52 protein-coding genes, 1 pseudogene and 1 riboswitch (2 of these 54 cut by a window edge) are annotated in these 57,671 nt (G+C 66.6%); of the genes and pseudogenes, 35 read left to right on the top strand and 18 right to left on the bottom strand.

The window, feature by feature from the left end:
- The 7 genes from M9952_08625 to gcvT form a co-directional block, all read left to right on the top strand.
- A protein-coding gene (locus M9952_08625) for a S8 family serine peptidase (GenBank protein MCO5312983.1) crosses the window boundary here: on the top strand, positions 1 to 174 show its final stretch. 1,677 nt of this gene lie to the left of the window's left edge; only the last 174 of its 1,851 coding nucleotides appear in the window; its start codon lies beyond the left edge, outside the window; its stop codon occupies positions 172 to 174.
- A gap of 41 nt (positions 175 to 215) precedes the next feature.
- Entirely contained in the window at positions 216 to 596 is a 381-nt protein-coding gene (gene gcvH, locus M9952_08620) for a glycine cleavage system protein GcvH (protein MCO5312982.1), read from the top strand.
- Positions 597 to 600: 4 nt separating this feature from the next.
- A complete protein-coding gene (locus tag M9952_08615; GenBank protein MCO5312981.1) occupies positions 601 to 1,050 on the top strand; it encodes a zinc-ribbon and FHA domain-containing protein in 450 nt (149 codons plus the stop codon).
- Positions 1,037 to 2,260 carry a MerR family transcriptional regulator gene (locus M9952_08610; protein MCO5312980.1) on the top strand — a complete coding sequence of 408 codons (1,224 nt, stop codon included), beginning with the start codon at positions 1,037 to 1,039 and terminating at the stop codon, positions 2,258 to 2,260. The genes M9952_08615 and M9952_08610 overlap by 14 nt, the downstream gene beginning before the upstream one ends.
- 80 nt (positions 2,261 to 2,340) lie before the next feature.
- Complete coding sequence (locus tag M9952_08605) at positions 2,341 to 2,889, top strand: bifunctional nuclease family protein (protein MCO5312979.1); 549 nt, start codon at positions 2,341 to 2,343, stop codon at positions 2,887 to 2,889.
- A gap of 221 nt (positions 2,890 to 3,110) precedes the next feature.
- The gene (locus M9952_08600; protein MCO5312978.1) at positions 3,111 to 3,647 is read left to right on the top strand and encodes a MerR family transcriptional regulator; all 537 of its coding nucleotides are present in this window, start codon (positions 3,111 to 3,113) and stop codon (positions 3,645 to 3,647) included.
- 22 nt (positions 3,648 to 3,669) lie between these two features.
- Positions 3,670 to 4,743, top strand: a complete 1,074-nt coding sequence (gene gcvT, locus M9952_08595) for a glycine cleavage system aminomethyltransferase GcvT (GenBank protein ID MCO5312977.1) — start codon at positions 3,670 to 3,672, stop codon at positions 4,741 to 4,743.
- A gap of 77 nt (positions 4,744 to 4,820) precedes the next feature.
- On the opposite strand, the gene M9952_08590 is transcribed toward gcvT, so the two are convergent.
- The 3 genes from M9952_08590 to M9952_08580 are packed head-to-tail and all read right to left on the bottom strand — an operon-like array spanning position 4,821 to position 7,801.
- Positions 4,821 to 5,627: a gamma-glutamyl-gamma-aminobutyrate hydrolase family protein gene (locus M9952_08590; GenBank protein MCO5312976.1), complete on the bottom strand. Its 807-nt coding sequence runs from the start codon at positions 5,625 to 5,627 to the stop codon at positions 4,821 to 4,823.
- A gap of 21 nt (positions 5,628 to 5,648) precedes the next feature.
- The gene (locus M9952_08585; GenBank protein ID MCO5312975.1) at positions 5,649 to 7,007 is read right to left on the bottom strand and encodes a glutamine synthetase family protein; all 1,359 of its coding nucleotides are present in this window, start codon (positions 7,005 to 7,007) and stop codon (positions 5,649 to 5,651) included.
- A gap of 17 nt (positions 7,008 to 7,024) precedes the next feature.
- Entirely contained in the window at positions 7,025 to 7,801 is a 777-nt protein-coding gene (locus M9952_08580; protein ID MCO5312974.1) for a glucose 1-dehydrogenase, read from the bottom strand.
- 90 nt (positions 7,802 to 7,891) lie between these two features.
- Here M9952_08580 and M9952_08575 point away from each other — a divergent pair, with 90 nt between their 5' ends.
- The 5 genes from M9952_08575 (at position 7,892) to M9952_08555 (ending at position 11,894) form a co-directional block, all read left to right on the top strand.
- Entirely contained in the window at positions 7,892 to 9,346 is a 1,455-nt protein-coding gene (locus tag M9952_08575; protein ID MCO5312973.1) for an aldehyde dehydrogenase family protein, read from the top strand.
- 56 nt (positions 9,347 to 9,402) lie between these two features.
- Positions 9,403 to 9,912 carry a formaldehyde-activating enzyme gene (locus M9952_08570; GenBank protein MCO5312972.1) on the top strand — a complete coding sequence of 170 codons (510 nt, stop codon included), beginning with the start codon at positions 9,403 to 9,405 and terminating at the stop codon, positions 9,910 to 9,912.
- Between the two features lie 111 nt (positions 9,913 to 10,023).
- Positions 10,024 to 10,365 carry a hypothetical protein gene (locus M9952_08565; GenBank protein ID MCO5312971.1) on the top strand — a complete coding sequence of 114 codons (342 nt, stop codon included), beginning with the start codon at positions 10,024 to 10,026 and terminating at the stop codon, positions 10,363 to 10,365.
- A 70-nt stretch (positions 10,366 to 10,435) separates the two neighbouring features.
- The gene (locus M9952_08560; protein ID MCO5312970.1) at positions 10,436 to 11,068 is read left to right on the top strand and encodes a 2OG-Fe(II) oxygenase; all 633 of its coding nucleotides are present in this window, start codon (positions 10,436 to 10,438) and stop codon (positions 11,066 to 11,068) included.
- 124 nt (positions 11,069 to 11,192) lie between these two features.
- The gene (locus M9952_08555) at positions 11,193 to 11,894 is read left to right on the top strand and encodes a hypothetical protein (protein MCO5312969.1); all 702 of its coding nucleotides are present in this window, start codon (positions 11,193 to 11,195) and stop codon (positions 11,892 to 11,894) included.
- Between the two features lie 83 nt (positions 11,895 to 11,977).
- Here the strand turns inward: M9952_08555 and M9952_08550 are convergent, their stop codons facing one another.
- Together M9952_08550 and M9952_08545 are read right to left on the bottom strand one after the other, a co-directional pair.
- The gene (locus tag M9952_08550; protein MCO5312968.1) at positions 11,978 to 13,738 is read right to left on the bottom strand and encodes a hypothetical protein; all 1,761 of its coding nucleotides are present in this window, start codon (positions 13,736 to 13,738) and stop codon (positions 11,978 to 11,980) included.
- The gene (locus tag M9952_08545) at positions 13,739 to 14,602 is read right to left on the bottom strand and encodes an FKBP-type peptidyl-prolyl cis-trans isomerase (GenBank protein MCO5312967.1); all 864 of its coding nucleotides are present in this window, start codon (positions 14,600 to 14,602) and stop codon (positions 13,739 to 13,741) included.
- A 227-nt stretch (positions 14,603 to 14,829) separates the two neighbouring features.
- Between M9952_08545 and M9952_08540 the strand changes: the two genes are divergently transcribed.
- The 4 genes from M9952_08540 to M9952_08525 all read left to right on the top strand — a co-directional run bounded on the left by M9952_08540 (position 14,830) and on the right by M9952_08525 (position 18,939).
- Entirely contained in the window at positions 14,830 to 16,224 is a 1,395-nt protein-coding gene (locus M9952_08540) for an LCP family protein (GenBank protein MCO5312966.1), read from the top strand.
- A gap of 198 nt (positions 16,225 to 16,422) precedes the next feature.
- A complete protein-coding gene (locus M9952_08535; protein ID MCO5312965.1) occupies positions 16,423 to 16,908 on the top strand; it encodes a peptidylprolyl isomerase in 486 nt (161 codons plus the stop codon).
- 4 nt (positions 16,909 to 16,912) lie between these two features.
- Positions 16,913 to 18,433 (top strand): AarF/ABC1/UbiB kinase family protein, encoded by a 1,521-nt coding sequence (locus M9952_08530; GenBank protein ID MCO5312964.1) that lies wholly within the window; start codon positions 16,913 to 16,915, stop codon positions 18,431 to 18,433.
- The gene (locus M9952_08525; GenBank protein ID MCO5312963.1) at positions 18,430 to 18,939 is read left to right on the top strand and encodes a hypothetical protein; all 510 of its coding nucleotides are present in this window, start codon (positions 18,430 to 18,432) and stop codon (positions 18,937 to 18,939) included. The genes M9952_08530 and M9952_08525 overlap by 4 nt, the downstream gene beginning before the upstream one ends.
- A gap of 38 nt (positions 18,940 to 18,977) precedes the next feature.
- Here M9952_08525 and M9952_08520 read toward each other — a convergent pair whose 3' ends face one another.
- A complete protein-coding gene (locus M9952_08520) occupies positions 18,978 to 19,631 on the bottom strand; it encodes a J domain-containing protein (GenBank protein MCO5312962.1) in 654 nt (217 codons plus the stop codon).
- A gap of 142 nt (positions 19,632 to 19,773) precedes the next feature.
- Here M9952_08520 and M9952_08515 point away from each other — a divergent pair, with 142 nt between their 5' ends.
- Both M9952_08515 and M9952_08510 read left to right on the top strand, forming a co-directional pair.
- The gene (locus M9952_08515; GenBank protein MCO5312961.1) at positions 19,774 to 20,505 is read left to right on the top strand and encodes a hypothetical protein; all 732 of its coding nucleotides are present in this window, start codon (positions 19,774 to 19,776) and stop codon (positions 20,503 to 20,505) included.
- A 266-nt stretch (positions 20,506 to 20,771) separates the two neighbouring features.
- Positions 20,772 to 22,190, top strand: coding sequence for an aldehyde dehydrogenase family protein (locus M9952_08510; protein MCO5312960.1), 1,419 nt, complete (start codon positions 20,772 to 20,774; stop codon positions 22,188 to 22,190).
- A gap of 1,078 nt (positions 22,191 to 23,268) precedes the next feature.
- Here M9952_08510 and M9952_08505 read toward each other — a convergent pair.
- The 4 genes and pseudogenes from M9952_08505 to M9952_08490 all read right to left on the bottom strand — a co-directional run bounded on the left by M9952_08505 (position 23,269) and on the right by M9952_08490 (position 27,059).
- Positions 23,269 to 23,466, bottom strand: a pseudogene (locus M9952_08505) (hypothetical protein).
- Positions 23,467 to 23,998: 532 nt separating this feature from the next.
- A complete protein-coding gene (locus M9952_08500; GenBank protein MCO5312959.1) occupies positions 23,999 to 24,877 on the bottom strand; it encodes an alpha/beta hydrolase in 879 nt (292 codons plus the stop codon).
- Positions 24,878 to 24,918: 41 nt separating this feature from the next.
- Complete coding sequence (locus M9952_08495; GenBank protein MCO5312958.1) at positions 24,919 to 25,146, bottom strand: hypothetical protein; 228 nt, start codon at positions 25,144 to 25,146, stop codon at positions 24,919 to 24,921.
- Positions 25,146 to 27,059 carry a PspC domain-containing protein gene (locus M9952_08490; GenBank protein MCO5312957.1) on the bottom strand — a complete coding sequence of 638 codons (1,914 nt, stop codon included), beginning with the start codon at positions 27,057 to 27,059 and terminating at the stop codon, positions 25,146 to 25,148. Before M9952_08490 ends, M9952_08495 begins: the two co-directional genes overlap by 1 nt.
- A gap of 132 nt (positions 27,060 to 27,191) precedes the next feature.
- Between M9952_08490 and M9952_08485 the strand changes: the two genes are divergently transcribed.
- The 3 genes from M9952_08485 to M9952_08475 are packed head-to-tail and all read left to right on the top strand — an operon-like array spanning position 27,192 to position 29,793.
- Positions 27,192 to 28,418 (top strand): hypothetical protein, encoded by a 1,227-nt coding sequence (locus M9952_08485; GenBank protein MCO5312956.1) that lies wholly within the window; start codon positions 27,192 to 27,194, stop codon positions 28,416 to 28,418.
- Positions 28,415 to 29,050, top strand: a complete 636-nt coding sequence (locus M9952_08480; protein MCO5312955.1) for a response regulator transcription factor — start codon at positions 28,415 to 28,417, stop codon at positions 29,048 to 29,050. Before M9952_08485 ends, M9952_08480 begins: the two co-directional genes overlap by 4 nt.
- Positions 29,047 to 29,793: an SDR family NAD(P)-dependent oxidoreductase gene (locus M9952_08475; GenBank protein MCO5312954.1), complete on the top strand. Its 747-nt coding sequence runs from the start codon at positions 29,047 to 29,049 to the stop codon at positions 29,791 to 29,793. The genes M9952_08480 and M9952_08475 overlap by 4 nt, the downstream gene beginning before the upstream one ends.
- Positions 29,794 to 29,902: 109 nt before the next feature.
- On the opposite strand, the gene M9952_08470 is transcribed toward M9952_08475, so the two are convergent.
- A complete protein-coding gene (locus M9952_08470; GenBank protein ID MCO5312953.1) occupies positions 29,903 to 30,742 on the bottom strand; it encodes a metal-dependent hydrolase in 840 nt (279 codons plus the stop codon).
- Between the two features lie 108 nt (positions 30,743 to 30,850).
- Here M9952_08470 and M9952_08465 point away from each other — a divergent pair, with 108 nt between their 5' ends.
- From M9952_08465 to M9952_08430, 8 genes are all read left to right on the top strand, one after another.
- Positions 30,851 to 31,015: a hypothetical protein gene (locus M9952_08465; protein ID MCO5312952.1), complete on the top strand. Its 165-nt coding sequence runs from the start codon at positions 30,851 to 30,853 to the stop codon at positions 31,013 to 31,015.
- Positions 31,016 to 31,047: 32 nt separating this feature from the next.
- Complete coding sequence (locus M9952_08460) at positions 31,048 to 31,779, top strand: acyltransferase (GenBank protein ID MCO5312951.1); 732 nt, start codon at positions 31,048 to 31,050, stop codon at positions 31,777 to 31,779.
- A gap of 9 nt (positions 31,780 to 31,788) precedes the next feature.
- Positions 31,789 to 33,300, top strand: a complete 1,512-nt coding sequence (locus tag M9952_08455; protein MCO5312950.1) for an NAD(P)/FAD-dependent oxidoreductase — start codon at positions 31,789 to 31,791, stop codon at positions 33,298 to 33,300.
- Positions 33,287 to 34,171: a thioesterase family protein gene (locus M9952_08450; GenBank protein MCO5312949.1), complete on the top strand. Its 885-nt coding sequence runs from the start codon at positions 33,287 to 33,289 to the stop codon at positions 34,169 to 34,171. Before M9952_08455 ends, M9952_08450 begins: the two co-directional genes overlap by 14 nt.
- Before the next feature lie 621 nt (positions 34,172 to 34,792).
- A complete protein-coding gene (locus tag M9952_08445; GenBank protein ID MCO5312948.1) occupies positions 34,793 to 36,196 on the top strand; it encodes a sugar transferase in 1,404 nt (467 codons plus the stop codon).
- A gap of 359 nt (positions 36,197 to 36,555) precedes the next feature.
- Positions 36,556 to 38,004 (top strand): hypothetical protein, encoded by a 1,449-nt coding sequence (locus M9952_08440; protein ID MCO5312947.1) that lies wholly within the window; start codon positions 36,556 to 36,558, stop codon positions 38,002 to 38,004.
- Positions 38,004 to 39,743, top strand: a complete 1,740-nt coding sequence (locus tag M9952_08435; GenBank protein MCO5312946.1) for a hypothetical protein — start codon at positions 38,004 to 38,006, stop codon at positions 39,741 to 39,743. The genes M9952_08440 and M9952_08435 overlap by 1 nt, the downstream gene beginning before the upstream one ends.
- A 1-nt stretch (position 39,744) precedes the next feature.
- Complete coding sequence (locus tag M9952_08430) at positions 39,745 to 43,614, top strand: ATP-binding cassette domain-containing protein (protein MCO5312945.1); 3,870 nt, start codon at positions 39,745 to 39,747, stop codon at positions 43,612 to 43,614.
- A 116-nt stretch (positions 43,615 to 43,730) separates the two neighbouring features.
- Here M9952_08430 and M9952_08425 read toward each other — a convergent pair whose 3' ends face one another.
- From M9952_08425 to M9952_08400, 6 genes are all read right to left on the bottom strand, one after another.
- Positions 43,731 to 44,984, bottom strand: a complete 1,254-nt coding sequence (locus M9952_08425) for a hypothetical protein (protein ID MCO5312944.1) — start codon at positions 44,982 to 44,984, stop codon at positions 43,731 to 43,733.
- Positions 44,985 to 45,051: 67 nt separating this feature from the next.
- Positions 45,052 to 48,000, bottom strand: a complete 2,949-nt coding sequence (gene gcvP, locus M9952_08420; protein MCO5312943.1) for an aminomethyl-transferring glycine dehydrogenase — start codon at positions 47,998 to 48,000, stop codon at positions 45,052 to 45,054.
- A gap of 118 nt (positions 48,001 to 48,118) precedes the next feature.
- A riboswitch (glycine riboswitch) is annotated at positions 48,119 to 48,206 on the bottom strand.
- Positions 48,207 to 48,300: 94 nt separating this feature from the next.
- Positions 48,301 to 49,185, bottom strand: a complete 885-nt coding sequence (locus tag M9952_08415; GenBank protein ID MCO5312942.1) for a hypothetical protein — start codon at positions 49,183 to 49,185, stop codon at positions 48,301 to 48,303.
- Between the two features lie 339 nt (positions 49,186 to 49,524).
- Positions 49,525 to 49,824, bottom strand: coding sequence for a Dabb family protein (locus tag M9952_08410; protein MCO5312941.1), 300 nt, complete (start codon positions 49,822 to 49,824; stop codon positions 49,525 to 49,527).
- Positions 49,821 to 50,873, bottom strand: coding sequence for a beta-eliminating lyase-related protein (locus M9952_08405; protein MCO5312940.1), 1,053 nt, complete (start codon positions 50,871 to 50,873; stop codon positions 49,821 to 49,823). The genes M9952_08410 and M9952_08405 overlap by 4 nt, the downstream gene beginning before the upstream one ends.
- 54 nt (positions 50,874 to 50,927) lie before the next feature.
- On the bottom strand, positions 50,928 to 51,968 hold the full coding sequence (locus M9952_08400; protein MCO5312939.1) for a hypothetical protein: 1,041 nt from the start codon (positions 51,966 to 51,968) through the stop codon (positions 50,928 to 50,930).
- Between the two features lie 132 nt (positions 51,969 to 52,100).
- Between M9952_08400 and M9952_08395 the strand changes: the two genes are divergently transcribed.
- Positions 52,101 to 52,718, top strand: a complete 618-nt coding sequence (locus M9952_08395; protein ID MCO5312938.1) for a hypothetical protein — start codon at positions 52,101 to 52,103, stop codon at positions 52,716 to 52,718.
- Here the strand turns inward: M9952_08395 and M9952_08390 are convergent.
- Complete coding sequence (locus tag M9952_08390) at positions 52,693 to 53,319, bottom strand: cysteine hydrolase (GenBank protein MCO5312937.1); 627 nt, start codon at positions 53,317 to 53,319, stop codon at positions 52,693 to 52,695. The two genes, M9952_08395 and M9952_08390, sit on opposite strands and share 26 nt — an antisense overlap.
- Positions 53,320 to 53,452: 133 nt before the next feature.
- On the opposite strand from M9952_08390, the gene M9952_08385 reads away from it, so the two are divergent.
- From M9952_08385 to M9952_08365, 5 genes are all read left to right on the top strand, one after another.
- Positions 53,453 to 54,091 (top strand): Maf family protein, encoded by a 639-nt coding sequence (locus M9952_08385; GenBank protein ID MCO5312936.1) that lies wholly within the window; start codon positions 53,453 to 53,455, stop codon positions 54,089 to 54,091.
- A 79-nt stretch (positions 54,092 to 54,170) separates the two neighbouring features.
- Complete coding sequence (locus M9952_08380) at positions 54,171 to 54,623, top strand: NfeD family protein (protein ID MCO5312935.1); 453 nt, start codon at positions 54,171 to 54,173, stop codon at positions 54,621 to 54,623.
- A gap of 89 nt (positions 54,624 to 54,712) precedes the next feature.
- Positions 54,713 to 55,723, top strand: a complete 1,011-nt coding sequence (locus M9952_08375) for an SPFH/Band 7/PHB domain protein (protein MCO5312934.1) — start codon at positions 54,713 to 54,715, stop codon at positions 55,721 to 55,723.
- A gap of 76 nt (positions 55,724 to 55,799) precedes the next feature.
- The gene (gene guaB / locus M9952_08370; GenBank protein MCO5312933.1) at positions 55,800 to 57,308 is read left to right on the top strand and encodes an IMP dehydrogenase; all 1,509 of its coding nucleotides are present in this window, start codon (positions 55,800 to 55,802) and stop codon (positions 57,306 to 57,308) included.
- A 132-nt stretch (positions 57,309 to 57,440) separates the two neighbouring features.
- Positions 57,441 to 57,671 carry the 5' portion of a phosphomannose isomerase type II C-terminal cupin domain gene (locus M9952_08365; GenBank protein ID MCO5312932.1) on the top strand. It continues 222 nt past the right edge of the window, so 231 of the gene's 453 nt are visible here — the first part of the coding sequence; the start codon lies at positions 57,441 to 57,443; the stop codon falls past the right edge of the window.

Here is a 57,671-nt window from a genome sequence, read left to right as displayed (position 1 = left end):
ACCTTCCTGATCGTCAACGATCAGGTGGTCGGCGGATATGTCGGGAGCGGGTTCTATTCGATCCGGGTGCCCATTCGCCGCAACGGCCGCTACAACATCGTCGCGTTGACCGTCGACAATGCCGGGCGTATCAGCGCATCGAACTGGTCGAGGGTCAACGGCCGAACCCGTTGAGGCAATCCGCGCTCAGCCGCCGTCCACTAGAGTCTCCGGCCATGGAGTTTCCCGCTGACCTTCGCTATTCGACCGACCACGAGTGGGTTCGGGTCGAAGGCGGCAATGTCCGTCTCGGCATCACCGATTTCGCCCAGGACAACCTCGGCGACGTGGTGTATGTCGAGTTGCCAGAGCAGGGCGCCACCGTCGAGGTGGGGGCGTCGTTCAGCGAGGTGGAATCGACCAAGTCGGTGTCCGACATCTACTCGCCGGTCAACGGCACGGTGGTCGAAATCAACGAGGCGCTCGAAGCCGACGCGACGCTGCTCAACAGCGACCCCTATGGCGCCGGGTGGATCTGTGTCATCGCGCTTGATGACCCGTCGCAACTCGCCGGCCTGCTCGACGCCGACGGGTACCGGGCGCTGGTGAGCGACTGAGGTCATGGCCGAGGCGTCGCAATGCCCCAAATGCGGCTCCGCGGTTGGGGCCGATGCCAACTTCTGTCCTGCCTGCGGTTCGGCGCTCGAGCGGCGTGAGCCAGACCGCACCGAGGCGTTGCCGGTCGTTCGTCCAGGGGCTGGCGACGTGCCGATGCTCGTGGTGGTTCGCGGCGCGAACGCCGGGTCGCGTTTCGAAATCGGACCAGACGACACCACGATCGGCCGCCACCCGCAGAGCACCGTGTTTCTCGACGACGTCACCGTGTCGCGGCGCCACGCGCTCATCACGGTCGAAGGGTCGACGTGTGTGCTCAGCGATGCGGGTTCGTTGAACGGCACCTATGTCAACGGAGCGCTCGTCGAGCGGCACGCGCTCAACCCCGGCGATCAGATCCAGGTCGGCAAGTTCCGGCTGTTGTTCGCGCTCGAGGCAGGCGATGGAGATCGCTGAAACGACCGAGTACCTCTCGATCGGGGAGGTGTTGTCGCAGCTCAAGGTCGAGTTCGAGGAGGTCTCCATCTCCAAGATCCGGTTCCTGGAGGCGCAGGGGCTCATGCGGTTGGAACGCTCCCCGGCCGGATACCGGCAGTTCTACCCGGTCGACATCGCCCGGCTGCGTTGGATCCTGCGCCAGCAGCGCGACCACTTTTTGCCGCTGAAGGTCATCAAGTCGCGCCTCGACGAACTCGGAGATGTCGACTTTGAAGAGTCGATTCCGGTGCAGCCGAACCTGTTCGTGGGCACCGACGATGACCCGAACCGGCCGGTGCGCGAGGCAGAGGCTGCCGCCGAGGCGGCGATCGACGTCGAGGCATGGGAACGTCTGCGTGAGCAAGATGAAGCGGATCGAGCGGCGGCCGAACGCGTGAGCGAAGCTCCGGCGTCTCGGCGGCGTTCCGCCCGCAAGCGGCCAGCGAAGACTGCGACGACTGCGGCGACTGCGACGCCGGAAGCGGCGGAAGCGGCGGAAGCGGCGGAAGCGGCCGAGTCGAACGTTGCACCCCCGGTCGACCACTCGGCCCATCACTCGGTCGGCCATTCGGTCGACCACTCGACCCACCCCTCGGCGCAGACGGCGACACTCGCTGGCACCGTGCCCGCAGCGAAGCCCGATTCGACCGAAGCCGGTGTCGACGAGGGTGCCCGGGAAACCGGCGACGGCGAGCACGAGGCCGCCGCCTGGCTGGCGGCCCTGCAGGAGTCGCCGGCGTCGCCGCGTGGCCGGCGCGATCCGCGCACGGAACGGGCCGAGGAGCAGGCGGCGGTTGCCATCGGTCGCGGGCTCACCTTCGGGCGAGGCGAGGTTCTGGAACTCGCCGAGATCGACGAGGCGACGCTGTCGATGATGGAAGAGTACGGATTCGTCTCGGTGAACGTCATCGCCGGCGAGTCGACCTACGACGCCGCCGCATTGGCGGTGGTGAAGTCGTTGAAACGCTTCCTGGCCAAGGGGGTCGAACCTCGCCACCTGCGGATGTTCAAGAACGCCGCCGAACGCGAGTCGGGATTCTACGAACAGATGGTGCTGCCGTTGCTCAAACAGCGAAACCCGCGGGCGATCGAACAGGCGACGGCGCTGTTGAACGAGTTGGCCGGGGCCGGCGAGCAGCTGCACCGGGCGCTGGTCCATCAGGCACTTGGGCGGTATCGCCCGGACTGATCGGTGTCGCCCATCGCCGGATGGCTCACAAACGCGTGGTGGCGACTCGTGAGCGGTTTGGGCGGGACTAACGTTTGGTCATGATTGAAGTGGAGTTGGTCGGCGTGACCATGGACAACACCGCGAATACGCCGGTGGTCGTGTTGCGCGAGTTGTCCAACCCCCCGGACGTGGACTCCGGTTCGGACGCCTCACCCAAACCGGATCGACGGCGATCGATCTCCATCTTCATCGGTGCGCCTGAGGCGACCGCAATTGCGTTTGCGCTGGAGCACATCAACCCGCCGCGCCCGCTCACCCACGACCTGATGGTAGACCTGCTCGTGAAACTCGGAATCGGCGTAACCCGGATCGTCATCACCGAGATTCACGATGCCACCTTCTATGCGGAACTCCACTTGAGCCACGGCGGTTCGGAGTTCGTGATCTCCTGTCGGCCCTCCGATGCGCTGGCCCTGGCGGCACGGGTGTGCTGCGGATTGTTCGTCACCGAAGCGGTGATCGATGAAGCGGGGGTGCTGCCCATGTCGGAGGAGGATCTGGCGATGGATCCCGGCGACCCGGACGAGATGGTTGAGGAGTTCCGCCAGTTCATCGATTCCATCAACCCCGACGACTTCGCGCTCTGAGCGTCAGCAGCACGAGACGCTTCGCCAAATTCGCCAGATTCGCCAAATTCGCGCGCTCCGCGCGGAAATTCGCGCGATTCGCGCGAATACCGTTGCCACGCGCGCGCGGTGCCGATAGGTTGACACCGTCGTAATTTCTTCGCTGTCGTTACGGGTACGGCGCCTCGCCGAGGCGGTCCCCCAACGACCGGCACCCAAGACGAGCAATGAGGGTGAATCCCATGGAACTGACAGGTTCGAGTGAGACGAGCGAACAGGGCGTTTCGCCCGAAGCTGCCAACCCCAACGGATTCTCCGGTCGGAGAACCGCCGAGATCGTCGGCATCTCCTATCGCCAGCTCGACTACTGGGCCCGCACCGATCTGGTGCGCCCATCGCTCGCCGATGCCAAAGGCAGTGGAACCCGTCGGCGTTACTCCTACCGCGACCTGCTCGAACTCAAGGTGATCAAGAGCCTGCTCGATGCCGGCATCAAACTCGAACAGGTCCGCCAGCTGTTCGCCTATCTCACCGAACACCTCGGCGAGGACGTCACCACCGCCAACCTGGTCATCAGCGGTTCGGGAACCGTGCTGGTTCGTACCGGCGAGGAACTCATCGACGCGCTCCAGTCCGGACAAGGGGTGCTGAACGTGTTGCCGCTCGGCGGGGTGAAGGACGAACTCGACGCGACGATCGTCGAGCTGTACCCGTCCCGGCCGGCGGCCGCCGGGCCTTCGGATGGCGTGGCGGACGGGCCGGCGGCTCTGGCGCAATAACGCGCCCCTCTAGACTGCGGCGGTGACGATTCAGCACTCACCGCTCGACGCAACCCACCGTGAACTCGGCGCCAAAATGGTGCCCTTTGGCGGATGGGACATGCCGCTTTCGTATCCGGCGGGCACCCTCGCCGAGCACCAGGCTTGCCGCAGCGCGGCGGTCGTGTTCGATGTGAGCCACCTCGGCACGGTGCGCGTCAGTGGCCCGGGGGCGTTCGACGCGTTGCAGCGGGCCTTCACCAACGACCTCGCCAAGATCGAACCCGGTCGCTGCCAGTACACCCATTCGCTGTCCGAGGATGGTTCGGTGGCCGACGACATCATCGTGTGGTGGCGTGCGGCCGACGTGTTCGACGTGATGCCGAACGCATCGAACACCGATCGGATTTGCCGCGCGCTCGTCGACGGAGCGGCGGGCGCCGAGGTCAAGGTCGACGACGTCACCACCGAACGTGCGGTGATCGCCGTCCAAGGGCCCCAGGCCCGCGAATTGCTCGCCCCGCTGTTGCCCGAGGCGGCCGCGGTGGGGAGATTCCGAATCATCGAGACAACCTTCGACGGCACGCCGATCGTCGTCGCGGGCACCGGATACACCGGCGAGGACGGCCTCGAGATCGCGGTTCCGGCGCAACGGGCAGCAGAGCTGTGGCGCGCCGTGACGGCGATGGGGATCGAGCCGGCCGGACTCGGGGCCCGCGACACGCTGCGCCTCGAGGCCGGCCTCCCGCTGCACGGCCACGAACTCGGCGACGGCATCACCAGCCTCAACGCCGATCTCGAGTGGGTCGTGTCGTGGACGAAGGGCGACTTCGTGGGTCGCGAGGCGCTCGCGGCGCAAAAGGAGGCGGGGGTCACCCCCATCCTGCGCGGGTTGTCGGTCGACACGAAACGCCCGCCGCGTGCCGAGATGGACGTCTACCGGGGCGACACGCTGGTGGGGCGGATCACCTCGGGCAATATCTCACCCGTTCTTGGCCACGGCATCGCCATGGCCATGATCGAGCCGGGCCTCGAACTCGGCTCGGTGCTCGAGGTCGACCTCCGCGGAAAGCGGGTGCCGGCGACCGTCGTCGAGATGCCGTTCGTGAAGCGCTGAACCGAACCCACCGCCCAAGCCCGCGTTTTGTAGGTAATTGCTGTTGCTATGGCAACAGAAAGTACCTACAAAACGATTCAGCGAGCGGTGGTCGCTGCAGCCGACGCAGCGACCACCGCGTCGAACAGCGCCTGATTGGCAGGATCCTTGGAGGCGGTCTCCTCGGGATGCCACTGCACCGCCAACAGCCACGGCCGAGCCCCGCCGGTGTCGTGGCCGGCAGCCGAGCGCGTCGAGTTGGCCGGGTCGGCGAGTTCCATCGCCTCGACGCACCCGTCAGCGGTGCGACCCGTGACCGTGAGCGACTCGGCGACCCGGTCGACGGCCTGGTGATGATGACAGCGCCCCGAGATCGTCGACCCGTCGACGACCGACGCAATCAGCGACCCGGGTTCCACGTGGTAGTCGTTGGTGGAACCGCCCCCGCCGTTGGGCACGCCATGTTGCTGCCAGCCCTCCGCTCCGGTGATGTGTTGGTGCAGCGACCCACCGAGGGCGACGTTGAGCAGTTGCAGGCCTCGACAGATGGCCAGCAGGGGAGTGGCGGTGTCGAGCGCGGCGTCGATCAACGCGAGTTCGAATGCCTCTTGATCCGGCGGTGCGGGCATCGTCGTTTCGTGGGCCGCCTGCCCGTATCGGGCCGGGTCGACATCGAGTCCGCCGATCGCCACGACGCCGTCGCACTGGGCGATCACCTCGCGGGCCGCATCGACCGCGTCGTCGACGGAGTCCATCGGCGGGTAGACCGGCACCGGCAGACCACCGGCGCGCCAGATGGCATCGAGGTAGTCGCTGATCACGACCACCCCGGGTTCGAGCTTGAAAACCGTGCCGGGTTCGCGGCGTTGACAGGTCACCGCGATCACTGGTCGACGCGAGGTCATCTCGTCACTCTCCCTCGGTGCTTAGAGCCGCTCGAAGTTGCGGCGCAACTCCCAGTCGGTGACGTGGTTGTTGAACGCCGACCATTCCTCCTTGGCGAGGTGCAGGAGGTGAAAGTGGGTCTCCTCGCCGAAAGCGTCTCGAGCGACCTCGGAGGCCTCGAAGCGGTCGATCGCATCGACGAGGGTGTGGGGGATCCGCTCGAGGTCGGCGTCGTAGCCGTTGCCGAGATACGCGTCGGGCGGCTCGATGCGGTTCTCCACCCCGTGGAGTCCACCGGCGATCGTCGCGGCCAACGCGATGTAGGGGTTGCAGTCGGCACCCGGGATGCGGCTCTCGACCCGCATGCCCTGACCATGTCCCACCACCCGGAAGCCGAGCGTGCGATTGTCGGTGCCCCAGCCGACCGCGGTGGGTGCCCACGATCCGGGCTGAAACCGCTTGTAGGAGTTGATGTAGGGAGCCCAGCAAATGGCGAAGTCGGCCGCGGTCGATAGCAACCCGCCGAGGTACCAACGGAACGTGTCGCTCAGGCCGGCGCCGGACTCGTCGGCCATCACCGAACGGTCGGTCTCGCGGTCCCACAACGACGAGTGGATGTGGCACGAGCTTCCCGACTCGTCCATGCGGAATTTCGCCATGAACGTGATGGCCCGCCCGGCGAGTTGAGCGATCTCCTTGGCGCCGTTCTTGTAGACCGTGTGGTTGTCTGCCATGACGAGGGCGTCGTCGAAACGCAGGTTCAACTCGTGTTGGCCGCGGGCGGCTTCGCCTTTGGAGTTCTCCACCGGGATACCGGCGCCCATCATGTCGTTGCGGATCTTGCGGATGAGCCCCTCGTCGATCGAGGTGTTCAAGATGTGATAGTCGATGATGTAGGGGCTGGAGGGGGTGAGGTCGCGAAAGTCCTGCTTCCACGCCTGTTCCATCGACTCTTGGAACAAGAAGAACTCGAGTTCGGTGCCCGCCTTGACGTCGTAGCCGAGTCGGTTGGCCCGATCGATCTGGCGGCGAAGCAGCGCCCGCGGCGACACCTCGATCGGGGATCCGTGGTGATCGACGAGGTCGCCGATCACCAGCGCCGTGCGTTCCAGCCACGGCACGAGCCGCAGGGTCGACAGGTCGGGCCGGCACACGAAGTCGCCGTAGCCGGTCTCCCAGTTGGCGAACCGGAAACCGTCGAGAACGTTCATGTCGACGTCGACGGCCAACAGGTAGTCGCAGGCCTCGATCGCTCCGCCGTTGCGTTCGAGTTCGGCCAGGAAGAACGAGGCCACCACCCGCTTGCCCATGAAACGGCCCTGCATGTCGGGAAACACGACGAGCACCGTGTCGATCTCGCCGAGGTCGTGGAGGTCCCGAAGGCGTTCGGTGGTGAGCATGAAGGTCCTCTCGGCGCTTACAGCGGGGTGGTGTAGGTGGAGGTGATGCCGCCGTCGATCAGCAGCGACTGTCCGGTCATGAACGAGCTCTCGTCGCTCGCGAGGAACAGCGCCCCGTTGACCATCTCCTCGGCTTCGCCGAAACGGCCCATCGGAATGTGCACGAGGCGACGCTCGCGCTTTTCTGCATCCGAGAGGAACTTGGCCAGCAGCGGGGTGAGCACCGGGCCGGGGCAGAGTGCGTTGGCTCGAATGCCCTGTCGGGCATAGATCGCGGCGATCTCGCGGGTCATGGCCAACACCGCACCCTTTGAGGAGGTGTAGGCGATCTGCGGGGTGGCGGCGCCCATGTGGGCGACGAAGCTGGCGACGTTGATGATCGAGCCGCCGCCGGAGGCCAACATGGCGTCGATTCCGTACTTGCAGCACAGGAACAGGCCCTTGACGTTCACGTCGAAGGTGAACTGCCACGTCTCCTCGGAGGTGGTGAGCGGGGTGTCGTCGTCGCCGGGCGACACACCGGCGTTGTTGTACAAGATGTCGAGGCCGCCCCAGCGCTCGACGGCGGTGGCGATCATGGCTTCGACCTGTTGCGCGTCGCGGACATCGACGATGGCCGACGCGGCCTCGCCGCCCGATGCGGTGATGGCCTCGACGACCTCGGCGGCGAGCGCGGCGTCGAGGTCGGCGACGACGACCTTCGCGCCCTCCGATGCGAATCGCTCGCACGCGATGCGGCCCATGCCGGCGCCTCCACCGGTGATGACAGCGACCTTGTCGTCGAGACGACCCATGTTGTGCTCCTGAAAGTGGGATGGGGGATCCTGGGTGGCGGGCCGCGACGGCCGCACGGGGACAATACCGAGTGGGGATACGATTCGGCCATGTCATCTGCGCCATCCTCGATTCGTCCCGCCTACCAGCTCGTGATCGGCGGCGAGCAGTGTGACGCTGCCGACGGCGCTACGTTCACCGTCGAGAACCCGGCGACGGGCGAGGCGCTCGCCACCATCGCCCAGGCCGGCTCGGCCGATCTGGATCGCGCGCTGCGCATCGCAACCGAGGAGTTCGACCGTGGGACGTGGCGGCGGACCAACGCGACCGCACGGGGCAAGGTGCTGTTGCGGGCCAGCCAGCTGTTTCGCGAACGCGCCGAGGAGTTTGCGATGGCCGAGGTTCACGGTGCCGGGCACCCGATCGGCAATGCCCGCTGGGAGGCGGGCGCGATGGCCGATGTTTTCGAGTTCTTCGCCGGTGCGGCCAACAAGCACTACGGGCAGGTCATCCCGGTGCAAGACGACGGACTCGACGTCGCCCTGCGCGACCCGATCGGGGTGTGCGGCCTGATCGTGCCCTGGAACTTCCCCATGTTGATCACGAGCTGGAAGGTCGCCCCCGCGCTAGCGTGCGGCAACCCGGTGGTGATCAAACCGGCGTCGCTCACCCCGATCAGCGCCCTGTTGATGGCCGAGGTGCTCGTCGAGGCCGGGGTTCCCGCCGGTGCCATCTCGGTGATTCCGGGTCCCGGCGCCACGGTGGGAGACGCCCTTGCCCGCGATCCCCGCGTGGCGAAACTCTCGTTCACCGGCGACAGTTCGACCGGCGCCCAGATCATGCGGGCGTCGAGCGACAACATCACCCGGCTGTCGCTCGAACTCGGTGGCAAGTCGGCGTGCATCGTGTTCGACGACGCCGACCTCGACACCGCGATCGCCTCGACTCCGCTGTCGGTGTTCGACAACACCGGCCAGGACTGCTGTGCCCGCAGCCGATTCCTGGTGCAGCGAAGCGTCTATGACCGATTCGTCGAGGGGTTCGTCGCCGGCACCGAGGCCCTCGTGGTGGGCGACCCGACCGACGAGGCCACCCAGCTCGGCCCGATGATCTCCGCCGGGCAGCGGCGGACCAGCCTGGAATATCTCGAGATCGCCGCGGCGGAGGGCGCGACGCGGGTGTGCGGCGGCGAGGCGACCGGGCCGGGTCACTACCTGAGTCCGGCCGTGCTCACCGGGGTCGATAACGCGATGCGCGTCGCCCAGGAGGAGATCTTCGGGCCGGTCGCGTCGATCATCGCCTTCGACGACGAGGACGATGCCATCCGCATCGCCAACGACAGCCCCTACGGCCTGTCGGGGTCGTTGTGGACCCGCGATATGGGGCGTGCGATTCGGGTGACCCGTGCGGTGCGCACCGGGGTGATGAGCGTGAACAGCGCGCGGAGCGTTCGAACCGAGGCGCCCTTTGGCGGCTACAAGCGTTCCGGGTTCGGTCGCGAGCTCGGAATGGCGGCGATGGAGCACTACACCGAAACCAAGAACGTGTTCTTCAGCGCCGAGTAGGAGCCGAGTGGGCGTGGAGTAGGCGCAGGGCCCGAAAGCCGATATCGTCGCCGTCCATGTGGAACGGGATGTTGGTGGGTTCGGGCAGCGAGGGGAGCGGATCGTCGATCGCGCTCGTCGACGTGGCGCTCGGCGACGACAAGAGCACGGTCGCTCAGGCCTGGCTCAATGGATTCGCGTCACCGGGTGGTTCGGGTGCACCGTTTCTGATCACCGTTTCTCCCGGGGTTCCGGTCAAGCCGTTCGCCTTGTTCGTGCCGAAGGTCCGTATCGGGACCCGCGATCATTTCGAGGCGACCCATGGCCCGGCCCACGCCGGGGTTGCGCTGGGAATTCTCGACGCCGTTCGCACCGGCGTGGTACCCGTCGATGTGGCAGAGCGGGCCTTTTTGATCTGTTCGGTGTGGGTGGACGAAGGCGCATCGGCCGCCCACAGCGATGCGCTGGTGGCAAACAACCGCTCGGCCACGTTGGAGGCGCTCGACAACGCCGGTCACGAGTGGCCCGAGGCGGCCGGTTTTCTGGAAGCGCCCACCCAGGTGAGAAACCTCTACTACCAGGGTTGAGCGGCTACGCTGAACGACCAGCCGGACCACCTCGGGTCATCTGGCGCGCCGCAGGCGGTGTGGGCCAGAGTGTGACGTCCCGAGAACCCGGATCACTCTGGAGAGAATCGAATGAATCGTCGTGTGAAGAAGCTCAGCAGCGTCGCCGCTCTCGTGGTCCTGCTCGCCGCCGGAGCCTGCTCTCGCCCCGACGAGGATCCGCCGGTGCGGATCACCGGAGACCCGACCGGAGCCAACCCCGGGTTCACCACCTCGACCACCTCGACCACCGAACCTCCCGTGACCACGACCACAATTTTCTGGGCCCCCAATGGGCCCGGAGGATCGATGAGTTCAGAGTCGACCGAGCCGGCCGAGTCGGAAGCGGACGAGTCGGCCGAGACGACAGCGGGCGGGGCCCCGTCGTCGTCGACGACCTCCATGGTGGAGGCGTCGGGTAACTCCGACAACTGACGTCGCTGCGACAGCGTCGCTCGAGTCGCCCGCACCAGATGTTGATACCTGGTTGAAGGCGGTCACCTTCGTGGACCCACTCATCGCTCGTCCCCAGCTCGGCGCGGTCGAACCGCCGCCATATCAGACCTTCGAGGTGCATCCGCGGGCGTTCACCCCGAAGCAGTGCGAACGAATCATCGACCTCGGCCGCTCGATCGGTGCCTCCGAGGCCGAACTCGAAGGTGACGACGGCGCTGGGGTTTCCGATGAGTCCATCCGCCGCTCCCACACCTCATGGATCGCGCCCGACGACGACTCGTGGTGGATCTACGACAAGCTCGCCAAGATCGCGCAGCGGGCGAACCGACGTTATGGCTTCGATCTGACCTCGTTCGGCGAGGATCTGCAGTTCACCGCGTACGACGAGCCGGGGGCCTTCTACACGTGGCATCAGGACGGCCTCGACGGTGGGGTTGCAAACCGGAAGCTGTCGATCGTCGTTCAGTTGAGCGACCCGGACGACTACGAGGGCGGTGAGTTGCAGTTCTTCGATGTGCTCGAGGACTACGACGATGACCAACTCGTCGAATTTCGCCACGCGGTTCGCCAGCGGGGAACCGCGGTGGTGTTCCCGTCCTTTGAATACCACCGGGTGTTGCCGATGCGTTCCGGCAGTCGCTACTCGTTGGTGGCGTGGGTGTCTGGCCCGCCGTTTCGCTGAGTCCCGCCGTTTCGCTGAGTCCCGCCGCTCCAGCGCAGACGTTTCCAGCCACGGCACTAGGTCGCCCGACTCAACTGTGCTCCAAGGCCTTGGCCGCGAGGCATTCGGCACCGACTGAGTTGGGGTGAGACCCTACGGCATCGACACCGATCCACATTCGCTCGTACCGTTCGCCCGCTTGGGTGCGGCGCTGTTTCGCCATCGAAGCCGCCGCGGCTTGGCGTTGGGCGAACTGGTGCGTACCGCCGAACACCGCTGGAGCACGGAGCGTCTCGAAGCGCTCGAACGTGGCGAGGCCGCCCTCGATGACGGCGCGGTCGCGGAGGTTGTCGAGCTGTACGGGTTGCCCGAGACCTCGTGGAACCGGCCGGGGCGCCTGGCGTTGATGCTCGACCGCACGACGGTGAGCGGGTTCTCCAGCTCGGGGTTCTCGGTGCCCGATCCAGGATTCTTCGGCGGTGCGATCCCGCTGGATCGCGCCCAGCGGTGGCTCGCCGTGCGCACGCTCGCGGCGGCGATCATCGCCGGGGTGGACCTGTGCACCGAATCGTTGGCCCTCGACCCGTTCGCCGAAGGCGCCGGCTTGGCTCCAGGCAATGCGGCCGGCTGCCTGATGGCGGTGCTGGAGCAGGATTCGGCAGCGATCCGACACGAGATCGATGCGATGGCCGGGCGAACCGTCGTTCCGGGCGTCGGCGTCGCCGTGGGGACCACCCCGTCGGGCACGTTGATGCTGCGTGGCGCCGGGGTCGACGAGGCCGCCAGGACGGTGAGTCCGGTCGGCCGCTTCGAGGACCTGCTCGGCCTGCTGGTCGGCGCTGTCTGATCGGGCGGCGCTGCGTGAGACCTGAGGCGGCGTGAGGCCTGAGGCGGCGTGAGGCCCGAGGCGGCGTGAGGCCCGAGGCGTCCTCAGGCGATTCCGGTCGCGCCCGTCTCGTCGAGGAACTCGACCAGCAGGTCATCGATGGAGGAGTTCCACACGACCGGACCCGCGATCGTGGCGAGCCAAGCCTGGGCGCCATCGAGGCAGCCGGTCGACAGTGTCAGTGCCGCCGACTCGGCGGGGTACTCGAGGGTCTGGGTGCACCCGGCCGCTGAGGCGAGCGCGGCGTACCCGTCGGAGATGTTGGTGAACGATGCGGTGGTGCGGTCCGCAAGCACCAACACCCCGCGGCCCGGGTCGGGAGGGCACGAGGGGTTGTACTTGGACGCACCGACCAGGGCGAGCCGTGGTGCAAGGTCGGGGACCGCGCAGGAAACCGACGCCGCGAACTCGGTGGCATCGCCGTAGGAAATCAACGTGACGTTGGTGGGGTCGAGACACAGGCGTGCAGAGGCGGAGTCGATCGCTTCCCGAAGTGCCATCAGATCCTGGGTGGCTTCCCCCGCCTCGGACGGTTGCCAGTTGTCGGTCACCGGTTGTAGGAGGATCATCGCCGCAGCCGACTGCACCGCCGGGTCCTCCAAGCGGGTGCCGGAGAGAAACACCACCGGGTCGTGACCGGACGGGGCGAGCACCACCAGCAACGGCCGGGCCCGATCGGTTGGCGTGAACACGCGAAGCGTTGCGATGGTCGTGGCGCCGTCGGCCAACTCGATGGGGAGATCCGCCGACGACAATGCGGCCGAATCCAGTTCGCATGCAGCCGGATCGGCCGTGGTGATCTGCTGGCCGACCCCGAGGCCGGAGGGGTCATCAGCCTCGTGTCGGCCACGTTCAGGTGGAGGATCCGCACCCATGAGCGCCGCGGCAATGATCAACAAGCCGATGCCGACCACGACGAGGAGTGCGATCCAGAGCGGTCGGCGATTCGGAGCGGGGCGCGTCGCCCAGGTGCTGGAGGGAGCCGCGTCGGACAGGGCTCCCGGGCTGATCTCGGACCGTTCGTGTGGTGCGGCCGGTTGCGGCTCGATCGGCAGCGGCGCGATCGGTTTCGGCGCGGCGGGCAGGTGAAGCGGCGCCGCGGGTGGCAGGGCGGGTTCGTCGGTGGAAATCGCAGCACCGGACGGCGGAGGGGGCAGCGGTGAGGGCGCGGCGGACGGCGTTGCTGGCGGCGGCGGAGTCGCCTGATGCGGCGGAGGGGGCAGCGGTGTCGGAGCGGCTGGTGTCGGGACGGCTGGTGACTGGGCCGCGGTCGGAGGCGGTGGCAGGACCGACAAGTCGACCGGGGCAACCGCGGGGGTCGGAGCGACCGGGTCGACGCTCGGTGGCGGTGGCGGTGGTGGCGGTGGCGGTGGTGGTGGTGGTGGTGGCGGCGGCGGTAGCAGTGGGTCGGCAACGGCTGCGGGGTCGCCCGGCGTGGGCGGCGCCAGGAGGTCGCCGAGCCATCGGACCTCGGACACCGGCCGGTTGGCGGCGACCGCGATGGCGTCCTCGCCGAACCCGGCACCATCGCGTAACACCACCACGGTGAGCGCTGCGGCGGGCAACGCCAACATGGCCTCGACCCGTTCCTTCGTCAGCGGTCCAGGGGTTCCCCAGCTCGCCTGAGCGAGGGCGGACTGAGCGCACAACAACACACCCCAGGCCAAAACGTGGTCGCTGAAGCGTTCCGATTCCCGGTACAGCTGGTGGTCGATGGCGAGCGCGATCTCCTCGGCGGCCGGATCATCGACGATGCTTCGGGCGACCGCTCGAAACGTCGGGACCAGTGTCGGGTGGCGTTCCATCTAGTTCACCGCGACAAGATCGACGATGAACACGAGGGTCTCGCCGGGGGCGACGGCGGTGCCGGCGCCGGTGTCTCCATAGCCGAGGGCGGCCGGAATCTCGATGCGGCGGCGCCCCCCGACACGCATGCCGACGATTCCCTGCTCGAAACCCTCGATGACCTGATGCTGCCCCAAGGTCACATCGAACGACTGGCCGCGCTCGAACGAGGAGTCGAAGGTGGTTGCGTCGGAACCGTGCACGGCTTCGTAGTGAAGCGAGACCTCGCTCGTCGCCGTCGCTTCCTCGCCGTCGCCGACCACCAGATCCGTGGTGCGCAACTCGTCGACCGTGCCGCCCTCGACCGGGGCGATGTCGGTCGGGCGGGTCAGCACGGTGTTCAACGTCACGTTGAAGATCAGCGTCGAGTCGGCCGGGATGTTTCCACGGGCCTGGGAGCCATAGGCCATGTCGGGCGGGATGATGAGCTGTCGGGTGCCACCCGGTTTCATCCCGACGATGCCTTCATCCCATCCGGCGATGACGTTTCCTTGCCCGAGGGTCACGCTGAAGGGCGCCCGGTCGAACGAGGAGTCGAAGACCACGCCGTTGTCGAACAGCGCGCCGATGTAGTTGACGACGACGAGATCCCCGGTGGCCGCTGCGGTTCCGTCGCCCGTTTCAAGATCGGTGATTTGAAGTTCGGTCGGCGGGTCGCCATCGGGAGCGGTGATCGACGGTGCTCCGGCGGCGACCCCGGCGGTGGGCGAGTCCCAACCGTCGGTGACGGTGGTGACCGACGCATCATCAGAACCACAGGCGGACAGCAATGTCAGTGCGACGACGATGATCGGGGCCGCCAAGCCGCGGCGCCGTCGCCGCATCGGCACGTTTGACGACCTGGTGGTTGACGGCAACGCCGACGACGAAGACCTCGTCGACGCGGCAGGTTCATCGTGCGGGGGGAGGGGGGGACGCGATGTCACTTCACCTAGCCTACCGGCCCATTTGCCGCCTCCACGTGGTTGCGCTACGTGAGGCGCAGGCCTGAAATTGGCGGGCACTCAGGAAGTCCACCGGGACGACCGATGGTGTCGGACATGATGGTGCGGTGACCCACGACGATGAGCAGCGCTCGGGCGACGCCGACGAAATCTGGCAACGACTTCGGGCGCTCGAGGACACGCCATTTGAGGACACCCCGCTCGAACGGGGCGCGGTGCCGCCGTCGGACTCGACGCGGATGATGCCGGCGCCCCCGCCGCGCACCCGCGGCGACGGCACAGGTGTCGACGACCTCGCCGGGGCGTCCGGCGGCGACGGCGCACCGGGGCACTATTACGTCCCAGCGCCCCAGCACCGCCCTCAACGGTCCGGCGCTCCGGCCCAACCCAACCCGGCCGCCGGGCGGGCGGCCTATGAACAACAGCAGCGTGCCGCTGTGGCGTCGAACCCCGCGGGTAACGCCGGTCGGCAAGGCACACCGACGGGCTCTGCAGCGAAGGCCGGTTCGGCTCGCGCTCCTCAACGCTCGGGGTCTGGCGGTGGGCGCCTTCGTCGATGGTTCCGACCGAAGCTGCGATGGATCGTGTTGTACCTGCCACTGCTCATCATGGCCTCGATCGCGGCATTGGGGCTGTGGGGGTGGAAGACGGTCAAGGATCTGGGACGCGTCGACGTCGGCGACTCCATCGTTGCGGCCACCGGCGACACGGTGAACTACCTGATCGTCGGTTCGGACTCCCGCGAGGGAGCCGAGGCGGAAGGAGATGCCGGCTACATCGGCGACACGTCGGTGGTCGGCGGCCAACGCGCGGACACGATCATCGTGTTGCGGGTCGAACCGACCCGTTCGTTGATGATGTCGATTCCCCGCGACCTGTGGGCAACCAACGTCGCCACCGGTAAGAAGGGGCGCATCAACGGAACCTTCAACCAGGGCCCCGACAACCTGGTGCGTTCGGTGACGGCGAACCTCGGGATTCCGATCAATCAGTACCTCGAGGTCGACTTTGTGAGCTTCGCGGCGATGGTCGATGCGATGGGCGGCGTCGATGTCGAGTTTCCGCACGCCGTGTTCGACAAGGGGTCGGGACTGAACATCATCGCTCCGGGAACTCACACCCTCGATGGGCAACAGGCGCTGGCGTTCGTGCGCGCTCGTCACTACACCGAGATCATCGACGGAGCCGAGGTGACCGAACCGACTGGGGACCTCGGTCGCCAACAGCGCCAGCAGCTCTTCATCCGGACCGTTCTGAAAACCGCCGGGGCCGAGCGCAACCCGATCACCCTCGCCAGGATCGCGAGCGGCGCGGCATCGGGGGTCAAGGTCGACCAGAACATCGGGTTCGGCGACCTGTTGAGTCTGGCCCGCCGCCTCGGATCCGGCGACCCCGAGACCCGGGTGTTGCCGACCGAGAATGCGCGGAAAGGCGATGCTGCGGTGCTCGTGCTCCGCGACGCCGAGGCCCTCGGCGTGCTCATGGAGTTCGGGGCCGGATAGCCCCGGCGCGCGCTGGCCGTCGGTGCGCGCTGGCCGTCGGTGCGCGCTGGCCGTCGGTGCGCGCTGAGCGTCGCAGTCGGGGCACTAGGTTGGCGTGCGCCTCCACACGACGACGAAAGGCACTCCATGAGTTCGACTCCGGCACCCGCCGCCGACGGTTCCTCCCCCCGCCAGACCAAGTTCTCGGCCCCCATGCCGATGACGGTCGACCCCGACAAGCAGTACACGGCGACGATCGACACCTCGGCCGGCACGATGGTGGCGTTTCTCTATCCCAACAAGGCGCCCAAGACCGTCAACAACTTCGTCAATCTCGCCCGCTACCACTACTACGACGGCCTGATCTTTCACCGCGTCATCCAAGGGTTCGTCATCCAGGGCGGTTGCCCGGAGGGTTCGGGTCGCGGCGGCCCCGGCTACCGCTTCGAAGACGAACTTCCCGAGCCTGGCAAGTACGAGATCGGCTCGCTCGCGATGGCCAACGCCGGCCCGAACACCAACGGTTCGCAGTTCTTTGTGATCTCCGGCCCTCAGGGTGTGACGTTGCCGCCGAGTTACGCCTTGTTCGGCAAGCTCATCAGCGGCCTCGACGTCCTCGAGGCGATCCAGACCACCTCGACCGATCGCGGCGATCGCCCGGTCGACGACGTGGTCATCAACTCGATCACCATCACCGAGGAGTGAGGTGATGCGCCGGCGTAGCCTTGTCGCAGTGCTCGCCGGCGGCGGAGTTCTCGGCTGGTTCGTTCGCCGCCGCCGTGTCGGCGGCGAACGAAGCGGCAACCCGACCGGTGCGTTCATCGGCACCTCCACCAAACTCGCCACGGGCCGCGGCGACCGAACCGCGGAGTTGGCCAAGCTGGGAGCGAAATCGGGCGCCAGTTTCGTGAAGCTGCAAGCGGGCTCGAGGTTCGCTTCGCACGAACGCAAGGCCGAACTGCAGGAGCGCTTTCAGCTCGAGACCGCCGAGCAGGTGGCCTCGGTGCTCGGCAACATGAAGGGCGCCGTCATGAAGCTCGGCCAGATGGCGAGCTACCTCGACGGCGGCCTGCCCGAGCCGGTGCGTGACGCCTTGGCCCAGATGCAACAGGACGCACCGCCCATGAGTTATTCGCTCGTGCAGGAGGTGGTGCGGTCCGAACTCGGCGCGGAGCCCGACGAGCTGTTTGCCTACTTCGACCACGAGCCGATGGCCGCCGCGTCGATCGGGCAGGTGCACCGCGCCCGGACCCACGACGGACGAGACGTCGTGTTGAAGGTGCAGTACCCCGGCGTCGACGAGGCGATTCGTGTCGATCTCGACAACTCCGACCTGCTGTTCGGGGCGATGAGCTTCCTGTTCAGCGGACTCGACCCCGAACCGCTGGTGAACGAGTTGCGCGATCGCCTCGTGGAGGAACTCGACTACACGATCGAGGCCGCACACCAGCGTCGGTTCGCCGACCACTACCGCGGGCACCCGACGATTCACGTTCCCGATGTCGTCGATGAGTTCTCGACCCGCCGGGTTCTGTGCACCGAGTTCGCTTCCGGGTCGAAGTGGTCCGAGGTGCTGGCCTGGTCTCAGGACGAACGCAACCTGATCGCTGAAACCCTGTATCGCTTCGCGTTCGGCGGCATCTATCGCCTCGGGGCGTTCAACGGTGATCCGCATCCCGGCAACTACGTGTTCAACCCCGGCGGGCAGGTCACCTTCCTCGACTACGGCCTGTGCAAGGTGTTCACTCCGCACGAGATCGCCGAGTTCGAAAAGGTCATCAAGACGATGGTGTTCGATCGCGTCCCCGAACGCATCGTGGCCGTGTGGGAGGACCTCGGGGTATTGAAACGGGCCGACAAACTCGACCCGAATCTCGTGGTCGAGTACTTCTCGTTCTTCTTCGAGGCCGTGCTCAAGCCGGGGCAACGACAGATCACCGCCGAGTACGCATCGGATTCGATCCGGCGGTACTTCGACCTGTCGGGCCCGTTCGCGGCGGTGATGAAGAGCGTCACGCTGCCGAGCTTCATGGTCGTGATCCAACGCATCAACCTCGGGCTGTACGCACTGTTCGGTGAGCTCGAGGCGGTGCGCGACTGGCGTGGTCTCGCCGAGGAGATCTGGCCGTTCGTCGACGCCGACCCGACCACGCCGATGGGCCACGAGATCCGACGGTGGGAACTCGATCGCGGCTTGCGCTCACCTGGCCATCACCATCGCGAACCATGACCGTCGCGGGCAGCGCGGCGGCCTGCGGGCTCGGTCTCGCCATCGTCTTTTTGGCAGCGGCGCTATCGAAGATGGGTCGGCGATCTGCGGTGACCGAGTCGTTCGCCGCAATGGGGCTGGTCGCCCCCGAGGCGTTGGCCGTGCTCGTGCCCATCCTCGAGCTGGCGACCGCGGTGCTGCTGGTGCTGTGGCCGTTGGGTGGGGCCGGACTCGCACTGCTGTTGTTGGTGGCCTTCACCGTGGTGCTCGCACGACTCGTCGCATCCGGGGTCTCGGTGGGGTGCGCGTGTTTCGGATCGACCTCGAATGCCCCGGTGAGCTTTGTGGAGTTGGTGCGCAACGCGGGGCTGATGATGATGGCGATCGCGGTCATCACCATGGGTGACTTCGGAGAGTCGCTCGGATGGCCCGGCGTCGCGGACGTGTTGTTCGTGGCGGCGCTGATGGGGGTCGGCGCCCTGGTGCTTCGGCTGTTGCGGAACCTCGATCGGCCCGGCGGCGGCTGAGCGCTCGGCTTGTTTCGGCTCGTTTCGGCGCGGCTCTGTCAGTCCAAGACGTCGTCGAGCTGAGCGGCCATGAACTCGGTCACCGCGGCGATCGGGGGTGGGTCGCGGTCGTCGAGGGAGGCGATCGTGCAGAACACCTCGGTGGATCCGTTCGCGGCCCGGCCTTGCAGGTCGAACACCACGTAGCACAACGGATAGCCGACGAACTCCATCAGTACCTGCAGCATCGCTGAGGGGCGATCCAGATAGGTGATATCGCCGGCACGATGCGAGGCGAGCTCCAGCCACCGGAAGGCAAGGTCGGACGGTGCGCCGAGTTCGATGGTGTCGTCGGCGATGATGCGGACCCACCCGTCGATCTCGTGAGTCTCGCTGGCGGATGGCCGCGGCGGTGCGCTCGGCGCGCGTGACGCAGAGCGCGACGTTGAGCGCGACGTTGTGCGCCCAGTGTTCCGCGAGGCCGCAGCGGGGGAGTCCTCGGGTCCGGCGACGGGCTCGTCGAGGCGGGAGGTCACGAGACGGTAGGCGTCGGTCAGGGCCGCCGAACGTCGGGTGGCGTCGGCGGCGCGGTTGCGGTCCGGGTGCGTTTCGCGAATCGTGCGCAGGTACGCCTGACGGATCACGGCGGGGTCGCGCACATGTGCTTCGAGGCCAAACAGCGCGAGCGCTTCGGCGAGCGTGGTCGCAGTCACCTCCGCGAACGTAGCTGTGCGGAGATGCCGACGCGGTCGATGTGCGCGGTCGATGTGCGCGGTCGATGTGCCGGGGTGGTTTTGCGCGAGCCGACGATAGGGTGAGGCGAATCACCATGATGTTTCTTCCCCGAGGAGCCCTATGACCACCATCCGTCCACTTGTCGCTGCCTTCGCGGTGGCCTCGCTCGCACTTTCCGGCTGCGGAGGCTCCGACGACTCGTCGATCTCCAAGGCGGAGGACGCCACGACGACGACCGAGGCGCCCGCCGATGGCCAGGCCGAGTTCACCGCCGCGCTGATCGACAGCAACGACGGAGGCCTGGATGACGAATCGCTCGAATGCATCGCCGGATCGTTGTTCCCCAACATTTCCGAGGAAGGCCACGACCTGATTCTCGGCAACGCGGAGTTCGAACTCGCCGAACTGAACGAGGGCGACGCCGCGGCGTTCAGCGACGCCGTCGACGAGTGCGTCGACCCGAGCGTGCTCACCGATGTCCTGCTCGCCGGTTTCGCCGAGGAAGGCATGTCGGATCTGTCCGACGAGACCGCTACATGTATGGCCAACAACATGGTCGACCATTTCGGTGGCGTGGGCGCCATGATGTTCCAGATGGACTCGGTGGATGAAGCCGGGTTCGAAGAGATGGCGAGCGCTGCCTTCGGAGCCTGCATCTCCCAGGACGAACTCGCCGCCATGTTCATTCCCGCGCTTGAGGAGGAGGGGCTGAGCAGCGATGCCGCGACCTGCATCTTCAACGGGCTTTCGGAAAGCCGCTCAGCGAGCGAACTCTTCGATGCGTTCACCACGATGGACGAGGCATTCCTCGGCGAACTCGGCACGCTCGGCGCTGCGTGCGGCGCAGAGTGATCTGATCCTCGATCGGCTCAACCCCTGAGCTTCGCCAGCGCGCACTCGACCCCGTTTGACGCTGCTTGACGCTGCTTGACGCTGCTGAGCACGGGTGGGCGCGGCCGAATGCTGCCGAGTGCTGTCTCGCGCAAACCAAATTGCCCATCTCCGGTCCCCGCGGTCTCAGCTGCGGGGATCCGGGGTTTCTAGGACCAGGTGCGCCGAGGAGTAACGTTGCCCTCAAGCCGGACAGTCACTTTCGGGCATCTAGCGCAGGGGCATCCATGACCAATCTCGAATCCACCCCATCGACCACTGCAGCCACGCCGTCGTTCACGGAATTGGTGGACGGGGTGCGGGCGACGTTCAACAGCGGCCGCACCCGGCCGATGACGTGGCGGCGTCGTCAGCTTGAGGGAATGCTTCAGATGCTCAAGGTCCACGAGCAGGACTTCGTCGACGCCATCGTCTCGGATCTTGGCCGGCCCGTGCTTGAGGCGTTCTCGGCTGACATCGGACACGCCCGCCTGCAGATCAAACACGTGCTGAAGCACTTCGAGCAGTGGGCCCGCACCGAAAAGGTGAGCCCCGGCCTACTCAGCCAGCCGGGAACCGCTGAGATCATCAAAGAGCCGCTCGGCGTGGCGCTGGTGATCGCCCCGTGGAACTATCCGGTTCAGCTGCTGCTTGAACCGATGGCCGCCGCGCTCGCTGCGGGCAACGCGGTGGTTGCCAAGCCGTCCGAACTGGCCCCGGCGAGCGCCGCGGTGTTGGCCCGCCTGATCCCGCAGTACCTCGACGATGACGCCGTCGTGGTGGTGGAAGGGGGAGTGCCCGAGACCACGGCATTGCTCGAGGAACCCTTCGATCACATCTTCTTCACCGGATCCACCAATGTCGGCCGCGTGGTGATGACCGCGGCGGCCAAACACCTCACGCCGGTCACCCTCGAACTCGGCGGAAAGAGCCCGACGATCGTCGCGGCCGACGCGGATCTCGCCATCGCTGCGAAGCGCATCGTGTGGGCGAAGTTCATGAACGCCGGCCAGACCTGCATCGCCCCCGACTACGTGCTGGTCGATGAGACGGTGAAGGATCGCTTCGTCGATCTGGTGGTCGACGCTATTCGCACCTTCTTCGGTGCCGATCCTAAACAGAGCAGCGATCTCGGTCGCATCATCTCGCCGCGGCACCTCGACCGGCTCGTCGGATTGGTGTCCGGCGGTGGCGGGACCACGGTGGTGGGTGGGGATCATGACCAGGCGACGAAATACCTGGCGCCAACCGTGATCGTCGATCCGGACCTCGAGTCGAACCTGATGACCGAGGAGATCTTCGGGCCGGTCCTGCCGATCGTGTCGGTGGTGTCGGTCGACGAGGCGATCGAGTTCGTCAACGCTCGACCGAAGCCGCTGGCGCTGTATGTGTTCACCCAGTCGTCGACCACGGCCGACCTGCTGCTTCGACGCACGAGCTCCGGAGGTGCTTGTGTGAACCATGCGGTCGTGCACATCCTCCCCGACGGGTTGCCGTTCGGCGGAGTGGGTCCATCGGGGATGGGGGCGTATCACGGCCGCACCGGCTTCGACGCGTTCAGCCACCACAAGTCGGTCGTTCGAAAGAAGACCCGTCCGGACATGCCATTGCTCTACGCCCCGTACGGGGGTTGGAAGGAGCGCATCGTGAGGTTCGTGTTCCGCTGAGCCCGCACTGATCGGCCGGTCGGTCGGTCGGCCGGCCGGCGCGTGGGCGGCTCTGTGGCCGTGTTTGCCGAGGTTTTTAGGGTTGGCCGAGAAGGGCTTCGACCCAGACCGAGAGTGCCCATGAGGTGAGTGGTGCGCCGGCGCCGGCGGGTTTGGCGGTGTATTTGTCGATGTCGATGTTGTCGATGCGGTTCCGCAAGCTGTGTTCGGTTGGTGGTGTGGTGGCGTTGAGTGCGTGTTGGGCCATGGTGTTGCCGAGGAGGCGTCCACGTTCGTCGTGGAATTGTGCGTGTCCGTCGACGATGGCCGCGTTGAGGTGACCGCTGTGGATGCGGCGGTGGTGGAACGAGCAGATTGGTACCAGGTTGTCGAGATCGGTTGGGCCGTGGGGGTAGGGCTGGACGTGGTGGTAGTGCAGGAATCGTGTTTGGCCACATCCTGGGACTGCGCATCCGCCGTATTGGGCACGTAGCGCTTCGTTGGGTTGGGGTCGCGAAACGTTGTTCGGTGCCGACCTTGATGGGGACACCGCTTTGGTGCCAGAGCAGTTGCAGGGTTCCGGCTTGGGCCAACATGGCGACCACTGTTGGGGTGAGTTCGGTGCCGTTGAGCAGGGTTGCGACCGAGTCGGGTCGGAGGCGTTGGGTGACGAGGGTGTCGATGTCGACGAGGACGTTCACGCAGAACGGTTCGTTTCCTTCGCGGGTCAATCGGTCGGTTTGTGCTGAGTCGATGACCATTCGGGCGAGGTGGTACAGGATCAGGTAGTTCGACGCGATCGCGGTGCGTTCGCCCGCGGGTGCCCGGCTGTCGCGTGGGTCCTCGCTGGCAGGTTGGTCCCCGGCGGCGGTGTTGTGAGTACTGTCGCTGTCGGTGTTGTTGTGGGTTTTGGTTGTTCCGTGGCGTTGTGCGCTGCGGCGGGCGGCTTCGAAGGCTTCGTCGAGTAGGGCTCCGAGTTCGACTGGGGCTCGGCCGTTGACTCTCCAGCGTCCGTGTTCGTCGGTCCAGGTCCGCCAGTAGGTTTCGTCGTCGTGGGTCGCGTCGGGGGTGTCGGGGGTGGGAACCGCCGTGCCGCCTTGAGCCGAGCCGGCCGGACGCTCGTCGCCGGATGCCCTCTCGTCGTCGGGTGTCTCGTCGTCGTCGTCGGGTGTCTCGTCGTCGGTGGGCTCCTGGTCGTCTGGGGTCTGGTCGTCGATGCCTGGTTTGAGTTTGCGGTACCAGCCGAACGCTCGGGCGGCTTGGGTGGTGGTGGCGGTGGTGGCGATGCCGGCGAGGGCTTGTTCGTTTTCGGGGCAGGCGACGCGTGCTGCTAGCGCGGCCATGCCGAGGGAGATGGCGCCGTCGTGTGCCAAGCCCATCACGGTGGGCATGGAGTTGTCGGTGACCGATTCGGCGACTTGGGCGACCAGTTGGGCCATGTAGCGGGTCATGCCGCAGTTCACGATCAGCCAGTGGGTGACCGAACGCCAATCGCCGGCGAGGTTGTAGCGGGGATCTGAGGTCATCGTGGCGACCTTGGTGGCCAGGCGGGCGTGAGCCGCGTTGATTTCGCCGGCCAGGGTTCGTACCTCGGCTTCGAGTTCGTCGTATTCGTCGTGCCACGCGTTGATCGCGGCGATCCGCGCGACTTCGGCCGCGGTGGGCGGTCCCTCGACGTATCCGCCGGGCACGCCCTCGGCTTCAGGTGAGGTGAGAAGATCGAACATGTGTTCAGAGTATCAGGAACCAGAACACGTGTTCGAATTATTGTGTGGGTAATTTCACCTACCCGAGCCCGGGCTGCGCGCCAGCAGCGCGCCATCGGTGGGTCAGCGGCGTGACAGGAACTCGCTGACGGCGTCGCAGAAGCGGTCGTTGCGGTCGCCGGCGACCATGTGCCCGGCACCTGACACATCGACGAATTCGGCGTGCGGAACCGTCGCCAGGAACTCCTGTGCGGATTCGGGGCTGACCAGGTCGCTCTGTCGGCCCCGAACGAGCAGCGTCGGAATCGCCAGTGCCTCCGCCGCGCGCTGGAACTGCCCCGGCTCCTGAACCCCGGCGAGACCATTCTGGGAATTGAACAACGCCGGGTCCCAGTGCCAGCGCCACCGGCCGTCCTCGCCGAGGCGAAGATTCTTTCGCAGGCCCGACAGGTCGGTCGGCCGGGGGCGGTGAGGGTTGTAGCGCCCAACGGCATCGGCCGCCTCATCGAGGGTCGCGAATCCTTCCTCCGCCCGGTCCAACATGAACCCGACAACACGATTCACCCCCACGGTCTCCGGGCGCGGCGTGATGTCGACGAGCACGAGCGCGGCGAAGGAGTCGGGGGAGTAGGAGCCCGCGGCGAGCAAGCCGGCGAGGCCTCCCAGGCTCGCTCCGACGACGACCGGCTTCGAGTCGAGGTGTGACGCGATGGCGACGAGGTCGTGGCCGAATCGCGAGGCGGTGTACGCGCCGCTGGGGGAGTAGCCGCTCTCGCCGTGGCCGCGCATGTCCACGGCGTACGCGCGCCAGCCGTCGTGAGCGATGCTCGCCGCGGTGTTGCCCCACGAGTGTCGGGTCTGACCCCCACCGTGCAACAGCACCACCGGCTGTCCGGACGGATCGCCGTAGGCGTCGCCCACCAGCGTCATCGTCTCGGTGCCCGGCCCCTCGTCGGTCACGGTGAACTCGACTCGGGCGGGCAACGTTGAGGAATCGGCCATGGCAGCGATTGTACCGATCGGTCGTCGGGCCGCCGGTGGCGTCAGCGGCCGCGTGTGGAAAGGCGGGGATCCGAGACGTCGGGGCGGGTCTTGGGAGCGAGCACCAGCAGTCCGATTCCGCCGAACCCGACAGCGAGACAGATGGCCAGTGCGACACCGCCCGGGCCGAGTGGAAACGCACCGAGTTGGTGGGCGAGTCCCAACAGGCCGAAGCCGATCGTGAGGAGGCCGGCGATCAGCGCGATCGCGTCGAGGGGATGACGTTTCATCAGTTCGTTCCTTCCGGCTGGGTGCCGCCCGTGGCATCGAGAGAAGAGTCCGGCACGGACGCCGGATTGGGTTCCACCTCGGTCGGCGGAACCACCTCGGTCGGCGGAACCACCTCGGTCTGTGGAACCGCGTCGGTCGGCGGTGTGGCACCGGAAGAGAAGCCGAGCCCTGTCGACACGCCGACCTCTTCACAGGTCACGATGTTGGTCTCCCAGTTGAAACACGCGGGCACCACGTCGGTCCATTGGTCTCGAGGCACTGCACAGTCCGCGAGCCACCCAGTGAAGCGGTCATAGCAGGCGGGCACCAGCGACGCCGGGTCCTCGACTGAGGTGCACGGCACGGCGACCATCTCATCGTCGGTGACCGCTTCCGAGGTGGCGCCGCCTTCCGCGGTGGCGCCGATCTCAGCGTCGGCCCCGACCGCAGCGAGACACGCCCGCTGCGGGGTCATCACCGACGTCGGCACGCTGGCCCACACCGGTTCGATGACGCGGACCTCGCCGGCCCCGAGCGAGATGTTGACGACGAGGGTGTGATCCGAGCCGGTGTCGACCGACATCGTCGAGTCTCTGGTCGCGATCGCGACCTCGGCAATCGCATACTGATCGGACAGGCGGCTCGCTCGATCGGTATCGATCGGATCCCCCGTCGAGGGAAGCGGGCTCGAGGTGGCCCACCGTCGCAGGTCATCGTTCATGGGCAGCGCGCCGTAACGACGAACATCGCCGGCACCGATATCGACGTGGACCTCGGAGTTCGCGGCGGCCGGGAGGACGACGGTCGTGATTCCGGCGGGAGCTTCGATGTCGATCGACGTGTCCGACTGCAGTTCGAGTGTGGACAGGTCCACCCGCGTGCGGCCCCATCCGGATTCGACGCGCCGCGGTAACTCCTCCTGGGTCACATAGCGCACGTCGACCGCGCTCAGGAACGTGTCGGCGCGCAGGTCGATCACTCCGATTCCGAGGAGTAGACAGATTCCCGCCAAGGCCGGAAGGACGAGACCACGTGCTCGCCCGCGAAATGCACTGAGGACGAGCCCCGCGCCGAACACGATCGTGACGGCAGCGACGATCACCCCCGGGCCGATCGAACGTGGATCGCCGAGTGCGACGAGTCCGAGCAGCGCCGCGGCGATGAGCGCGACACACCACGTGAACGGGCCGACGACGGGGGTGCGATAGGTCCGGCGCTTCCGGGGTTCGCCAGATCCGCGGAGTGTTGGCGCCTTGGGTGGTGTCGCTGCCGCTGTCGCCGTCGAAGCCATCGTGGTGGAGACGGCCTGCGACTCGGACAGGTGTGCCGAGGTTGACTGAGGAGGAGACGCGGTCGGCGGCTCGGGCCGTCGGGTCAGCAGTCCGATACCGACGAGGATGACCGCCCACGGCGCGACCGTCCCGAGTTCCTTGAGGAAGAACAGATTGCCGCCCAGTCCGAGCGCGGTGAACGCGACGACCACGCCGAGGGCGGCGATCGCCAGGTCCCGCCAGCGGGAGTCCTGGAGTATCCGCCGGCCGTACTCGTCGGGCAGCAACAGCCAGAGGCCGAGATAGAGGGGCACGCCCGGGCCGAGCATGGTGATCAGCACGAGGCCGAGGATCACAAGCCACCGAGGCAGGCCGAAGCGGTGGCCCAGCCCGCCGCACACGCCGCCGAGGATGCGGTTGGTATCGATGCGGTACAGCGAGTCCCACCAACTGCGAAGGTCGGATCGATCGCCGCCGGTCAGGCTGTCGGCGGGGCTATCGGGAGAGCTGTCGGAGGGGCCGTCGGAGGGGCCGTTGGTTGCTGACCCCGTCGGCAGGTCGGTCGGCTGCTCGGTCGGCAGGTCGGTCGGCAGGTCGGGCGGCGGATCGGTGGCTGGACTCGCCGAGATGTCCGGAGGAGTCGGTGGAGGAGTGGTGGTCATGGAGTCATCGTCGATGATCGCGGCGCGTAGCGGTATCGGGGAAATGCTGGTTCGACCCTGAGGGAACCCTGAGATCCTCTCAGGGTTCGTCCCCGATGTGGAGTCGGCGGTCGGCTGCAATCATGGCCAATCATGTCCGTGTTCGAACCGAACCCGCTCGCCGACACCCCCGCCTACAGCGACGCCGTGATCTGGGGTATCTGTGGACAGACCGCGGCCTGCTGGGGGGTGTCGGTCGTCGTCGTTCGTGCAGCCATCGTGGTGTTGGCTGTCGCCGGCGGGTTCGGCGTCGTGGTGTATGCGGCGCTCGGTGTGTGGCTTCGCCTGCGCACCGAGCGGGCGGCCGGGCCACGCGAGCCGAGCGCGGGACGCGACCTCGGGGTGGCGGTGCTCACGGCCGGGGTGGTGTGGGAACTCGGGCGGTGGTGGCCCGGCGTTCGCCCCGAATTGGTGGTACCGGTCGCATTCGTCGCCATGGGAATTGCGGTCGGATGGCGTGCACCGGCCGTCGGCGACCGCCCCGGTGCTGGCGCTGCCGTCGGCGACCGCACTGGCGCTGGCGTCGGCGCTCAGACGTCGCGTTCGGTCGGGTTCGGGCAGCTCGCTCTGCGGGTGTTCGGCGGTGCGGCGATGACCCTGGCCGGTCTGGCCGTCGTGTTCGGCCAACGTGCGTCACTGTCGGAACTGCGCGACACGGGGCTGGCGCTCGCCGTTGCGCTCGCCGGCGTCGGTGTCGTGATGGGTCCGGCAGCGGTGCGACTCGTCCGCGGACTCGGGGCCGAGCGAGACGAGCGGATACGCGGCCAGGAGCGCGCCGCGGTGGCCGCTCACCTTCACGATTCGGTGCTGCAGACGCTCACGCTCATCCAGAAGCGCTCCGAGGATCCTGCGACGATGGCTGCGCTTGCCCGCCAACAGGAGCGCTCGCTGCGGCGTTGGCTGTACGGCGGCGGCGAGGTCGTGGCGTCGCTGGAGGACATCGGGTGGCGGGGGCGGGCCGAGCGGATCGCAGCCGAGATCGAGGACGCCTACTACGTCGCCGTCGAGTTGGTGATGGTGGGCGAAGGTGAGAGCACCCCGGCGATCGATGCCGCGCTCCTGGCGTCACGCGAGGCGCTCGTCAACGCCGCCAAATTCTCCGGAGTGGCCGACATCTCGATGTACTGTGAGCGAACGGAAGGACGTTTCGACGTCTACATTCATGACCGCGGTGCGGGATTCGATCTCGACGCGGTAGCTCCCGACCGTCGTGGAATCAGCGACTCGATGATCGGGCGAATGGAACGGGTCGGCGGACGGGCGACGATCACGCCGGTGGTTGGTGAAGGGACTGAGGTGCACCTCGAGGTGGAGGAATGAGCAGGCCCCGAGTCGTGGTGGTGGACGACCACGCGTTGTTTCGCGCCGGGGTGGTCGCCGAACTGGGCGATCGGGTCGAACTCGTGGCCACCGCCGATGACATCGACGCCGCGATCGCCGTGGTGTGTGAGACCCTGCCGGACGTCGTGTTGCTCGATGTCCATCTCCCGTCGGGAACGGCAGAGGCCGTGATCACCGCGTGCGCCCACCTCGACACGGTCCGGTTTCTCGCCCTCAGCGTTTCCGACGCCCCCGACGACGTGATCACGCTCGTGCGTGCCGGCGCCCGGGGTTACGTGACCAAGTTGATCTCAAGTGAGGAGCTGTGCGATGCGGTCGACAGGGTCGCGGCGGGCGACGCCGTCTTCTCGCCACGACTCGCGGGGTTCGTGCTCGACGCGTTCCACCGTAGCGCCGACAACGCCGTTGATCCGGACCTCGATCAACTGACGAATCGCGAGCGCGAGGTTTTGCGGCTGCTCGCACGTGGCTATGCGTACAAGGAGATCGCGCGCGAGCTGATGATCAGCGTCAAGACGGTCGAGACGCACGCGTCGGCGGTGCTGCGCAAGCTCCAGTTGTCGAACCGCTCGGAGCTGAGCCGGTGGGCGTCGGAACGGAGGCTGATATGAAGGTGCTGGTGCTCGGCGGCGGCAGCGACATCGCCGCGGCGACGGTGACGCGCCTGGCGCGCATCGCCGGAAACGGGAGGCTGTCGGTGGTGCTCGCGGCTCGCGACGTCGATGCCGCGAGTGCGACGATGAGTAGCGTCGCGCCCGGGGTCGACGTCGTCGCGCGGCGTTGGGACGCTACCCAGGTGGCGCGTCATCAGGCGTTCATCGACGATGTCTTCGACCGCCACGGTCCCTTCGACCTCGTCCTGTGCGCCGTGGGGATGCTCGGCCACCATGCCGGACGAGGCGTCGGCCCGGTCGAGGTCGACCTGATGATACGCACGAACTTCTCGGGCCCGGCGGCTGCGTTGTCTGCCGTGGCCGACCGCATGGCGGCACGTCGTCACGGCTCCATCGTGGTGCTGAGCTCGATCGCCGGTGCGAGGGCGAGGCGCTCAAACTACGTGTACGGCAGCTCGAAGGCCGGGCTCGACAGCTTCGCTCAGGGCCTCGGCGACGCACTGGTGGGCACCGGGGTCGAGGTGATCGTCGTACGCCCGGGCTTCGTCCGCTCGAAGATGACCGATGGGCTCGACCCGGCCCCGTTCTCGCGCCGCCCAGGCGACGTGGCCGAGGCGGTGATCGGAGCGCTTGGCGGTGGGAGCACGATCGTGTGGGTGCCTCGGACGCTCGGCGTGATCATGGGTGCGCTGCGACACGCGCCGCGGCCGCTGTGGCAGCGCGTCGCCGGCGACCGCTGAGCTCGTCCCCCGTCGCCGTTTTGTAGTTACTCGCGGTGGCTATAACCACCGCGATTACCTACAAAACGAGAAGGGGTCGGGCACCCGAAGGGGTCGGGCCCGTTCAAGGTCACGCCGCGGCGCGGGACTCGATGTCGAGCAGGTACAGCTCGAAGAACGTCGGGTCGACAAATTCGCTCGGATGATGGCCGGGTAGCACCGACGCGAACATGTTCGGCAGTTCGCTGAAGGCGAACCCGAACCCCCACACGACGAGATGCATCACCGCGAAGGGGTTGAACAAGCGCCGCTGATGAATCAACCCGACGACCGTGCCGGCCACGGTGAAAGCCGCCAGCAGGATCACCGACAGCACCATCGCTGCAGCGAGCGGTCGACGGGAGCGGTGCCGGGCGTCATACACGTCGAAGGCCACGCTCTTGTGTTCGACCTCCTCGGCGAGGTGCCACAGGTACAGCGCGGCGACCTTGGGATCGGCCCCGGTGAACAACTCGGCGTGACGGCGCTCAACCCACCTGGCCACCCCGTAGGCCGCCGACTCCGAAGCGGTTGCGAAGGCCAAACGAAAACGATCGCTGCTGCGTTCCCACAACGTCCGGTAGGTCCAGTCCAACAGTCGTTCGAGCCGGCCGACCCCGCGCACCTGGGCACGGATCGACTCGTTGAAACGGCGGTGTTGGGCCTGATGCTGGGCCTCCTGGGCGATGTAGGCCCGCGCCTGGGCCGCCAGCAGCGGGTCGGCGAGCCGATCGAGGTGCGGCAGTTGATCGCGCATCGACCGGATGACGAACGGTTCGACGTAGGGCATCATCAGCGACACGGCGTTGGCGGCCGCCGCAAACTCGGGCAGGGCGCGGTGCCAGTTCGCGTCGACGGAGTCGCCGAAACGAAACGACACCCGTCGGTGGCGGGGAGGTTCGGCTCGACTCGGACCTGAGGGTGCTCCCATGGTTGATTTGTCGGCCGACGCCCCCGAAACCTGAGCCGTCGCAGCGCCATCTGGTTCGGGTGGGCGCCACGCGCGTTCAAGTCGGTGCTCTCGGCGTAGGCTGCGCCCATGGGTCAACTGGCACGTCAGCCGAAGAACGAAGATTCCAAGCAGGGCGGCGTGGCCGCCGAGTTGTTCATGGAACAATGCGACCAATGCGGCGCACCCGTCACGATCGTCGGGGTCAAACCCGAGACGATCCGGTGCCCGCGCTGCACCGACGCCTCAAGCTGACCCCGGAAACGAACTGTTAGCGTCGCCCGGCGATGGTCTGGAGTTACGAGTTCAACGAGGGCAGGCTGCGTCAGCGGGCGCGAAAGGCGATCTATGCCGCCGCTGGGCCGGTGGTGCGCTGGACCTGGGACACCTACAAATCCATGGGCGCGATCGGTCCGAACTCGAAGGCCGGCCGTGCGTTCGGGTCGCTCGGCGAGGGCAGCATCGTGTGTTTCCCGTACGACACGATCATGAACCCCCAGGCGATCCACATCGGTTCGGGCACGATGATCAGCGGCCATGGCGTGCTGTCGGCCGGCTGGGGGCCGAACCACCCGGGCCTGTCGGATCGGGTCGTGGTGATCGGCGACCGTTGCCTCATCGGGCGCGGGTCGTCGATCGTCGGACATCGGCTCATCGAGATCGGCGATGACGTCTGGACCGGGCACAACGTGCACATCACCGACATGAACCACGGCTATGAAGATCTCGACGTCCCCATCAGCCAGCAGAGCATGGGGGAGTTGCCGGTCCACATCGGGTCGGGTTCGTGGCTCGGCCACAACACGGTCGTGCTGCCGGGGGTCACCATCGGACGCCATGTGGTGGTCGGCGCCGGAAGCATCGTGACCGGTGATCTGCCGGACTACAGCGTCGCGGTTGGCAGTCCGGCGCGGATCGTGCGCGTTCACGATCCCGATCTGGGTTGGAAGCGGCCGGGGCCCGAGGCCGTCACGAAGGATTTTGAGAACGCGGCTCCCGAAGGAGACCAGGTCGTCTAAAACGTGGCCATGGCACCAACCGTCGAGGCGTCACCCAGGATCGCGATCTTCGGAGCCGGTGCTGCGGGCATCTGCACCGCCATCAAACTCATCGAAGCCGGCCTCGACGACATCACGATGTTCGAGAAGTCCGACGGGGTCGGGGGAACGTGGCGGGCGAACACCTATCCGGGTGCGGCCTGCGATGTTCCTTCGCATCTGTACTCGTACTCGTTCGCGTCGAAGGGCGACTGGACCCGGAAATTCGCACAGCAACCGGAGATTCTCGCCTACTTCGAGGAGATCACCGACCGCTACGGGCTCCGGAGGCTGATCCGGTTCAACACCGAGGTCCGCTCGGCGACCTTCGACGAGAACACCGGGACGTGGCGGGTGGTCACCGACGCTGGCGCCGAGGACTTCGACGTCGTCGTGTCGGGGCTCGGACAGCTCAATCGCGCCTATGTTCCCGAAATCGACGGGCTGTCGCAGTTCGCCGGCGACATGTTCCACTCGGCGCATTGGGACCACTCGGTCGATCTGTCGGGACGTCGAGTCGCGGTCGTCGGTAACGGGGCGAGCGCGCTGCAGTTCATCCCGCACGTGGCCGAACAGGCCTCGGAGCTGACGGTGTTCCAACGCAGCGCGAACTGGGTGATCGACAAGCGCGACGGCGAGTACCCCGGGTGGCGTCAGCGAATGTTCGCCCGGTTTCCGGCGACCCAGCGGCTGCACCGATGGTCGATCTACTGGCGGCTCGAGGCGAACTTCGCGTTGCTTCGCCGCTCCTCTCGCGCGGCGCGGTTGCTCGAACGCGTCATCACGCGAGCCTTGGAGCCCGTCACCGCGGTGCTGCCCAGCGAGGCGGTGATTCCCGACTATCCGATCGGATGCAAGCGGATCCTGCTGTCGAGCGACTACTACGCGGCGTTGATGCGCGACAACGTGCACGTCGAACTCGACCACATCGACCACATCGAACCCGACGCGGTGGTCACCGTCGATGGTCGGCGACACGAGGTCGACACGATCATCTGGGGGACCGGGTTCCGCTCGACGGAGTTCCTCGCCCCGATGACGGTGATCGGCCGTGACGGCCGCGATCTGAACGAGGCCTGGGCCAAGGGCGCTGTTGCCTACCTCGGTGTGGCGGTTGCAGGGTTCCCGAACCTGTTCATGCTCTACGGTCCCAACACCAACCTCGGCCACAACTCGATCATCTTCATGATCGAACAGCAGAGCCGCTACATCGTCGAGATGGTCAAGGAGTTGCGCGATCAACACCTCGCCTGGATCGACGTGCGCCGAGACGCCATGGATCGCTACAACGTCGACGTGCAACGGCGGGCGGGCGACTCCGTTTGGGTGGCCTCCTGTGACAGTTGGTACAAGAACGAACACGGCATCGTGACCAACAACTGGCCGGCGTTCACGGTGACCTACTGGAAACGCATGCGCGGGATTCGTCGAGGCGACCACGTGCGTCGCCATCGCGCGGTGGCGGCAACAACCTCCCCGGAGCTTCGTCATGAAATTGTCTGAGATTTTGTCGCTGTCGTCCCATGGTCCCGAGACCTTCGTGGGAACGGGGCCGCGTTACCCCTGGGGCGGACTCTACGGGGGTCAGATCGTCGCCCAGTCGCTGCTGTCGGCGGCATCGAGCGTGGATGACGGCCTCGCGGTCCATTCGCTGCGCGCGTACTTCATCCGTCGAGGCGACCAGGATGAGCCCGTTCGCTACGAGGTGGAGCGGCTTCGCAACGGACGATCGTTCGCCACCCGCCGGGTGGTGGCGCGGCAGGCCACTGGCGCCATCCTCAACCTCGAGGCGTCGTTCCAGGCCGACGAGGCCTCGGTCGACCTCGACCATGTGGTGTTGCCGGCGGACCTTCCGCCTCCTTCGGAGCTTGAGGTCACGGGATGGAGCGACGAGTTCGAACGCGCCTTCATTCCGCGCGACATGCAACGAGATGACACCGCAGGAATTGGACGGGCCACGGCATGGATGCGAACGACCCGTCCAATCGGTGATTCAACCGTCGACGCGGTGGATCTTCACCCGCAAGATCTCCTCGTGCATTTCGCATCACTTGCTTATCTTTCGGACGATCTTCCGACCGATGCGGTGGTGCGTGCTCACCCGATTGGGCGTGAACCCGACGAGGTCCTGTACTCGGTGTTGTTCACGGCGAGCCTCGATCACACCATCTGGTTTCACCGTCCGATGCGGGCGGATCGCTGGCATCTCCACGATTTTCGGTGCCACGGCTTCGTGCGCGGTCGGGGCCTGGCGGTCGGGCAGATCTTCGATGAGTCGGGGCTGCACGTCGCGTCCGTTGCTCAGGAAGTGCTGCTTCGCGACCGGCGCGAGCGTGCAACGTCTCGATCGGGCCCCGCGAATTCGGATCAATAGCGGGTTGCCGACCGCGGTAAATACCCAAGTGGCAGCGTTCTCCACATTCGGTATGAATTGTGGCACACTACAACGGTGAAATTTGCTGTAGGCGGATCTCTCCAAACCCGTGAAAGCCCACGGGCACAGGGGGAGAGCCATTCGGCCTACCAGAATCGACGTGCTGTAGTCCATCCGGCGGTTCATCGAATTTTCCGCGCAACGGTGCTTGATGGAGTGAGCAGACGCGTTTACGTTGGCAGTCGGAGGCGGCCACTCGGAGCCAGCGTTTACGCCCTACGAGACCGTCGGCCATATTTGCATTTATGAGCGATTCGGACGGTTTCGGATCGGATCGCTTCGAAGGCTGGGGCCTTCACCGGAAGCTAGGGCGCGTGCGACTGGGGTCGCTCTCTAGACGATTGTGATTGAGGAAAAGCAGGCATGACGAGCGAGTCAGTGGCTCCACCGGAAACGGTCGGTGAGCGGCGAAGGGAAGAGTTCAGGTCCTCGGACGCCTCGGGCGGTCCGGCCGTAAACGGGCAGGCCGACGTCCTTTCGCTTCCGGTACGCCATCTTGACGGTCCCTTTGGAGACTCCCAAGGTCGCCCGCAGGGAGCGTCCACCCTGAAGCGTCGACTGGTGCTTGTCGATGTCAGCTCGGTGATCTTCGGATGGGGCCTGTCGTTGGTGCTGCCGTTTCCCGGGGCGGTCGATCGGCGCGATTCTGCGGTGTTGTTGGTCGCTGCGACGGCGATGCTGCTGCAGATGGGTGCGATGGCCGGTATGCGCCTTCAGAAGGCTCGTGTCGCCTCGAGACGTTCGATGGAACTGTCCGGACTTGGCCGCTCTGCGCTCGCCGGAGCAATCTGGGCGGGTGCACTCGCACGGATCGGCAATCTCGAGTACGCGGATGAGCGAATCGTGGTCGGCGCGGTGCTGTCGTTCGGGTTCCTCGCCGTCGGCCGAGGCATGTACACGTCGTGGCTGCGCACCGAGCGCGCCCATGGGCGATACCAGCGCGGACTCGTGCTGGTCGGCACGAACGAGGAAGCCGCCTCACTTCGCGAGTTGTTGAGTGTCCATCCGGAACTCGGCTACCGGGTCGTCGCTGTGGTGGGAGATCGCGAGGGGTACGACGCCCGCGACTGGTCCATTCCCTTTGTCGGTCCGGTCGACGAGGCGCTCAACGCAGTGGCGCACCATCGGGCCGACGGAGTGATCATCGCCGTGAGTGCGCTTCGGGGCGGAGAACTGAACCAGGTGTCGCGCGAACTGCTGCGCCACGACGTTCACGTGCACCTGTCGTCTGGTCTGCTCGGAATCGACCAGCGCCGCTTGCGTCCTCTGCCGATGGCGCACGAACCGCTGTTCTACCTTGAGGCGCCGATTTCTGCACCGTGGCGCCGGGTCACCAAGCGGGTGATCGACGTCACCGCGTCGGCGGTTGCCCTCGTCGTGATTTCACCGTTTCTTGCGCTTGCGGCGCTGGCCATCAAACTCGGCGATCGAGGCCCCGTGCTGTTCAAGCAGGAGCGGGTGGGGCTCAACGGCCAGACCTTCGAGGTCTACAAGCTGCGCACGATGGTGCCCGACGCCGAAGCCCGTCTCGACGAGGTGCGTCAGATGATGGGCAACGGTCGCGACGGCGTGCTGTTCAAGCTCGAGAACGACCCACGGCGTACGAAGGTTGGCCGGGTGCTCGAGGCGACGAGCTTCGACGAGATCCCGCAACTCTTCAACGTCTTGAACGGCTCGATGAGCCTGGTGGGGCCGCGCCCCCCGCTGCCGCGGGAGGTCGAGATGTTCGACGACGAACTCATGCGCCGCTTCACCGTGCGGCCGGGAGTGACCGGCCTGTGGCAGGTGGAAGCGCGCGAGAACCCGTCGTTCTCGGCGTACCGACGCCTCGATCTGTTCTACGTCGACAACTGGACGCTTACGATCGACATCATCTTGATGTTGCAGACCTGCAGCTCGATCCTGGCTCGTGTCGTTCGTCGGGGTCGGGCATCGGTGCCAGCGGAGGATCGCGTCGCCGCCTGATCCTGGCGCCGCCTGCTCGCGTCGCCGCCCGATCCTGGCGGTCGATCCTGGCGGTCGATCCTGGCGGTCGGGCTCCTCGTTCTGGCCCCGCACCTCAAGCTGAGAGATGGATTTCGGGAAGTTCATCCTGAGGTGGGGTTGTTCGCTACAGTGTCGTTCGTCACACTGTCGGAGCGGTGGGGAACGGCTGTGCTCCCCACCGAGGCGCCTGGGTCTGCGTTCGATGGACGCTGAACGATCACGGTGTCGGCCGAAGCGACTCGGGGGCGATCCATATGACAGGGCGAGCCAGGCAGACCCACCCGTCGACGCCGCCGAGATCGTCCGCGCCGCGGTGGCGACGGGGGCATCGGGTCGCGGTGGCGTCCTGTGCCGCACTCGTGGTCGCCGCTTCCGCGGTTCAGGCCACCGCCGGTGCGCAGAGCGCCGAATTCATCCCCGGTGAGGCCACCGCCGTGGCAAAGACGGTGACGGTCGGCCTGAGTCCCGGCAGCGGAGCGCCGATCGAATTCGGGCTGGGGAACTCCATCGCCAGCTACCAGAACGCGACCGCCAAATCGGGTGGCACGGTTCTCGACCTCGGATTGCTCGAGCTGTTCCTCGGCCCCTCGTCGCAGTGCGGCGAGCTCCCGGCCATCATCCCCGAAGAGATGCTCCCTGCGCCGACCACCGCAGATTCGCGGCGCACGACCACGCAGCTCACCCCGCTCGAAGTCCGCTCTCCGGGGCGCACCGAGTTCGGTGGGGTGCTGGGCACCCAGTTCGCCGATGCCACACCCTCGCCCGTCACCTCGAGCGCCTCCACCACGACCGTGACCCAGGACCTGGGATTGCTGGCCCTCGACGGGGGCAGCACCGAGGTCACGACCAGCGTCAACAACGGCGTGCGCGAGGCCAGGGCCGTCACCAAGGGCGATCGCCTCCGGGTGTTCGGCGACATCATCACCATCTACAACCCTCGTTGGGAGGCGATCGCCCGATCCGGCGCCACCGAGACCGCCGAGGGGTCATTCACCTTCACCAAGGCCACGGTGTTCGGCATCGAACGGTCGGCATCGTCGTTTCCCGGCGATTTCAACAACGTCGCTGGTGGGGTCGCCAACCTGCTCGGGTTCCTCGGGGTGTACGTGAAGTACCCGACCGTCGAGGTCGCCGACGGGACCGTCACGGTGTCACCACTCGAGTTGGGGATTCTGAACCCGCCGATCGGCAAGGGGTTCCTGAAGCCGCTGTTCGAGTTTCTGGAGCCGATCAAGGAAAAGAGCTATCGGGAACAGTTGGAGCAGGACTGCAACAACCAGGGTCTGCTGCAGGTTCTCGACCTGACCCTGGGGGTGCTGGGTGGCACGGGTTCGACCGGATTCAGCATCGGCGGCGTGTCGGCGATGACCGCGGCGACCGAGTTTCCGGACGCACTGGATCTGGGCTTGACCCTCGAGGAACCGCAAGCGGCCGCGCCGCTCGACCTGGCGGTGGAGGCACCGACCGAGGTGCTCGACTTCGCCACACCCGACCTGGGGAGTTCGGGGTCCTTCGGCAATTTCGACGACTCCTCGGACTACGCGCCGGTCGACACCTTCGAGTCGGCACCGGTGGCAGCGGTTGAGGCGTCTCCGACGACGGTGGCCCAAAAGAAGCAACAACGGATGGCCGCGACCGCGATCGAGCCGGTCACGAGTCAGATCACCAAAGGCAAGACCGGCGGCGCTGCTGCTGCCGTCGGTGGCCTGGGCGTGGTGGGGCTCATCGCCCTCGCCGGCGCCGACCGATTCATGATGCGGCGCAACAAACGGGAGATTACGGACTGATGGCGAAGCCCACCACCGGCGGTATCGCCGGACGCTTGTTTCGCGGGTACGGCCCGCTCATCGGATTCGCGGCGATGTTCACGGCGATGGCACTGCTCGTGCCGTCGGTCGACAAGGAACTCGTGCGGCAGGTCAACGTCGACCCGGCAACGTTGACCGAGGCCGCCTCAGGTGATGAGGCCGACGGCGCCGCGAGCGAAGTCCTCGACGAGACCGCGATCGCCGCCGACGACACGGTCGTTGATCCGCTCGCAGCCGGCGACGGAACCGATCCGGCATCGGCGGCGGGCGGAGGAGCCCTGGGTTCGGCAACGGCCAGAACCGGTGGGGCGGCGGCCAAAGCCGGTTCCCCGGGAGCGCCGGGTCAGGCCCAGGCCTGCACCGGACGACAGGTGAAAGCCGACCCGTATTCGCCGCCGTGTCGCACGTGGACGGGCGGCGACAACGGCGGGGCGACCTCGCAGGGCGTCACTGGCACCGACATCGTCATCTCGGTGCGAATCCAGTCCTTCGCGTCGGGCCTCGTCGATGCCATCTCCAAGAAGGCCGGGGCCGAACTTCCGCCCGAGGACGAAAGCGACATCGTTCGCACCCTTGAGGGTCTCGTCGAGTACTTCAACAAGGCGTATCAGTTCTACGGACGCAAGCTGAAGTTGGAGATCTACACCGGTCGGGGCGACGTCCTCAAAGAGGTGCTCGGCGGTGGCCAGGAATTCGCACGCAACGACGCGTTGAAGGTCGCCCAGGAGATCAAGGCGTTCGCCGATGTGTCGGCCATTACGCCTCCCTACATCGACGCGTTGGCCTCACAGCGCGTCATCGCCGTCGGCGCCCCGTATCTGTCGCGGGCATGGATGACCCAACGCGCCCCGTACGTGTGGAGCCAGTTCATCGACTGCAGCGCGATCGCCGAGAACGTGACGAGCTACTACCTCAGCCGCATGGCCGGAAAGCCAGCACAGAATGCCGGCGGCACGCTCAGCAGCCAACCGCGCAAGCTCGGAATCGTCGTGCCGAACTCGTCGTGGTACCAGGACTGTCTGCAGGACGGGCTCAACCAACTCCGCAAGGGCGGTGTGGAGCCGGCCGACGTCGTGCCCTACACCCCCGATCTCAACACGATGACGACCCAGTCGGCCACGATCATCTCCCGACTGCAACAAGCGGGCGTGACCTCGGTCGCGTGCTTCTGTGACCCGTTGCTCCTCGGAGTGTTGACGCCCAAGGCCAGCGAACAGAACTACACCCCAGAATGGCTCAACACCGGTGTGGCGCTGACCGACCAGGACATCGTCGGGCGCCTATTCGACAAGAACCAATGGAGCCGATCCATCGGTATCAGCTATTCGGGCGCAACCGTGGCGCAGGGCCGCGGAGTCGGCTACTCGGCCTACAAGGCCGTCCGCAAGGATGAGCCATCGATCGGGGTCGACTTGATGTACGCCCAGCTGCAACTCGTGGCGATCGGCGTGCAGATGGCCGGGCCGAAGCTGAACCCTGCGGAGTTTCAGCGCGGCATGTTCGAGTATCCCGAATCCAAGGGGCAGCTCGGTACCTGGAAGTTCGGACCTGGCGACTACACCACCAGCGAGGACAGCCGCGAGATCTACTGGAACCCCAACCAGAAATCGATCCAGACCGGAAAGGCCGGCGCGTATGTCGAGACCGAGCCGAATCGTCGGTACCGGATCGGTGAGTACGGCCCAAGTGGAGGTTTGATTCCCGGGATCGGAGGCTGAGGTGGCCGAGGTCGCAGACGCCACAGGGGCCACCAATCCCGCACGTTCTCCGATTCAGCGGGTCGCCGACCTGACCGGCACGCATCCGGCTCTTCGGTGGGCGTCGATCGCCGCGCTGTTCGCGCTGGTGTGGGGGGCCTTCGCGCTGTTCGCTCCGAGAGGGGCGCTGCCGGGCAACGTGTTGCAGGGGATCGTGTTGGGTTCCGCTACGGCGCTGACCTCGCTCGGGCTCATCTTGGTGTGGCGTGCGAACCGGTTCGTGAACTTCGCACAGATGACCATGGGCGGCACCGTCGGGCTGACGGCGATCAACCTCTTCTTGAAGTCGGGGTGGCCCTATCTGCTGGCGTTGTTCGTCGGCCTTGTCGGCGGGGTCGCCCTGGGTGCGGCGGTCGAGCGGCTGATCGTTCGTCGCTTCTCCAACGCGACCCGTCTAGTGCTCACCGTCGCCTCATTGGGCATCGCCCAGTTGCTCGGCGGCATCGAGCTGCTGTTGCCGAAGTGGATGTACAACGAGACGTCGATCGTGATGGGTGCGTTTCCGACGCCGTTCTCCGGGGAACTCTTCACGTTGAGCTCGATCCGATTCGGCGGCGACTACCTGATCATCGTGGCGGTGGTGCCGATCGTGGCGTTGGGGCTGGCGTGGGTGCTGGGGCGTACCAGCGCGGGGATCGCGATCCGGGCGGCGGCCGAGAACAACGATCGGGCGTTGCTGCTCGGCATCCCGGTGGCCTCCCTGCACACCCTCGTGTGGGCGATCGCCGGTGGGCTGGCCACGTTGACGTACCTGCTGCAGGCTCCGATCTCCGGCGCGGTGACCAGTGCGGCGTTGGGTCCCACCGTGTTGTTGCCGGCACTGACCGCCGCCCTGATCGCCAGGATGGAATCGATGCCGACCGCCGTGGTCGCCGCGATGGGGCTCGGTGCCCTCGACGGGGTCATCCGATTGAACTGGGCGGATGAGACCACCGCCGTGGTGAACCTGGTGATCATTCTGGCGGCGCTGATGTGGCAGCGAAGCGGAACCTCACGCGCCCATGACCTCGACGGAACCTGGCAGGACAGCGCCGGACTCCGTCCGCTGCGCCCCGAGGTGGGGTCGTTGCCCGTCGTGCGGGTCCTGCGGTGGGCGTCGATTGCGCTGTTGAGCGCGGCGCTGGTCGCGTTTCCGTTCGTGTTCAGCGTTAGCACGCTCAACGCGACTTCAGCGTCGATGATCTGGGCGATGGTGGCGGTGAGCCTGGTGGTGCTCACCGGGTGGAACGGTCAGATCTCATTGGGACAATTCGCCATCGTCGGCGTCGGGGCGATGGTCGCCGGCAATTTCATGTCGCGATGGAACACCGACCTGTTCCTGTCGCTCATCGCAGCGACCGTGGGCGGCATGTTGACGGCCTTGATCCTCGGGGTGCCCGCCCTGCGAATCAAGGGGCCGTTCCTGGCGGTGGTGACGTTGTCGTTCGCTGCGGCGCTCGACTCGTACTTCCTCAACCCGGAGATCTTCCCCGAGATCGTTCCCCAGCAGGTGAACCGTCCGATCCTGTGGGACCGATTCAAGCTCGAAGACGAACGGGTGATGTATTTCCTGTGCCTGAGCGGCTTGTTGCTCGCGGTCATGTTCGCACGCGGTGCGCGCCGCGCCCGCAGCGGGCGCCTGCTGTTGGCATCGCGCGACAACCGGAAGGCCGCCGAGGCGATGTCGGTGAACGCTCGGCGGATGTCGTTGCAGGGATTCCTGCTCGCCGGGGCCATCGCGGGCCTCGCCGGCGGTCTGCACCTGGTGTTGATGTGGGGGGCCGGACGCTCGTCGTATCAGCCGATCATGAGCATCGAGGTGTTCTCGGCGACCACGATCGGCGGGCTCGGCTCGATCGGGGGAGCGATCTTCGGAGCGGTCGGGATGCACACCCTCGCCGGCGAGTTGCCCGAGAGCGGCAAGCTGATGTTGAACGGCGTCGGACTCCTCGCGGTGTTGTACCTGCTTCCGGGCGGGCTGGCGAGTGGGTTCGGACGGCTTCGCGACCTGGCGCTCGCGCCGTTGGTCCGCCGGGCCGGCTTGGCGCCGGTGGTCGACTTCGATGCTCCGACGGGCGCCGACAGTGCCGGTAGCGGTTCTGGCGGTGCGGGCGGTGCCGGTTCTGGTGGGACGGGTTCTGGTGGTGCCGGGGGAGACGTGGGCCAGGGTGCACCACCGGCGGTCGCGGCCCACGGGATCGACGTCAGCTACGGGTCGTTGCAGGTGCTCTTCGGGGTGGATCTCGAGGTCCAACAGGGCGAGATGGTGGCGTTGCTCGGAACGAACGGCGCCGGAAAGTCGACGCTGCTCAAGGCGATCTGTGGCCTGACGAAGTCGTCGGGGTCGATCGTGTTGAACACTGCGGACGGACCGGTGGATCTGTCGGGTCGCCGCGCCGATCGCATCGTTCGAGACGGAATCGCCCTGATGCCCGGCGGCAAGTCGATCTTTCCCACGCTGACGGTTCGCGAACATTTCCGACTGGCGAGTTGGACCTTCCGCGACGATGCGGACCGCATCGAACAGGACACTGCGAGGATGCTGGCGGTCTTCCCGGTGTTGCAACGACTCGAGGGCCGTCTTGCCGGAGATCTGTCCGGTGGCGAACAACAACAACTCGCCCTGGCCCAGACGCTGATGTTGCGCCCCAAGGTCCTGATGATCGACGAGTTGTCGCTCGGCCTTGCCCCCGGCGTGGTTGCGAGCCTGTTGGAGGTCGTGCGGGCGCTGCACGCCCAGGGCATGACGATCATCCTCGTCGAGCAGTCGGTGAACATCGCGTTGACCCTCGCCGAGCGTGCGGTCTTCATGGAAAAGGGCGCGGTTCGTTTCGAGGGCCCGACGCGGGAGTTGCTCGACCGACCCGATATCTTGCGGGCGGTGTTTCTCAACGGCGCCGACGCGGCGGGCGCCGCCGGTGATGCGGGCGCCGGTGATGCGAGCGGGGTCCCGGGAGAGCCGGCCCGGGAGATCGACGTCGACCTGACCCAGAACGGTGCCGCGGCGTTCGCCATGAGATCCCATCGTGTCGACCCCGTGCCGGTCGACCCCGACCGCATCGTGCTGGAGGCTGCCGGGGTGACCAAGAAGTTCGGTGGTGTGGTCGCGGTGGACTCGGTGGACCTCTCGGTTCGCGCTGGCACCATCGTCGGCCTGGTCGGCCAGAACGGTGCGGGTAAGACGACCCTGCTCGACTGCATTTCCGGATTCCACGCGATCGATCACGGCAGGCTGATGTTGCGCGGCCACGACGTGACCGACTGGGCTCCACACGAGCGGGCCCGCGGCCGCATGGGTCGTTCGTTCCAGGAAGCCCGACTGTTCCCGTCGCTCACGGTGGCCGAGACGGTTGCGGTGGCGTACGAACGCAACGTCATGAGCCAGTCGATGGCGGCGGACGTGTTGTATCAGCCCGCCAGTTACGAGTCGGGTCTCGATACCGACGAACGGGTCGATGAGATCCTGGTGCTGTTGAACCTCGACGAGCACCGCTACAAGCTGACCAGCGAGTTGTCCACCGGCATGCGACGCATCGTTGAGTTGGCCTGCCTGCTCGCTGCCGACCCGGTGGTCTTGTTGCTCGACGAACCGTCAGCGGGTGTTGCCCAGCGCGATGCCGAGGCCCTCGGCCCGTTGCTGATGCGGGTACGGGACGCGACCGGCGCGGCGTTGGTCGTGATCGAACACGACATGCCGCTGCTCACCTCGATCTGTGACGAGATGGTGGCGCTCGAACTCGGTGCGGTGATCGCCCGCGGAACCCCCGAGATGGTCCTCAGCAACGAACGGGTGATCAGCGGCTATCTCGGCACCGACTCGTCGACCATCGCCCGTTCGGGCACCGCCAGCTGATCTCACCCGCTCCCGCCCGTTCTCGCCCGTTCTCGCCTGTTCTCCGATAACCAGTGGTCGTGATCACGACCACTGGTTATCGGAGAACAGGCAGCGCGGGCTCAGGCAGCGCGGGCTCAGCGAAACAGGCAGGCGATCGAGCGCAGACCGATCGTTCCCAGCAGCGACGCGCCGCCGGTTCCGGCGGTCAATCGGTTGAACTCCGGCCCCGACATTTCCGCCAGCGAGTCGAACACGCAGAGCCCGAATCCGGGATCGACCCCGTTCGACTTGAGTTGCTCGCCGAGGCCGCCACGGTCGACGAAACTCAACAGGTTGATGTCGGCGAGATTCGCACCGGGGGGAAGGTCCGGAAGAGCAGCGTTGAGTGTCTCGGCGAGTAGCGGGGCCACCAGCCAGAGCATGCCCCGAACCTGGTCGCTCGACATGTTGGACGGATCGATCTTGATCGGCAGGGTGCTGAGGCGGGCCTGGCTGATCTGCAGAAGCTGCGCCTGTTGATCGGGGGTGAGCCCGCGTGCGATCGCCAACATGACCAACAGCGCCTGATCCTCGGGGATGGATCGAAGGTCGAGTTGTTCGAGGTTCAACAACGCCAGCGGATCGTTGAGAATCCCGGCGAGGGGGCCGGTCGACGACAGTGACGCGTTGAGAACCTGAAGGAGTGCATCGACCTGATCGAGGCCGAGGGGACCGGCGACCGAGGCGGCGATCGAGTTGAGGTCGAGGCCGGCCAGCGCCTGCTGGAGGCCCGCGGTATCGATCGAGGCCAGGCTCGCGAGATCGGCGCCGGTGCCACCCAGCCCGAAACTGCTCAGCAGCGACGACGCCGCGGGGTTCGAGCCGCCCTGTGCACCGGCGACGAGTGTTGCCAAGCTGTCGGGCGACAAACACGGCACGACCGACAACAGGACGCGGTTCATCGTTTCGCTATCGAGCGCGGCCAAGGAGGTGATGGCCGCGGCCCCCTCCCGGGTCGGTGCGCCGTCGGCACTCTTGGCGCTGGCCTCGATCGCCTTGAGTGCACTCATGGCGGCGCCCGATGCAGAGGCGTTCGCAGCCAGGTTGTCGTACATGCAGTTGGCTTCGCCGTCGCTCAGCCCCGACGCGGTCAATGCGCCGACGACGGCGCCTCGATCGGCAGTGGACTTCGGCTTGGCCCCCACCGGCTGCGCGGGTGTCGTGTCGACGGTCTTGGTCGAGTCGGTGTCCCAGGTCGCCTTGGTGTCTCGGGCGAGCTGAACGCCGTCGAGGATCCACAGGGGTACCGATGTCTCGGCGTCATCCGATGTCGCTTCCTTGGAGGAGGTACACCCCGCCGCGGCGACGAGCGAAACCGCGACGACGGCGGCGATCTTGCGCAAGCCCATCAGTGCAATCTGCCGGGTTCCGGGCCCGGGTGCAAGCCACCGGATGATGACGAGCTCAGGCCGGGGCTCATTCGTCGGCGTAGGACTCGATCGGGGCACAGGAGCACACGAGGTGTCGGTCGCCGTGGGCGTTGTCGATGCGGCTCACCGGGGGCCAGTACTTCGAGGTCCGCAGCGACTCGACGGGATACGCGCCGTACTCGCGGGCATAAGGCCGGTCCCAGTGCGGAGCGAGCAGATCCTCGGCCGGATGGGGGGCGTTGCGTAGCGGCGACGCTTCGAGCGGCCATTCGCCCGAGGCGACGCGGTCGATTTCGGACTTGATGGCGATCATGGCGTCGACGAAACGGTCGAGCTCGTGGCGAGACTCCGATTCGGTGGGTTCGATCATGAGGGTTCCCGGCACCGGAAAGCTCATGGTGGGGGCGTGGAACCCGTAGTCGATGAGCCGCTTGGCGATGTCTTCGCCCGTGACCCCGCACGCCTTCTCGATCGGGCGGATGTCGATGATGCACTCGTGGCCGACCAGACCGTTGCGGCCCGAATACAGCACCGGGTAGTGCTCGCCGAGCCGGGTGGCGAGATAGTTCGCGGCGACGATGGCGCCGACGGTGGCCGAACGGAGCCCCTCGTCGCCCATCATGGCGATGTAACTCCACGAGATCGGCAGAATCGACGCCGACCCCCATGGTGCTGCCGAGATGGAACCGACGCCGGTGGTGGGCCCGGCCGATGTGACGACCTCGGAGTTGGGCAGGAATTCCGCGAGATGTGCACCCACGGCGATCGGTCCGACCCCCGGTCCGCCGCCGCCGTGAGGGATACAGAAGGTCTTGTGCAGGTTCAGGTGGCTGACGTCCGCTCCGAACTTGCCGGGTCGGGCGAGGCCGACGAGTGCGTTCATGTTCGCACCGTCGAGGTACACCTGAGCCCCGGCAGCGTGCACCATGTCGCAGATCTCCACGACGGTTTCTTCGAAGACGCCGTGGGTCGACGGGTAGGTGATCATCAGCGCGGCGAGTTGGTCGCGGTGGGCGTCGATCTTGGTGCGAAGGTCGTCGACGTCGACGTTGCCAGCACTGTCGCAGGCGACGACGACAACCTTCATGCCGGCCATCACCGCACTGGCGGCGTTGGTTCCGTGTGCCGACGCGGGGATGAGGCAGACCGTGCGGCCCGCTTCGCCGTTGTGGAGGTGGTAGGAGCGGATGGCGAGCAGCCCCGCATATTCGCCCTGGCTTCCGGCGTTGGGCTGCAAGGAAACGGCGTCGTATCCGGTGATCTCGGCGAGCCACGCCTCAAGATCGGCGAAGAGCCGCGCATAGCCGAGCGCCTGATCGGCGGGGGCGAAGGGGTGGAGGTGTGCGAATTCGGGCCAGGTGACCGGCAGCATCTCGGTGGTCGCGTTGAGCTTCATCGTGCAGCTACCGAGGGGAATCATCGCCCGGTCGAGCGCGATGTCGTAGTCGGAGAGCCTGCGCAGATAGCGAAGCATCTCGGTCTCGGAGTGGTAGCGGTTGAACACCGGATGGGTGCAGAACGGCGTGGTGCGGTCGAATGGAGTGAGGACCGATTCGGCCGTCCCTGCGGAGGCGAGTTCGCCGGCGGCCGTGGCAGCGTCCGTGGCAACGGCAGCGGCATCGACCGTGGCCGCGGTATCGACTGCGGCCACGATGGCCGAGGTGAGGCTCGACACGATCTGGGCGGTCGTGGTCTCGTCGCAACTGATGCCGACGTGGTCGGCGTCGACAAAGCGGATGTTGATGCCTGCATCCAGGGCAGCGGCGACCACGGCATCAGCGTGGCCGGGCACGCGAATCGTCAACGTGTCGAACCACGAGGTATTGACGACCTCGACCCGGGCGCTGCGCAGCCTCGTGGCCAGATCGCTCGTGTGGCCGTGGACCGTGGAGGCGATTCGGCGCAGGCCGTCGGGCCCGTGATACACCGCGTACATCGAGGCCATCACCGCGAGCAGCACCTGGGCGGTGCAGATGTTGGACGTCGCCTTTTCGCGGCGGATGTGTTGTTCTCGGGTCTGAAGGGCGAGCCGCAGTGCCGGACGTCCGGCGGAGTCGACCGAATAGCCGACGAGACGACCGGGCATGGAGCGCTTCAAAGCGTCGGTCGTGGCCAGGAATCCGGCATGCGGGCCGCCGTAGCCCATCGGTACGCCGAAGCGTTGCGCCGACCCGACGGCGATGTCGGCACCGACCGACCCGGGCGACTCGATCAGACACAGGGCGAGGAGGTCGCTCACCACCACGGCCAGCGCGCCCGCTTCATGGAGGGCGGCGATCGTGGAGCGGTGGTCGGTGATCTCCCCGCTCGAGCCCGGGTAGGCGAGCAGCGCACCGAAGACCGCGGTCGGGTCGAGGTCGGTGGCGGGATTGCCGACGATCACCTTGAGGCCGAGCGGTTCGGCGCGGGTCTGCAGCACGGCGATCGTCTGGGTGTGAGCATCGGCGTCGACGAAGAAGACGTCGGCCGCAGAGCGCGAGGCACGCCGGGCCATCGTCATCGCCTCGGCGGCAGCGGTGCCCTCGTCGAGCATCGAGGCGTTCGCGATCTGCAGTCCCGTGAGGTCACAAACCAGGGTCTGGAAATTGACGAGGGCTTCGAGTCGTCCCTGGCTGATCTCTGGTTGATACGGGGTGTAGGCCGTGTACCAGGCGGGGTTTTCCAAGATGTTGCGCTGGATGACGGGCGGGGTGACCGTGGCGTAGTACCCCATGCCGATCATCGAGGTCACCACGCGGTTCATGTCGGCGTAGCTGCGCAGTCTGGCGATGGCGTCGACCTCGGTGAGCGCCGCGGGGAGGCCCAAGGGGGTGGTCGAGCGAATCGAATCCGGCACGACAGCATCGATGAGTGCGTCGGCACTGTCGTAGCCGACCTGTTGCGCGAGTGCTTGAAGCCCGTTGTCGTCGACTCCGAGGTGACGTTCGCTGAATCGACCGGAGCGTGCCTGGTCGGACGTGCCGCGGTGATCGGCGGTGGATGGGGAACGGGTCATCGTGGACTCCCGGTGGATTCCCCTCTGTCATCGAACCTGAGAGTTTCGCGGGCGCACGGCGTCCACTTTCACCTTGGGTGAACCCACCGAGAAGCGGCGAGTTGCTTTCCAGAGTTGCCTACGTCGAGCGGTCCTGGGACCTGAGAGTTTGCGGGGCGTTGCTCCTTCGGTGCCCGGTGGTTCCGGGGCTCTCCCGCTCGACATCGTCAGCGTGTCAGTTGTGCGGTCAACCTAGCACGGGCCGACGTGAAGTGGCCCGGCGAGTCGGGCGAGTTCGGAGCGTCGGGCGTGTTCGGCTCATCAGGCCATGGGGCGGCCGAACGGCAGCTCGGCTGTCCACGTGCGCAAGAAGTCCTCGGCGTGATAGCAGGCGCCGAGGAAGGCACCCTCCTGGTGGTCCTTGGTTGCGGCGACGACGGTTGCGACCTTGTCGGCGATGGTCGCATCGTCATGGCCGAGTTCGGCGAGCACCGGCCCCGCAGCGGTGACGAAGTCGGCCAGCACGGTGGCGCCTTGCTTGCGGGCGTTGGCGAGGCCTCGGGCGGTGATGGACAGCGGGGCCGCGGAGATGACCGTGGCGGTGCCGAGCCGAGCGACGTTTTCGTGGGTGACGCCGCCTTGCTTTGCGCCGATGACGACGGCGTCCCACGACGTGTCGGCGTCGCCGGCGAGGAGTTCGTCGGTGCTCACCAGAGTGGCGGTCGCTCCCGCCGCATTGGCTGCGGCGGCGATGGCCTCAGCCGATGGTGCGCCGAGCTCAACCGCCACGGTTGAGCCGGCGAGGTCGCGCACCGCGCCGAGCGCGGCGAGCGTGCTCGCTACCAGCGCCCGCTCGGCCGCTTCTGGCGAAGGGGCTGCGGTCGAGGCCCACGGGGCGAGATCCTCTGCGGAAACGCCTTTGGCCGCAGCGAGTCGAAGTGAACCCGCAGCGACCTGGTCGGCCAGTTCGGTCACGAAGGCGCCGACGGCTTCGTCGCGTGCGTCGCCCTCGGCGTTGATGCCAGCAGACGCTCCGGACACCTTTTCGCCGAACGCTGCGTAGGTGTAGGTGCGGGTGCGAGCGAGGTTGGTCGCACCATCCTGAAGGATCTTCTTGGCGCAGCGCACGACGCCGACCGCTACCGGGGCATCGGGCAGGTCGATGGCGACGAAGGCATCGGTGGAGGCACATTTCGTGATCGGCACGCCTGCATTGTGCCACGCCCGCTCCGGGGGTGCCCCCACCACGCCGTTCTCCGATAACCAGTGGTCGTGATCACGACCACTGGTTATCGGAGAACGGGGCGGCTTGCCGCAAAACGGACGAAAGGTCGTGTGAGCAGACCCCCCGAACCGCTCACACGACCTTTCCGGTTGTACGCCGCAGGCATCGCCTCGGCCGTGGGCGAGACTCTAGCAGAGTTTGTGACGGCTGTCACGAACAAACTGAGGAAGTCGTCACAATTCCGGCGAACCCGTGACCCATGCGGAACCCATGCGGGACCCAAGCCGGAACAAGAAGGAATATGTGGGGGTGTGCCGGGATCAGCCGTCGAGCTCGAACTGGGCGGCGCAGCGCTGGGCCAACACGGGAGCGATGAGCTCGGTGATGATGCGAACATGGTCGGGGTGATCGCGATAGGTCGCCCACCCGTCGGCGTCGGCGAAGTCGGCGGTCACGGCGATCGTCGCGTTCCCCTCCGCAAGCCCCAGGTCGACTCCGACGCGGTAATCGACCAACTCGGGAATCGACCCCGGCAGGCCGCGCAGTTCGGCGACGATGCGCTCGGCGTGATCCCGAGGGGTGGTTTCGGTGAGGGTCAACACGACGACATGGCGAATCATGACGGCAGTCTTAGTGCGACTCGAATCCCGTCGACGAACCGGTCGATGTCCTCGGCGGTCGTCGCGAAACTCGTCATCCACCGAACCAGGTCGCTGCCGGCGTCCCACTCCCAGAAGAACGACCACTCGCGCAAGACCTCAAGAACCGGGCGGGGGAGCCGGACGAATACCGCGTTCACTTCGGCGGTGCCGCACACCTCGACCCCGTCGATGGCGCTCACACGTTGCGCCAGATCCTGGGCGCGGTCGTTGGCGTGGCGGGCGTTGCGCAGCCACAGGTCATCGGCGAGGAGCGCGCTGATCTGTGCCGCAACGAAGCGGCTCTTCGACACGAGTTGTCCCGCTTGCTTTCGAACGAACGCGGCCGACGCGGCCAGCGACGGGTCGACAAAGCACACGGCCTCGCCGAAGACGGCGCCGTTCTTGGTGAAGCCGAAGGTGAACGCGTCGACCCCGGTATCGCGGATCATGGCCCTCAGATCGGTGTTGAGCGCGGCGGCGGCGTTTGCGATGCGTGCGCCATCGAGGTGGACCACCATGTCGAGCGCATGAGCCGCATCGCACAGGGCTGCGATCTCGTCGACCGTGTACAGCGTGCCCAGTTCGGTCGATTGCGTGATCGACACGACACGAGGCTGCGGGTGATGTTCGCTGCCCAGCCAATGTGATGGGGCCACCAGGTCGTCGGGGCGAAGCTTTCCGTCGGGCGTCGCCAGCGCGATCAGTTGTGAGTTGGTGAAACGGACCGGCGCGCCGCACTCGTCGACGACGATGTGAGCGCTGTCGGCACAGATGACGGCTTGCCAGGGTTGCAGCAGTGTGCCGAGGCCGACGACGTTGGCTCCCGTGCCGCCCCAGGTGAACAGCACCTCCGCTGGAGCGTCGAGTGTTCGCCGGACGTCGTCGATCGCGGCGCGGGTCCAGCGGTCGTCGCCGTAGGCCAACGCCGAGCCGATGTTCGCTGCGGCGAGCGCCTCGAGGACCTCCGGGGATGCGCCGGCAGCGTTGTCGCTCGCAAAGGAGTGTTCCGGTGCTGGTAGATCGATCATCATCCGATCATCGGTCTGCGGGGGTCGACGGCGCCACTACCGACGCTGTCGGCGTCACGCCCGGCGCAACAGTCGGCGAATCCTCGAGCCGCGCCCGTCGGGCAGTGCCAGGAATTCATCGAGCGCACCGTGGTCTGCGCTGAGCGCGGACTCCTCGGCGAGGTTCGTGTCGGCGACGCCCGACCCGACGGGATCGCCCGCCGGATTCGCCGTTTGGCCGGCGGGCAGCTCGAGCGGAGCGACGCTCGGGCGCACGACCGACGTGATGATCGCTGGCGCCAACTCGGTGACCGGGGTGCCGTCGATCGGGTCGTCGCCACGCTGCCATGAGGCGACGACCGTTTGAAGGTCGACCAGCGACACCCGCAGCATCGACGCGATCGTCGGCAGGGGGAACGGGGCGAGGCTCAGCACGATCGCCGCTGGCTCGAGGCCGGATCGCATCGACAGGCGGCGCCACAGTTCGGCTCGTTCCTCGCAACGGTCGACGACCTGTGCCGCCAGGCCCGCGGCGATGAGTTCCTTCGCTCGCTGCAACACGAGATCGATCGCCCGCGGCACGACGACGTCGATCGCCGCGGTCTGTTCGGATTCGATCGACAGTCCGATCGCGGTCTTGGCGATCTGGCGCGCCGGGGTGTCGGTGCCGATCAGTACGACCACCGCCCGGGTTGCGACTGCGAACACGTCGAGGCTCAACGGGAGGCCTTCGAGCGTTACGGGCACCGCCGGCAACCCAGCGGGCGGGGGAGCGAACTCGAGCGCCGCGCACGGTTCGGTCAACAGCGGAGCGTCGGGGAATGGCGGTTCGGCCAGGACGACCGGCCCGGTCGTCGGCGGCTGGGGCGTCGGCGGCAACCCCGTCGGCGGCTGGGTCGTCGGCGGCTGAGACGTCGACGGAGAGAAGCCTGCAAACTGCGGTGGAAGCGGCGGCGGGCCCGCCATCGGGGGAGCGGCGGCGAGGTGCGGCGTGATGTCGACGATCTCGGCGATCTCGTCAGCGTGTTCGGTCGCCTCGGCGCGCCGCGGTGCCGGTGACGACACCGAAAACAGCGAGTTCAGCCCGTGGGCGTCGGGGCTATGAGAACCGGTCACGACACCCTTCCAACGGTCGACGAGAGCAACGAAGCCTCCGAGTGGCTCAAAGCTCAGCGTAATGAACCTATGTTCTTGGTCAACAGGTCGAACGCCCCATCAGGGCGCCCAATGCTCAGGAGACGTCGCACGGTGGCACCGCCGATTCCTCAGTCCGGACACGTACTGATCATGTTGCACGGACACGGATCGGGCGCCTCGCAGCTGCCCGCCGTGCTTCGCGAACAGGCCGATGATGGTTGGGTTCGAGTGACGCCGAATGCGTCGATCGCCGTCGACGGCGGGTTGTCGTGGTTCGACACCGGACCCCGCGGGGTTGAACCCGAGTCGCTGGAGGCCTCGGTCGAATCGGTTCGATCGGTGATCGCTTCGCTGGTGCACGACGCCGGGGTCGACCCGGGCGCGATCGTGCTCGGTGGGTTCTCCCAAGGCGGCGCGGTGGCCATCGCGACGGCGATCGATCGGGGAGCGCGCGGGGAGCAACCCCTCGGGGGATTGTTCGTGTTGGCAGGATTCGTGCCGGAGCGGGTCGACCATGAACTCGACCTGCGTTCGGTGGGGGCGAGGTCGGTGTTGATCGTGCACCCCGACGATGACGAGGTGGTTCCGCCGTTTCTCATGGAAGCCCTCGTCGATGAGATCCGGTCGGCTCGCGACGTCGAGGAGGTTCGCTACGTAACGGTGGTGGGGGGCCACGCGATCGGCGAGGAGATGTTGGGGGTGCTCACGGGGTGGTTGGCGTCTCGTTGAACGCGGCGATCACCGCTTGTGCCTCGCACAGGGTCGCCAACTGGCTGAAGGTGTTGGTGAGGACCGCGTCGGCGTAGCTGGCGGGCAGGGCGGCGGTCGCGTCGGTTGCCAAGACGACCTCGTAGCCGAGGTTGACCGCCTCGATGCAGAGCCCGAGCATGCCGACATTGAGCGACACGCCGACGGGAACGACGGTGCGTACACCGCGGCTGCGCAGGAGTGCGTCGAGGTCGGTGCCGGTGAACGGGCTCACCCCGTGGTGCCGTGCGGACACCAGGTCGCTCGGTTCGGGCCCCAGTTCGGCCACGAGTTCGGCGGCGGGAGTTCCGACTTCGAGCTGTCCGGGAATGGTCGCGGTGTAGCGCAGCAGTGGGGCGTTGGTGAACGATCCACCGCGATCGGCCCGAAAGACCGCGAGCGCGTGCACGACGGTGGCGTCGCACTCGCGGCCTGCGGCCACGATCGCGGCCATGGCGTCGAGGGCCCCGCTGTCGCGAACCGAGGTGGCGAGCGCCGGAAAGGTCGACAGGTCGCCGATGACCCCGCGTTGGCATTCCATGGTGACGATCGCGGTGGTTGCGGCATCGAGGTGAAGCTTCATCGTTGACCTTCCGTCGGTTCGGTTGAGGGCGGTGTGCACGGTACTGCCGCCAGCGCGGTCGTGCCGAGCGTGTGGCGATGGCGGTGCCGCCGCCGTGGCGCTGCGGGCTGACACGACCGGCCAGACTGGGGTCATGGCCGATCGCTTGGTGCTGGCGTCGACGAGTCGCTATCGAGCCGAGGTGTTGGCCTCGGCGGGATACTCCTTTGACGTCGAAGCCCCCGAAATCGACGAGCGGGCCTTCGACGACCGGTTCGAGTCGTGGGGCCCGCAGCGCTACGTGATGGAGTTGGCCACGGCGAAGGCCGAGGCGGTCGCCCGACGTCTGATGGGGGATGGACCGGAGCTGTCACAACGCCATCTCGTGTTGGGGTGCGACCAGATCGCGGTGCTCGGCGGCGACGACCGACCCACGTTGTTGCACAAGCCGGGGTCGGCCGAGCGGGCCGTGGCCCAACTGATGGAGATGTCGGGCCGAACCCACCGGCTGATGAACGCGTTCGTCCTGGTCGACGCCTCAGACGGTGAGCGTTGGAGCGAGATCGATGTTCATCACGTGACTATGCGCTCGTACACCGTGGGGGAGGCCTGCGAGTACGTCGATCGTTTCGAGCCGCTCGATTGCGCCGGCTCGTACCGGATCGAAGACGATGCCGACCTGTTGGATCGGGTCGAGGGGGAACACCGAAGCGGCGTCATCGGGCTGTCGATTCCGAGCGTCGCTCGACTGCTCGACGCCGCCGGAAGCGGTTCCAGCATCCCGCGATCCTGACGTCGCACCCGAACTCCAGCCGAAGCGGCCGAGCCGAAACTCCAAGCCGAAACAGCCGATGTTCCGGTAGCCTCTCGGCATGGACGATCCGGAGACGATGCGCTGGGTGTGGCTGATCGCCACGGCGGTGTTCCTCGGCGGCGAGCTGTTGACGGCCGGAGCGCTGGTGTTGTTGCCATTCGCGTTGGGCACCGGGGTGGCGGCGACCATCGCGTTCGCCGGCGTCGACGTCGAGTGGCAGTGGTTGATGTTCCTGCTGGTCGCCATCGTGACGTCATTCGCGTTCCTTCCCCTTCGTCGGCGGCTGGACCGGGCACCACAACACGTCGGGGTTGGCGCCGGTCGGTTGCTGAACCAGGAAGCGGTCGTACTCGAAACGATCGAAGAGGGTCCGACCGGGGTCGGCATGGTGCGGGTCGGGCGAGAGACGTGGCGGGCGACGAGTGGCGACGGTCGTCGTTTCGACATCGGCACCCACGTCACCGTCACTTCCGTCGAGGGCACCGGTGTGGTCGTCGCCGAACGCACTTGAGCCCGTTGCCCGCTCGTAGCCCGGTCCATCACATCCGTCCGTAGCCAACCCGTTCGTCACCACATCCGCCACCAACCGAAAGGGCCTCGATGGTTACCGCTGTCGTCATCCTCGTACTCGCCGGACTGCTGCTGGTCTTTCTCGTCTCGACGATCAAGATCGTTCGGCCATACCAACGCGGCGTGGTCGAGCGGCTCGGTCGATACCACGGCACCGTCGAACCCGGCATGCGGATCATCTATCCGTTCATCGACAAGTTGCGCTACGTCGATATGCGTGAGCAGGTCATCGACGTTCCGCCACAGGAGGTGATCACCGCTGACAACGTGGTGGTGAGTGTGGACGCGGTGGTCTACTACGAACCCACCGACCCTCAGCGGCTCATCTACAACGTCGCCAATTTCATCCTGGCGGTGACGAAGCTGGCGCAGACGAACCTTCGAAACCTGATCGGTGACCTGCAACTCGACCAGGCGCTCACCTCGCGTGATTCGATCAACATGAGCCTGCGATCGATCCTCGACGACGCCACCGACACCTGGGGTGTGCGGGTCAAGCGCGTGGAAATCCAGCGCATCGATCCGCCGGTCGACGTGATGAGCGCGATGCACGAGCAGATGAAGGCCGAACGTACGCGTCGTGCCACCGTCACCACCGCCGAGGGTGAGCGTCAGGCCCAGATCACCCGGGCGGAGGGTGAGCGTCAGGCCGCGATTTTGCGGGCCGAGGCCGTGCGTGAACAGCAGCGGCTCGAAGCCGAGGGTCAGGCGACGGCGATCAAGGAACTCGCGGATGCCGAGCGGTACAAGCAGATCGCCGAGGCCGACGGCGAGGCCGACGCGATTCGGGCGATCTACAACGCGATCCATGAGGGGAACCCCACCAACGATCTGTTGGCGATTCGCTACCTCGACACGCTCGCGAAGATGTCGAACGGTCGGGCGACCAAGATCTTCCTGCCGGCCGATCTCAGTTCGGGGCTGAGCCTGTTGGGCAGTCTCGGCGAGATGTTTCGGGATTCGAACCTGAACCCGTCCGGTGCGTCCGACCCCGGTGGTCCACGGCAGATTCCCCCGGGTTCGGTCCCGCCTCAGCACTGACCCGGCGGCGGTGGCTCCGCCAGCACCGCGGAAATCCTGTGTGAACGGTGCCCCTCGCTGAGGGGTATCGTTACGTATGGCACCTGTTTCCGACGACGATCTCGGCGGCGACGCCGCATTCTCTGCACGATTCGGCCGGATCGGCCTGACCTTCGACGACGTGTTGTTGTTGCCGGCGCACAGTGACGTGTTGCCCCACGAGGCCGACACCTCGACGATGTTCACCCCCGATATCGAGTTGGCGCTGCCGATCGTCAGCGCCGCGATGGACACCGTCACCGAGGCGCGCATGGCGATTGCCTTGGCCCGTCTCGGTGGCATCGGGGTGTTGCACCGCAATCTTTCGCCCGAGGAACAGGCCGCCCATGTCGATCGGGTGAAGCGTTCCGAGTCGGGGATGATCACCGACCCGGTGACGCTGCAGCCACATCTACCGGTTCAGGCCGCCCTCGATCTGATGGCACGTTTTTCGATTTCGGGTGTGCCGATCACGAACGAGGACAACAAGCTCGTTGGAATCCTGACCAACAGAGACCTGCGATTCGAAACGAACTATGCGCGGCCGATCTCCGAGGTGATGACCTCGGAGAATCTGCACACCGCTCCGGTCGGCACGACCCTCGATGAAGCCCAGGAGATGTTTCGCCACATCAAGGTCGAAAAGCTGCCGGTGGTCGACGCCGACGGCACGTTGCGCGGGTTGATCACGATCAAAGACCTCCAAAAGCGCGTCGAGTTCCCGAACGCCACCAAGGACTCCGAGGGGCGCTTGCGGGTTGCGGCCGCGGTCGGTACCGGCGCGGATGTGTTCGAACGGGCCAAGGCGCTCATCGACGCCGGTGTCGACGCGCTCGTCATCGACACTGCGCACGGCCATGCGACCTCGGTTGCGGACACGGTGCGCGAGATGCGCCGCCGCTGGGATGGTCCGCTCGTGGCCGGCAACGTCGCAACGGCGGCTGCAGCCGAGGCGCTCATCGATGCGGGGGCCGACGCCATCAAGGTCGGGATCGGTCCGGGCTCGATCTGCACGACCCGGGTGGTCGCCGGCATCGGTGTGCCTCAGATCAGTGCGGTGTTCGACTGTGCCCGGGTGGCGAGCGCTCGCGGTCGTACGGTGATCGCGGATGGCGGTATTCAGTTCTCCGGCGACGTGGCCAAGGCGCTGGCGGCGGGGGCCGACACCTGCATGTTCGGGTCGCTGCTCGCCGGCACCGACGAAAGCCCCGGCGAAACGGTGTTGTACCAGGGGGAGCGCTACAAGATCTATCGGGGTATGGGCAGTCTCGGGGCGATGAAGGCGCGGTCGTTTTCGAAGGACCGGTATTTCCAGGAGCATGTCGTCGACGCGGAAAAGCTGGTGCCGGAGGGGATCGAAGGCCGTGTTGCGTATGTCGGGACGGTGTCGGGGATCGTTCATCAACTCGTCGGTGGTCTGCAGCAGGCCATGGGTTATGTGGGGGCGCCGACGATCGCCGAACTGCACAACGCCGAGTTCATCCGCATGACCTCCGCGGGGCTTCGCGAGGCGCATCCCCACGACATCACGATCACCGAACAGGCGCCCAACTACCGCAAGTTCTGATCGGCCGAGTTCGCATTGGTGCCACCTGATTCCCGTACACTTGTGCGCTAAGTGCCTGCGGTCGGCAGGATCACGTTGAATCGCTTGCGATTCGGTGCTGTGCGATGACCGGTCGCAGATGGAGGTGTAACGGTGAGTGAATCGATGCGAATCGACGAGGCAACTCCGGAAGTTGGGTTTCCGAAGCTGGTGGTCAACTCGATGAACGGCGAGGTCCGATCCAACCACTCCAACTCGCCGATGTACGAGGATCGCCCGTGGGGTTCCTACACGGTGTTGTCCGACGAGCCCGACCACAAGGTGAAGTCGATCACCGTCGCTCCCGGCCAGCGGCTGAGTTATCAACGTCATTCGCATCGTTCG

It is taken from the genome of Microthrixaceae bacterium, assembly GCA_023957975.1.
Taxonomy (GTDB): Bacteria; Actinomycetota; Acidimicrobiia; order Acidimicrobiales; family Microtrichaceae; genus JAMLGM01.
Note: the sequence above shows the minus strand (reverse complement) of the source record. Positions and strands in the feature narration are given on the sequence as shown.

Coding starts and splice junctions, on each gene's coding strand:
- M9952_08375 (MCO5312934.1), top strand. CDS start 54,713: ATGGTTACCGCTGTCGTCATCCTCGTACTCGCCGGACTGCTGCTGGTC.
- M9952_08590 (MCO5312976.1), bottom strand. CDS start 5,627: ATGACCTCGCGTCGACCAGTGATCGCGGTGACCTGTCAACGCCGCGAA.
- M9952_08535 (MCO5312965.1), top strand. CDS start 16,423: ATGACGGTCGACCCCGACAAGCAGTACACGGCGACGATCGACACCTCG.
- M9952_08390 (MCO5312937.1), bottom strand. CDS start 53,319: ATGAAGCTTCACCTCGATGCCGCAACCACCGCGATCGTCACCATGGAA.
- M9952_08585 (MCO5312975.1), bottom strand. CDS start 7,007: ATGCTCACCACCGAACGCCTTCGGGACCTCCACGACCTCGGCGAGATC.
- M9952_08480 (MCO5312955.1), top strand. CDS start 28,415: ATGAGCAGGCCCCGAGTCGTGGTGGTGGACGACCACGCGTTGTTTCGC.
- M9952_08500 (MCO5312959.1), bottom strand. CDS start 24,877: ATGGCCGATTCCTCAACGTTGCCCGCCCGAGTCGAGTTCACCGTGACC.
- M9952_08410 (MCO5312941.1), bottom strand. CDS start 49,824: ATGATTCGCCATGTCGTCGTGTTGACCCTCACCGAAACCACCCCTCGG.
- M9952_08525 (MCO5312963.1), top strand. CDS start 18,430: ATGACCGTCGCGGGCAGCGCGGCGGCCTGCGGGCTCGGTCTCGCCATC.
- M9952_08615 (MCO5312981.1), top strand. CDS start 601: ATGGCCGAGGCGTCGCAATGCCCCAAATGCGGCTCCGCGGTTGGGGCC.
- M9952_08435 (MCO5312946.1), top strand. CDS start 38,004: ATGGCGAAGCCCACCACCGGCGGTATCGCCGGACGCTTGTTTCGCGGG.
- guaB (MCO5312933.1), top strand. CDS start 55,800: ATGGCACCTGTTTCCGACGACGATCTCGGCGGCGACGCCGCATTCTCT.
- M9952_08405 (MCO5312940.1), bottom strand. CDS start 50,873: ATGATCGATCTACCAGCACCGGAACACTCCTTTGCGAGCGACAACGCT.
- M9952_08610 (MCO5312980.1), top strand. CDS start 1,037: ATGGAGATCGCTGAAACGACCGAGTACCTCTCGATCGGGGAGGTGTTG.
- M9952_08600 (MCO5312978.1), top strand. CDS start 3,111: ATGGAACTGACAGGTTCGAGTGAGACGAGCGAACAGGGCGTTTCGCCC.
- M9952_08465 (MCO5312952.1), top strand. CDS start 30,851: ATGGGTCAACTGGCACGTCAGCCGAAGAACGAAGATTCCAAGCAGGGC.
- M9952_08605 (MCO5312979.1), top strand. CDS start 2,341: ATGATTGAAGTGGAGTTGGTCGGCGTGACCATGGACAACACCGCGAAT.
- M9952_08565 (MCO5312971.1), top strand. CDS start 10,024: ATGAATCGTCGTGTGAAGAAGCTCAGCAGCGTCGCCGCTCTCGTGGTC.
- M9952_08455 (MCO5312950.1), top strand. CDS start 31,789: ATGGCACCAACCGTCGAGGCGTCACCCAGGATCGCGATCTTCGGAGCC.
- M9952_08475 (MCO5312954.1), top strand. CDS start 29,047: ATGAAGGTGCTGGTGCTCGGCGGCGGCAGCGACATCGCCGCGGCGACG.
- M9952_08385 (MCO5312936.1), top strand. CDS start 53,453: ATGGCCGATCGCTTGGTGCTGGCGTCGACGAGTCGCTATCGAGCCGAG.
- M9952_08495 (MCO5312958.1), bottom strand. CDS start 25,146: ATGAAACGTCATCCCCTCGACGCGATCGCGCTGATCGCCGGCCTCCTC.
- M9952_08545 (MCO5312967.1), bottom strand. CDS start 14,602: ATGCGGCGACGGCGCCGCGGCTTGGCGGCCCCGATCATCGTCGTCGCA.
- M9952_08490 (MCO5312957.1), bottom strand. CDS start 27,059: ATGACCACCACTCCTCCACCGACTCCTCCGGACATCTCGGCGAGTCCA.
- M9952_08450 (MCO5312949.1), top strand. CDS start 33,287: ATGAAATTGTCTGAGATTTTGTCGCTGTCGTCCCATGGTCCCGAGACC.
- M9952_08575 (MCO5312973.1), top strand. CDS start 7,892: ATGTCATCTGCGCCATCCTCGATTCGTCCCGCCTACCAGCTCGTGATC.
- M9952_08470 (MCO5312953.1), bottom strand. CDS start 30,742: ATGGGAGCACCCTCAGGTCCGAGTCGAGCCGAACCTCCCCGCCACCGA.
- gcvP (MCO5312943.1), bottom strand. CDS start 48,000: ATGACCCGTTCCCCATCCACCGCCGATCACCGCGGCACGTCCGACCAG.
- M9952_08460 (MCO5312951.1), top strand. CDS start 31,048: ATGGTCTGGAGTTACGAGTTCAACGAGGGCAGGCTGCGTCAGCGGGCG.
- M9952_08425 (MCO5312944.1), bottom strand. CDS start 44,984: ATGGGCTTGCGCAAGATCGCCGCCGTCGTCGCGGTTTCGCTCGTCGCC.
- gcvH (MCO5312982.1), top strand. CDS start 216: ATGGAGTTTCCCGCTGACCTTCGCTATTCGACCGACCACGAGTGGGTT.
- M9952_08380 (MCO5312935.1), top strand. CDS start 54,171: ATGGACGATCCGGAGACGATGCGCTGGGTGTGGCTGATCGCCACGGCG.
- M9952_08550 (MCO5312968.1), bottom strand. CDS start 13,738: ATGGAACGCCACCCGACACTGGTCCCGACGTTTCGAGCGGTCGCCCGA.
- M9952_08510 (MCO5312960.1), top strand. CDS start 20,772: ATGACCAATCTCGAATCCACCCCATCGACCACTGCAGCCACGCCGTCG.
- M9952_08580 (MCO5312974.1), bottom strand. CDS start 7,801: ATGGGTCGTCTCGACGACAAGGTCGCTGTCATCACCGGTGGAGGCGCC.
- M9952_08515 (MCO5312961.1), top strand. CDS start 19,774: ATGACCACCATCCGTCCACTTGTCGCTGCCTTCGCGGTGGCCTCGCTC.
- M9952_08485 (MCO5312956.1), top strand. CDS start 27,192: ATGTCCGTGTTCGAACCGAACCCGCTCGCCGACACCCCCGCCTACAGC.
- M9952_08530 (MCO5312964.1), top strand. CDS start 16,913: ATGCGCCGGCGTAGCCTTGTCGCAGTGCTCGCCGGCGGCGGAGTTCTC.
- M9952_08570 (MCO5312972.1), top strand. CDS start 9,403: ATGTGGAACGGGATGTTGGTGGGTTCGGGCAGCGAGGGGAGCGGATCG.